Raw genomic sequence first — 57,128 nt, 5'->3', positions numbered from 1 at the left:
CCCGCAGGACTTCGCCATGCATGGCCGCATCGGCGTGTATTTCGAGGCCGCCGCGGTCATCATCTCGCTGACGCTGGTCGGCCAGCTGCTGGAGCTCAAGGCCCGCTCGCAGACTTCGGCGGCGATCCGCTCGCTGCTCGGCCTCGCGCCGAAGACGGCGCGCCGCCTCAACGCCGACGGCAGCGAGGAAGATGTGCCGCTGGCCCACGTGCACGTGGGCGACCGCCTGCGCGTGCGGCCGGGCGAGAAGGTGCCGGTCGACGGCGTGGTGGCCGAAGGCGGCAGCTCGGTCGACGAGTCGATGATTACCGGGGAGCCGATGCCCGTGACCAAGCGCGCCGGCGACCACGTCATCGGCGCGACCATGAACGCCACCGGCAGCCTGGTCATCGTGTCCGAGAAAATCGGCTCACAGACCGTGCTGTCGCAGATCGTGCAGATGGTGGCGCAGGCGCAGCGCTCGAAGGCGCCGATGCAGCGCATGGCGGACAAGGTGGCCGGCGTGTTCGTGGCCGTGGTCATCGCCGTCGCCGTGCTCACGTTCCTGGCGTGGGGATTGTGGGGCCCGCAGCCAGGCTGGGTGTACGGCCTCATCAACGCCGTCGCGGTGCTGATCATCGCCTGCCCGTGCGCGCTCGGGCTGGCGACCCCGATGTCCATCATGGTCGCCAGCGGCAAGGGCGCGTCGAACGGCGTGCTGTTCCGCGATGCATCGGCCATCGAGAACCTGCGCAAGGTCGACACGCTGATCGTCGACAAGACCGGGACGCTCACGGAAGGCCGCCCGGCCTTCGAGCGCGGCCTCGGCATCAACGGATTCTCCGACCAGGAAGTGCTGCGCCTGGCGGCCAGCCTCGACCAGGGCAGCGAACATCCGCTGGCGGCCGCGCTGGTCGAGGCGGCGCGCCGGCAGAACCTGCCGCTCGACACGGCCGCGGATTTCGAGTCGGGCACCGGCATCGGCGTGCGGGGCACCGTGGCGGGCCGCAAACTCGCGCTCGGCAATACCGTGCTGATGGCGGCCGCGGGCGTCTCCGCCGCCGCCCTCAGCGAGGCCAGCGACGGCCTGCGCGCGCAGGGCGCGAGCGTCATGTACCTGGCCGTCGACGGCACGCTGGCCGGCCTGCTGGCGGTGTCGGATCCGATCAAGGCGACCACGCCGGAAGCGCTGCGCAGCCTGCAGGCGCAGGGCATCCGCGTGGTGATGGCCACCGGCGACGGCGTGGCCACGGCCCGGGCCGTGGCCGGCAAGCTGGGGATCGGCGAATACCACGGCGAGGTCAGGCCGGCGGACAAGCTGGCGCTGGTCGCCCGGCTCCAGCAGGAAGGCCGCGTGGTGGCGATGGCCGGGGACGGCATCAACGATGCGCCGGCGCTGGCCAAGGCCGACGTCGGCATCGCGATGGGCACCGGCACGGACGTGGCCATGAACAGCGCCCAGGTCACGCTGGTGAAGGGCGATCTGCGCGGCATCGCCCGCGCCCGCAAGCTGTCCGAAGCGACCATCCGCAACATGAAGCAGAACCTCGGCTTTGCCTTCGTCTACAACGCGCTGGGCGTGCCGCTGGCGGCCGGCGTCCTGTATGGCGCGACCGGGATGCTGCTGTCGCCGATGTTCGCCGCGCTGGCCATGAGCCTGAGCTCGGTGTCGGTGGTCTCCAATGCGCTGCGCCTGCGGCGCGCGGCGGTGTAGGCCAGCGAGGGCGGACACCGCGCGCGGCGCGTCAGAACAGCGACTGCTGCGCGGACGGCGGCTCCGGCACGCGGAACAGGTCGGCCCGCAAGGGCGGGCGCTGCTGGTTGAGCCCGAAGCGGCGGCAGGCCTGCGCGAAGCGCTTGCCGACCAGCTCGGCGAAGATGCCGGTGCCGCGCATGCGCTGGCCGAACTCGGACTGGTTGTGCTTGCCGTCGCGGATCTGCTCGATCAGGCTCATGACGTGGCGGCGCCGCCCCGGGTAGTGCTGCTCCAGCCATTCGACGAAGAGGTCCCGCACCTCCAGCGGCAGGCGCAGCATGACGTAGCCGGCCGCCCCGGCGCCGGCCCCGGCGGCGGTCTCGAGCACGCGCTCGATGTCGAAGTCCGTCAGCGCCGGAATGATCGGCGCCACGATGACGCCGGTGGGAATGCCCTGCCCGGCCAGGCGCCGCACGCCCTCCATGCGCCTGGCCGGCGTATTGGCGCGCGGCTCGAGCCGCCGGGCGATGTCCGCGTCGAGCGTGCCGATCGAGACGTAGACCCGGGCCAGGCCCTTGGCCGCCATGCGGGCGAGGATGTCGGCGTCGCGCGTGACCAGCGACGATTTGGTCGTGATGGCCACCGGATGGTTGAATTCCTCCAGCACCTCCAGGATGGCGCGCGTCAGCCGGTGCTCCCGCTCGATCGGCTGATAAGGGTCGGTATTGGTGCCGAGCGCGATCACCGAGGGCACGTAGTGCTTCTTGCTCAGTTCCCGCCGCAGCAGCTCGGCCGCGTTCGGCTTGGCGAACAGTTGCGTCTCGAAGTCCAGCCCCGGCGACAGCCCGAGGTAGGCGTGGGTCGGGCGCGCGAAGCAGTACGAGCAGCCGTGCTCGCAGCCGCGGTAGACGTTGATCGACTGGTCGAACGGGATGTCGGGCGACTGGTTGCGCGTGATGATCGATTTCGCCGCTTCGAGGACCACGATGGTCTTGCGCGGGGGCAGTTCGCCGTGGGCTTCCAGGACCGCCGCGAGGCCGTCGTCGTCGGGCTCGCGCGACCAGCCGTCGAAGCGGGATTCGACGTTGGAAAGCGCCCCGCGGCCGCGCTGGAAACCGGTCTTGAGTGACGCCATGACAACTCCTGCTGCGCGTTACGATGTACTGTATAAATATACAGTATCGAGGCGCCGCATGCAGGTTTTCCGGGCGCGTGGCGGCGCGCGGGAAAGCGCCGCGGGCTGGCGGGCCGCCCTCAGGCGAGCGGCGCCTTTTCGTCGACGGCGATCGCCAGCGTCTCCTTGATTTCCTCCATCACCACGTAGCTCTTGGACTGCGCGGCGCCGGGCAGCTGCAGCAGGATGTCGCCGAGCAGGCGGCGGTACTCGCCGATCTCGCGGATGCGCGCCTTGATGAGGTAGTCGAAATCGCCGGACACCAGATGGCATTCGAGCACTTCCGGGATGCGCGAGACCTCGCGGCGGAACTGCTCGAACATGTTGCCGGACTTGTTGCCCAGCGAGATCTCCACGAACACCAGCAGGCCGCTGCCCAGCAGGGCCGGATTGAGCCGCGCGTAGTAGCCCATGATCACGCCGTCGCGCTCCATGCGCTTGACCCGCTCGATGCAGGGCGTGATGGTCAGCCCGACGGCCTCGGCCAGCTCTTTCATCGACATCCGCCCGTCGGCCTGGAGCAGCGCCAGGATCTTGCGGTCCAGCCGGTCGAGGCTGCGCACCGGTTGCCGGCTCGTTCTCATGAGTAGTTCCTGTTTCCTTGAAAATTACAATAACTATGACTGCATATATTTAAATAGTATAGAGAGAATTACTTTATCCACCCTCTTTTTTGGTTTCGAGCCCCCGACTATGCGAGTTCTCGTCCTTGGCAGCGGTGTAATCGGCGTGACAAGCGCCTGGTATCTGGCCCGCGCCGGCCACGAAGTCACCGTGATCGACCGCGAGGCCGCGCCCGCGCTCGGCACCAGTTTCGCCAACGCCGGGCAGATCTCGCCCGGCTACGCATCGCCGTGGGCCGCGCCCGGGGTGCCGCTCAAGGCCATCAAGTGGATGTTCCAGGAACACGCGCCGCTGTCGGTGCGCCCGGACGGCACGCTGTTCCAGCTGCAGTGGATGTGGCAGATGCTGATGAACTGCTCGGCCGAGCGCTACGCCACCAACAAGGAACGCATGGTGCGGCTGGCCGAGTACAGCCGCGACTGCATCCGCGCGCTGCGCGCCGATACCGGCATCGCCTACGAAGGCCGCCAGCAAGGCACGCTGCAGGTCTTCCGCACGCAGGAGCAGCTCGACGGCGCCGCCAAGGACATCGCCGTGCTCGAGCAGGCCGGCGTGCCCTACCAGTTGCTGTCGCGCGGGGATCTCGCCGCGAGCGAACCGGCGCTGGCCGCGGTCAGCCACAAGCTGAGCGGCGGCCTGCGGCTGCCTAACGACGAGACCGGCGACTGCCAGTTGTTCACCACCCAGCTCGCGGCGATGGCCGAGGGCCTCGGCGTGAAGTTCCACTACGACCGCACCATCGACGGGCTGCTGACCCGCGGCGACACCGTCACCGGCGCGATGATCGGCGGCCAGCCGGTGACGGCCGACCTCGTGGTGGTGGCGCTGGGAAGCTGGTCGACGCCGTTCCTGAAGAACATCCTGCCGGGCCTCTCGAACCTGCCGGTCTACCCGCTCAAGGGTTTCTCCATCACCGTGCCAATGGCCGACGCGGAGCGCAGCCCGGTGTCGACCGTGCTCGACGAGACCTACAAGGTCGCCATCACGCGCTTCGACGACCGCATCCGCGTGGGCGGCATGGCCCAGATCGTCGGCTACGACCGTTCGCTGGACCCGTCCAAGCGCCGCACGCTCGAGCACGTGGTGACCGACCTGTTCCCGGGCGCCGGCGACGTCAGCCGCGCCACCTTCTGGACCGGCCTGCGCCCGATGACGCCGGACGGCACGCCCATCGTCGGCCCCACGCCGCTCAAGGGCCTGTGGCTCAACACCGGCCACGGCACGCTGGGCTGGACCATGGCCTGCGGCTCGGGCAAGCTGCTGTCGGACCTGGTGTCCGGCACCTCGCCGGCCATCCGCGCCGACGACCTGTCGGTGACGCGCTACCTCAAGCAGCCGGGCGCGCGCGCCGCGCACCGCCCCGCGGTGGCCTGAGCGGCCGGCCAGGCCGGCTTGCGGTCTCCCTTCTCCGGTCTGCACGCCGCGTGCGGGAACGGGGAGAAAACCCTCGGCGCGCGGCGCGTTAAACGGCGCTTTATCAGCAAAAAGGGCGACCCTTTCGGGGCCGCCCTTCTTGTTTCTACCGCACCGCCACCGCCGTCAGAACTGCGCTTCGCTCAAGGCATTGACCGGCGCCGCGCCGGCCACGATGGCATCGCGCAAACCCGATGCCTGCGACAGGATGTGCTCGGCGAAGAAATGCGCCGTGGCGATCTTGGCGCCATGGAACGCCGCGTCCTCGCCGTGCTTCGCCTGCGCGGCCAGCATCGCGCGGGCGAGCTGCCAGCCCGAGAACACGATGCCGCACAGCTTCAGGTAAGGCACGCTGCCGGCGAACACCGCGTTGGGGTCCGTCTTGGCATGGCCGGCCACGAACGCCACCGCGGCTTCGAGCGCCGCGCGGCCCCGCGCCAGTTGCGCCTGCACCGCCACGAACGCCGCGCCGCCCTGCTTACCCAGCGCGGCCTCGGTCTCGGCGATCTGCGCGCAGATCGCGCGCGCGGTCGCGCCGCCGTCGCGCGCGGTCTTGCGCCCGACCAGGTCGTTGGCCTGGATGGCGGTGGTGCCTTCGTAGATCGGCAGGATGCGCGCGTCGCGGTAGTGCTGCGCGGCGCCGGTCTCCTCGATGAAGCCCATGCCGCCGTGCACCTGCACGCCGAGGCTGGTGACTTCGATCGACAGCTCGGTGCTCCAGCCCTTGACGACGGGCACCAGGAACTCGTAGAAGGCCTGGGACTGCCGGCGCACGGCCTCGTCCGGGTGCCGGTGCGCGGTGTCGCACGCGCCCGCGGCCACGTAGGCCACCGCGCGCGCGCCTTCGGTCAGCGCGCGCATGGTCATCAGCATGCGCTTGACGTCGGGATGGTGGATGATGGTGACCGCCTCGCGCGCGGAGCCGTCGACCGGGCGGCTCTGCACGCGCTCGCGGGCAAAGGCCACGGCCTGCTGGTAGGCGCGCTCGGACACCGCCACGCCCTGCATGCCGACCGAGAAGCGCGCCGAGTTCATCATGATGAACATGTACTCGAGGCCGCGGTTCTCCTCGCCCACCAGCGTGCCGATGGCGCCGCCGTGGTCGCCGAACTGCAGCACGGCGGTGGGGCTGGCCTTGATGCCGAGCTTGTGCTCGATCGACACGCAGTGCACGTCGTTGCGCGCGCCGGTGGAGCCGTCTTCGTTGACCAGGAACTTGGGCACGATGAACAGCGAGATGCCCTTCACGCCCTCGGGCGCATCGGGCGTGCGCGCCAGCACGAGATGGACGATGTTCTGTGCCATGTCGTGCTCGCCGTAGGTGATGAAGATCTTGGTGCCGAACACCTTGTAGGTGCCGTCGCCCTGCGGCTCGGCGCGCGTGCGCACCGCGGCCAGGTCCGAGCCGGCCTGCGGCTCGGTCAGGTTCATGGTGCCAGTCCACTCGCCCGAGATCAGCCTGGGCAGGAAGACGGCCTTCTGCGCGTCGCTGCCGGCGGTGAGCAGCGCCTCGATGGCGCCGTCGGTCAGCAGCGGGCACAGCGCGAACGACAGGTTGGCGCTGTTGAGCATCTCGTTGCAGGCGGTGGCGATCAGCTTGGGCAGGCCCTGGCCGCCGAAGTCCGGCGAATGCAGCACGCCCTGCCAGCCGCCTTCGGCGAACTGGCGGAAGGCTTCCTTGAAGCCGGCCGTGGTCGTCACCACGCCGTCCTTCCAGCTGCTGGGGGCGGTGTCGCCGATGCGGTTGAGCGGCGCCACCACCTGCTCGTTGAACTTGGCCGCCTCGTCGAGCACCGCCTGCGCCGTCTCCGGCGTGGCGTCCTCGAAACCGGGCAGCTTGCTGACTGCGTCGAGGCCAGCCAGTTCGTTCATCACGAACAGCATGTCCTTGAGCGGGGCACGATAGGTCATCGATGTCTCCGGGTATGTATGAAAAAGCCGTTCGCGGGCGGACCCGGAACGGCTTGCACTTTCTGGCCGGGCCCTGCGGGCCCGCGCGATCAGCCCAGCGCCGCCACCAGTTCCGGCACGACGGTGTTCAGGTCGCCGACCAGGCCGTAGTCGGCCACCGAGAAGATCGGCGCCTCGGCGTCCTTGTTGATCGCCACGATCACCTTGGAGTCCTTCATGCCGGCCAGATGCTGGATCGCGCCCGAGATGCCGACGGCGATGTACAGCTGCGGCGCGACGATCTTGCCGGTCTGCCCGACCTGGTAGTCGTTCGGCACGAAGCCGGCGTCCACCGCGGCGCGCGAGGCGCCCATCGCGGCGTTCAGCTTGTCGGCCAGCGGCGTCAGCACCTTGGTGTAGTTCTCGCCCGAGCCCACGCCGCGGCCGCCGGACACGATGATCTTGGCGGCGGTCAGTTCCGGGCGGTCGCTCTTGGTGACTTCGCGCGAGACGAATTGCGAGATGCCCGTGTCGGCCACGGCCGGCAGGTTCTCCACGGCGGCCGAGCCGCCTTCGGCGGCGGCGGCGTCGAAACCGGTGCCGCGCACGGTGATGACCTTGACCTTGTCCGACGACTGCACGATCGAGATCGCGTTGCCGGCGTAGATCGGGCGCTCGAAGGTGTCCGGGCTGTCGACCTTGGTGATGTCCGACAGTTGGGCCACGTCCAGCTTGGCGGCCACGCGCGGCAGGATGTTCTTGCCGTAGGCGGTGGCGGGCGCCAGGATGTGGCTGTAGTCGCTGGCGATGGCCAGCACCTGCTCGGCGATGTTCTCGGCCAGGCCGTCGCCGAAATACGGCGCGTCGGCCAGCAGCACCTTGGCCACGCCGGCGATCTTGGCGGCGGCCTCGGCGGCGGCCTTGGCATTGGCGCCGGCAACCAGCACGTGGACGTCGCCGCCGCACTGGACGGCCGCGGTCACGGTGTTCAGCGTGGCCGACTTGATGGATTGGTTGTCGTGTTCAGCAATGACGAGTGCAGTCATGTTTTATCTCCTGGCGCTCAGATGACCTTGGCTTCGTTCTTCAGCTTCTGCACCAGCGTCGCGACGTCCGGCACCATCACACCCGCGCTGCGCTTGGGCGGCTCGACGACCTTGACGGTCTTCAGGCGCGGCGCGACGTCGACGCCGAGGTCCTCGGGCTTGACGGTCTCGAGCGGCTTCTTCTTGGCCTTCATGATGTTGGGCAGCGTGACGTAGCGCGGTTCGTTCAGGCGCAGGTCGGTGGTGACCACCGCCGGCAGCTTGAGCGACAGCGTTTCCAGGCCGCCGTCCACTTCGCGCGTCACCGAGGCCCGGCCATCGGCGACCGTCACCTTGGAGGCGAAGGTGGCTTGCGGCAGGCCCGCCAGCGCGGCCAGCATCTGGCCGGTCTGGTTGGAGTCGTCGTCGATGGCCTGCTTGCCCAGGATCACCAGTTGCGGCTGTTCCTTCTCGACCAGTGCCTTGAGCAGCTTGGCCACGGCCAGCGGCTGCAGGTCTTCGTTCGACTCGACCAGGATGCCGCGGTCGGCGCCGATCGCCATCGCGGTGCGCAGGGTTTCCTGGCATTGCGCCACGCCGCACGACACGGCGATCACCTCGGTCGCCACGCCGGCTTCCCTCAGGCGCACCGCTTCTTCCACGGCGATTTCGTCAAACGGGTTCATGCTCATCTTGACGTTGGCCAGATCCACGCCCGTGCCGTCCGACTTGACCCGGACCTTGACGTTGTAATCCACCACGCGCTTGACTGCGACGAGTACTTTCATGCGCTCACTCCACTGATAGTCGATAGTCAGAAATTTGGTTCGCCCGCCATTATAACCACCGGGTCGGCGGCCTTCTTGTTTTTCGAACGGTCGTACTATTTTATCGGCAAAGAATTGCCGGGCATAGCCCGGCAGCGTGAAAACCTCGCGCCATTGTGCCGCGGACTGCCCAGCGGCACGCCGGTCTGCGGGTTTTTCTCCAACTTACCAGGCGGTAATCACCGAATCCTTGTACGTGCTCAGCACGTACTGCTTGACCTCGGGCGAGTGGTAGGCCTTCACCAGCTTGGCCACCCACGGCTTGTTCCGGTCGGCCTCGCGGATGGCGATCAGGTTGGCGTAGGGGCCCTTCGGGCCTTCCATCGCGATCGCGTCCTTGGTCGGCGACAGGCCGGCGGACTCGGCATAGTTGCCGTTGATGGCGGCGGCGTCGAGGTCGTCCAGCGAGCGCGGCAACTGGGCCGCGTCGAGTTCCACGATCCTGATCTTCTTCGGGTTGGACACGATGTCCAGCGGCGTGGCCTTCAGGCCGGCATCCGGGCGCAGCTTGATGATGCCCTTGCTCTGCAGCAGCAGCAGGCCGCGGCCACCGTTGGTGGGATCGTTGGGCACGCCCACGCGCGCGCCGTCCTTGAGCTGGTCGAGCGACTTGAGCTTCTTCGAGTACACGCCCATCGGGAAGGTCACGGTGAAGCCGACGTGGGTGAACTTGTAGCCGCGGTCCTTGATCTGCGCCTCCAGGTACGGCAGGTGCTGGTAGCTGTTGGCGTCGAGGTCGCCCGCGGCCAGCGCGGCGTTGGGCTGGATGTAGTCGCTGAATTCCACCAGCTGGATGTTGAGGCCGTCCCTGGCCGCGACCTTCTTCACCTGCTCCATGATCTGGGCGTGCGGGCCGCCCGTGACGCCGACCTTGATCGGCTTTTCCTGCGCGATGGCGCCGGTGGCGAAGGCGGCGCCGATGGCGGCGCCGGCGATCCATTGCAGCACGTTGCGACGTTGCATGACTGGCTTCCTTGTTTCCCGAATGCTCTGATTGCCGGTTTTCTTCCGCATGTCCCGGCGCTGACTTATTGCTTACTTATGGCTGATGCGCCGCACCAGCCAGTCGCCGAAGCTCTGCACCGCCTGCACGAAGACGATCAGGATCAGCACCACCGCCACCATCACCTCGGTGATGTAGCGCTGGTAGCCGTAGCGGATGCCGAGGTCGCCCAGCCCGCCGCCGCCGATGGCGCCGGCCATCGCCGAGTAGCCCACCAGGCTGACGAAGGTGATGGTCAGGCCCGCCACGATGCCGGGCATGGCCTCGGGCAGCAGCACCTTCATGACGATCTGGCCGGTGGTCGCGCCCATCGACTGGGCCGCTTCCACCAGACCCTTGTCGACCTCGCGCAGCGCGCTTTCCACCAGCCGCGCGATGAACGGGATCGCGGCGATGGTCAGCGGCACCACGGCCGCCGTGGTGCCGATCGACGAGCCGACGACGAAGCGCGTAAACGGGATCACCACCACCAGCAGGATGATGAACGGGATCGAGCGCACCGCGTTGACCACCACGCCGATGGTGCGGTTGAACAGCGGGTGCGACAGCACGCCGCCGCGGTTGGTCAGGTGCAGCAGCACGCCCAGCGGCACGCCGAACAGCGCCCCGACCACGCCCGAGATGCCCACCATCAGCAGGGTCTCGTTGAACGAGGTCAGGAACAGGTCAAACATTTCAGACCACATGCTCGATCTCCTCCACTACCACGCCTTGCTCCTGCAGGAAGGCCATCGCGGCCTTGACGTCGGCCGGCTCGCCGGTGGCCATGATGGCCAGCGAGCCGAAGGCCTGCCCCTGGATCTCGTCGATGTGCCCGTGCAGGATGTTGAAGTCCAGCCCGTGGCGGCGGATGGCCTGGGCCAGCACCGGCTGGTCCACGCCGGCGCCGGTGAAGGCGAGGCGGTAGACGTGGTCGCGGCCGTTGCCGAGCCGGCTTTCCACGCGCTTGAGCACGCTCGCTGGCAGCTCCTGCGCGATCACGTCGCCGATCATGGCGCGCGTGACCTCGTGCTGCGGGCGCAGGAAGACGTCGATCACGCGGCCGCTTTCCACCACCTGCCCGGCTTCGAGCACGGCCACGCGGTCGCACACCTGTTTGATCACTTCCATCTGGTGCGTGATCATGACGATGGTCAGGCCCAGGTCGCGGTTGATCTGGCGCAGCAGCTCCAGGATGGCGCGCGTGGTTTCCGGGTCGAGCGCCGAGGTGGCCTCGTCGGACAGCAGCACCTTGGGCTTGCTCGCCAGCGCGCGGGCGATGCCCACGCGCTGCTTCTGCCCGCCGCTGATCTGGGCGGGATAGCGGTCCTTCAGCGCCGACAAGCCGACCAGCTCCAGCAGCGGCAGCACCGTCGCGGAGATCTCGCTCCTGGACTTGCCGGCCAGCTCCAGCGGCAGCGCCACGTTGTCGTACACGGTGCGCGACGACAGCAGGTTGAAATGCTGGAAGATCATGCCGATGTCGCGGCGGGCCTGGCGCAGCGCGCCGCTGCCGAGCGCGGTCAGGTCCTGGCCGGCGACGATCACGCGGCCGGCGCTGGGCCGGTTGAGCAGGTTGATGGCGCGCACCAGCGTGCTCTTGCCGGCGCCGCTGCGGCCGATGATGCCGAAGACCTCGCCGGGGGCGATGGACAGGCTGACATCCCGCAATGCATGCACTTCGCCCGACCCGCCGGGAAAGCGCTGCGATAGACCTTGCAGTTCGATCATGTGAAATGAAAACGGCAACAGGCGAGAAATGTCTCAAGCGCTGTTGCCGCATCTTGTTTTTTTTGCGAAGCTCGCATTTTAAGCGATCCGCTTCATACCAGAAACGACTTTTTGCCGATGTCTTTATATGTTCATGGCATATGGAACGGCAAAAAGCTGCTTAGGCGCCCCGCCACGAAGGGGGCCGCTTGTCCAGGAAGGCCTGCACGCCTTCCAGTGCCGCGTCGTCCATCATGTTGCAGGCCATCGTCTGGCCGGCCAGCTGGTAGGCCGCCTCGATACCCATCTCCAGCTGGCGGTAGAACAGCCCCTTGCCGGCGGCCACCGCCGCGGCCGGCTTGGCGCAGATGCTGGCGGCCAGACGCGCGACCTCGGCGTCGAGCGCGTCGGCCGGCACCACGCGGTTGACCAGGCCGCGCTCGCGCGCCTGTGCCGCATCGATCATGTCGCCGGTCAGCAGCATCTCCAGCGCCTGCTTGCGCGAGACGTCGCGCGACAGCGCCACGCCCGGCGTCGAGCAGAACAGGCCGAGGTTGACGCCGGACACCGCGAAGCGGGCGTCGTCGGCCGCCACCGCCAGGTCGCACATCGCCACCAGTTGGCAGCCGGCGGCGGTGGCGATGCCCTGCACGCGCGCGATCACCGGCTGCGGCATCTTGTGGATCGCCATCATCATGCGCGTGCAGCGGTCGAACAGCGCGCGGTAGTAGGCATGCGACGGGCTGGCGCGCATCTCGCGCAGGTCGTGGCCGGCGCAGAAGGCGCGCCCGGCCCCGGCCAGCACCACCACGCGCACGGCGGGATCGGCGGCGATGCGGGAGAACGCGGCGGCGAGCGCGTCGAGCAGGCCCTCGGACAAGGCGTTGAAGGCCTCGGGGCGGTTCATGGTCAGCCGCAGCACGCCCGCGGCGTCCAGGCTCTCGGCCAGCAGCGGCGTGGCCGCGCGGTTGTCGGTTTCTGCCATGCCGGCGGTCTCCTGTATTTGCTGTTTCTTATTGTTCGAGCAGCACCTTGAGGTGCGCCAGCACGCTGCGCCCGAGCGCGCTGAGGTTGTAGCCGCCCTCCAGGCAACTGACGATGCGCCCGCTGGCGTGGGCGCGGGCCACTTCCATCAGTTGCGCGGTGATCCAGGCGTAGTCCTGCTCGACCAGGCCCATCTGCCCGAGGTCGTCCTCGCGGTGGGCATCGAAGCCCGCCGAGATGAACAGCATCTGCGGCTTGAAGTCGTGCAGGCGCGGCAGCCAGATCGTCTCCACCACCTCGCGCACCGCCAGCCCGTTGGTATAGGCCGGCAGCGGGATGTTCGACATGTTGGCGGCGATGTGCTCGGTGCCGCTGTAGGGATAGAACGGGTGCTGGAAGAAGCTGCACATCAGCACCCGCTGGTCGCAGCGGAACGCCGCCTCGGTGCCGTTGCCGTGGTGCACGTCGAAATCGACGATGGCCACCCGCTCCAGCCCGTGCGCGGCCAGCGCGTGGCGCGCCGCCACCGCCACGTTGTTGTAGAAGCAGAAGCCCATCGCGCGGTCCGGCTCGGCGTGGTGGCCGGGCGGGCGCACGCAGCAGAAGGCGTTCTCGATCTCGCCGGCGATCACCGCGTCGGTGGCGGCCACGGCGGCGCCGGCGGCCAGCCCGGCGGCGGCCAGCGTGTGGCTGTTCATCAGCGTGTCGGGGTCGATCGGGTGATAGCCGCTGGCGGGGCTGGCGGCGGCCAGGCTGGCGACGTATTCCGGCCGGTGCACGCGCCCGATCTGCTCGGCCGTGGCGGGCGGGGCTTCGCGCCGGTCCAGCAGGCCGTCCATGCCGTGCGAGATCAGCTGGTCCTCGATGGCCTGCAGGCGCTCCGGGCATTCCGGATGAAAATGCCCCATCTCATGCAGCAGGAATTCGGGATGCGTGTAGAAGCCTGTCGGCATGTCTTCTTGCTTTATGGTTGTCTCCAATCGCTACGTTAGCACATGCCGGCGCGGCCACCCAGCGGGGCGCCGCGCGCGCACCATCCGCTATACTCGCAGCGACTTGCAAAGGACACCATGACCGACATCCAGCGCTCCTTGCGCCGCCCCTTGCTGGGCGCCGCGCTTTCCGCTGCCGCATTGAGCTTGTGCGGCGTCTCCCCCGCCCTGCTTGCGGCCGGCAAGCGCCGCGTGAGCGTGCGCGAAGAAGAGATCGAGCCGGGCCGCTACCGCGACAACCCCAGGAGCCGCGCGTTCATCGACGACATGGTGGCGCGCCACGGCTTCCCGCGCGCCACGCTCGAAGACTGGTTCGGCCAGACCGTCTATTCGTCCACGGTGGCGCGCCTGATCATGCCGCCGGCCACGCCGGGGCGCAAAAGCTGGCGCGCCTACCGCTCGCGCTTCATCGAGCCGATCCGCATCAACGCCGGCGTGCGCTTCTGGCAGCAGAACCGCGACACGCTGCGCCGCGCCGAGGCCGAGTTCGGCGTGCCGGCCTCGGTGATCGTCGGCATCATCGGCGTGGAGACCATCTACGGGCGCGACATGGGCACGTTCCGCGTGATCGACTCGCTCTCCACGCTGGCCTTCGACTACCCCGACACGCCCAACCGCGAGGCCCGCACCACGCTGTTCCGCAACCAGCTCTCCGACTACCTGCTGTGGTGCCGCGACACCGGCACCGACGTGTTCTCGGTGCTGGGCTCCTACGCCGGCGCGATCGGCATCCCGCAGTTCATGCCCACCAGCCTGCGCGAATACGCCATCGACTACGACGGCGACGGCCACATCGACCTGCGCAACAGCCCCACCGACGCCATCGGCAGCGTGGGCCGCTTCCTGCAGCTGCACGGCTGGGAACAGGGCCGCCCGGTGGCGTGGCGCATCGCGCTCGACGAAGGCAGCCGCGGCATCGCCACGGCCGCGGCCGACGGCGAGCCCTGGCCGACCCGCACGCTGAGCCAGTTGCTCAAGGCCGGCCTGCGCGTGGACGAGCCGATCGACCTCGCGCGCGAAGGCGAGACCGGCGTGCTGGTGGTGGACCTGCCCACGCCGGGCGAGACCACCGACTACATGCTGGGCCTGCGCAATTTCTACGTGCTCACGCGCTACAACCGCAGCTTCTTCTACGCGCTGGCGGTGTACCAGCTCGGCGAAGCGGTCAAGGCGGCGATGGCCTGACGCCAGTCGCCGCCGCCGGCAAACAAAAAGCCCCGCTGCCATGAGCGGGGCTTTTTGCTGGCGCGCGCGATGTGTGCGATGCGCGCGATGCCTGTGGCGCGGGCCTCAGGCCGGGAACACCCCGGTGGACAGATAGCGGTCGCCGCGGTCGCACACCACGAAGACGATGGTGGCGTTCTCCACTTCCTCGGCGATGCGCAGCGCCACGCACAGCGCGCCGGCGGCGGAGATCCCGCAGAAGATGCCTTCCTCGCGCGCCATGCGGCGCGCCATGTGCTCGGCGTCGCCCTGGCTGACCAGTTCGGTGCGGTCGATGTACTTGGGATCGTAGATCTTCGGCATGTACGCCTCCGGCCACTTGCGGATGCCGGGAATGCGCGAGCCTTCGGCCGGCTGCGCGCCGACCACCTGCACCGCGGCACTCTGCTCCTTGAGGTAGCGCGACACGCCGGTGATGGTGCCGGTCGTGCCCATCGCCGAGACGAAGTGAGTGATGCGCCCTTCGGTCTCGCGCCAGATCTCGGGGCCGGTGGTCTCGTAGTGGGCCAGCGGGTTGTCCGGGTTGGCGAACTGGTCGAGGATCACGCCGCGGCCGTCGCGCTCCATCGAGTCGGCGAGGTCGCGCGCGTACTCCATGCCGCCCTTGACCGGCGTGAGGATGATCTCGGCGCCATACGCGGCCATGCTCTGGCGGCGCTCCATGCTCAGGTCCTCGGGCATGATCAGCACCATCTTGTAGCCGCGGATGGCGGCGGCCATCGCCAGCGCGATGCCGGTGTTGCCCGAGGTGGCCTCGATCAGCGTGTCGCCCGGCTTGATGCGGCCGCGCGCCTCGGCGCGGGCGATCATCGACACCGCCGGCCGGTCCTTGACCGAACCCGCCGGGTTGTTGCCCTCGAGCTTGCCGAGAATTACGTTGCCGCGCGGGGCGCCGGCGGCGCCGGGGATGCGCTGCAGTTGCACCAGCGGCGTATTGCCGATGGTGTCTTCGATCGTCTTGTAGGCCATGATGAGCGGGATTCCGAATGTCGGCGGACATTGTAATCCAGCCGTAATACTCGCGCCGGCAGGCGCGCCGGGCCGCCGCGGCTGCGACAGCCCGCCTCATGGCAACGCCGGCGGGACAGCAAGCGTCAGGCCTCGGCCTCGCCGCCCTTGCGCTCGCCCAGCAGGTGGTACAGCAGGATGGCACCGAAGGTGGCGGTGCCGATGCCGCCCAGCGTCATGCCGCCGAGCTTGAGGGTCAGGTCGCCGGCGGCCACGGTCAGCGTGGCGCCTACCGTGATGAGGTTGCGCGAGCTGGAGAAGTCCACCTTGTTCTCGACCCAGATGCGCCCCGCCGTGGCCGAGATCAGGCCGAACACGACGATGGTCAGGCCGCCGATCACCGGCCCCGGGATGGTCAGGATCAGCGCGCCGAACTTGGGCGAGAAGCCCAGGATGAGCGCCACCACCGCGGCCACCACGAAGATCAGCGTGGAGTAGATCCGCGTCACCGCCATCACGCCCATGTTCTCGGCGTAGGTGGTCACGCCGGTGCCGCCGCCGCCCGCCGAAATGATGGTGGCGATGCCGTCGCCGATGAACGCGCGGCCGATGTACGGGTCGAGATTGCGCCCGGTCATCACGCTGATGGCCTTGATGTGCCCGAGGTTCTCGGCCACCAGCACGATCGCCACCGGCGCGATCAGCAGCATGGCGCTGGCCTGGAACACCGGCGAAGTGAACACCGGCAGGCCGAACCAGCTCGCCGCGGCCACGCCGGAGAAGTCGATGGCCTTGCCCAGCCCCATGAGGTTGGTGCAGACGTAGTACAGCAGGTAGCCGAACAGCCCGCCGACCAGCACTGGCAGGCGGCGCAGCATGCCCGGCGCGTGCACCGCCACCAGGCCCACCGCCAGCACCGTGGCCAGGCCGACCCAGGTGTCGAGCGCCGCGCCGCTCACGGCCTTGACCGCCACCGGCGCGAGATTCAGGCCGATGGCCGCGACGATGGCGCCCGTGACCACCGGCGGCATCAGCCGCTCCACCCAGCGGTAGCCCACCGCCTGCACCACCAGCCCGATGACGAGGTAGAGCGCGCCCGCGGCGATGATGCCGCCGAGCGCGACCGGGATGTTCGGGTTCGGGCCGCTGCCGGCATAACCGGTGGCGGCGATCACCACCGCGATGAAGGCGAAGCTCGAGCCGAGGTAGCTCGGCACCCGGCCGCGCACGCACAGGAAGAAGATCAGCGTGCCGATGCCAGAGAACAGGATCGCGATATTGGGATTGAAGCCCATCAGGATCGGCGCGATGGCGGTCGAGCCGAACATCGCCACCACGTGCTGGATGCCCGCCAGCACGGTCTGGCCGGCAGGCAGCCGCTCGTCGGGCGCGATCACGCCATGTGTCTTCAGCCGCCACCTGGGCAGGAATCCCGCGTCCTCACCATTTGCCATCGTCGAGCTCCCTTTCTTGTCCTTGGCCTGGAGATCCGGCCTGGGTTGGTTTGTCGTGGCCGCGCGGCCGGCTCGGTCCGCGCGGGCGTGCGCATGATACCGCGCGGCCGCATTCATGCGAAGCCACCGGGACTAGCACAAGCCGTACCAGCGCATGCCGGCGCGGGCATGCGGCCTTGCCACGATCGTGGTGCATGACGGCGGGAAGCCCCGGACGCGGCCGGGGCTTCGACGGTGCGCCGCGCGCCGCGCGCGATGGCATGCGCGACGGCTTGCGCGATGGCACGCGGCGCGGCGCTCCGGGGAGCGCGGGTTACTTGAGGGCCTTGGCCGGCGCCTTCTCCGCGGGCCTGGCCTCCTTCTTCGCCACGGCCGCGGCAGCGGGCTTCGGCGCGGCGCCCGCGCCGATGGTCATGCCGGCTTCCCGCAGCCGCGCCACCGACTTTTGGCCCAGGCCCTTGACGCGGTCGGCGAGATCGGCCGCATCCCTGAAGGGCCCGCCCTTGGCGCGCTCGGCCACGATGGTGCTGGCCGTGGCCGGGCCGATGCCCTTGAGCGTCACCAGCGTGGCCTCGTCGGCGGTGTTCACGTCGACGGCGGCATGGGCCGCGCCCGCCAGCGAAAAGCAGAGCGCAAGCGCCAGCACCGCATGCCTGGACACCAGCCTGACCGACTGCGCGAGCGAGTGCCTGATCGAGTGCGGAATCGACTGCTTGAGCGATTGCATGAGCGACCGCGTGCGTGACTGCACGAGCGGTTGCATGAGCGACTGCCTGATTGCCTGATTGCGCATTGGAGATTCTCCTGTCCGTTGTGAAGGTTGCCGCGTCCTGGCCGGACGCCGCAAGACCGAGGATAGAAGCGCGCGGCGCGCCTGGCGCATCCTGCAACCAAAGTTCACGTCGGCTACCAGGATGTGTCCGCGCGCGGCTCCAAAAGAAAAACGCGCGCCGAAGCGCGCGTCCAGGCTGTCAGGAAGATCAGCTTGCCGCTTGCGTTTTCCCCGCTCCCGCGTGCGGGAGAGGAGAGCAGACCGGCGGCAATCGAAGGTTCCGCGTCGATCCGGCCACGGGCCGCGGTGCGCGGCCTCAGCCCCGGCGCTGCAGCAGCCAGCGGCAGTAGCGCGACACGCCTTCCTCGACCGTGTAGAACGCATCCTTGTAGCCGGCCGCGCGCAGGCGCGACATGTCGGACTGCGTGTAGCACTGGTACTTGCCGCGCAGCGCGTCGGGGAACTTGATGTATTCCACCAGTCCTTCCTGCACCAGCTCTTCCAGGCTCAGGCGCGGCTTGTCCTCGGCTTCGCGCAGCGTGTTGACCACGGCGCTGGCGATGTCGTTGAACGGCTGCGCGTGGCCGGTGCCGAGGTTGAAGATGCCCGACTTGTCCGGATGCTCGAGGAAGAACAGGTTGACCTTCACCACGTCCTCGACCGAGACGAAATCGCGCGTGTGGCCGCCGGGGCCGTAGCCGCCGTATTCGCCGAACAGCTTGACCGTGCCGTCGGCGCGGAACTGGTTGAAGTTGTGGAACGCCACCGAGGCCATGCGCCCCTTGTGCGCCTCGCGCGGGCCATAGACGTTGAAGTAGCGGAAGCCCACGATCTGCGACAGCGCCGACGGCAGCGTGCGCCGCACCACCTGGTCGAACAGGAACTTGGAGTAGCCGTAGACGTTGAGCGGCTGCTCGTGCTCGCGGTCTTCCCGGAACACCTGCGAGGCGCCGTAGGTGGCCGCCGACGAGGCGTAGAGGAACTGCGCGCCCTGCTCCAGGCAGGCTTCCATCAGCGCGCGCGTGTAGCGGTAGTTGTTCTCCATCATGTAGCGGCCGTCGTGCTCCATCGTGTCGGAGCAGGCGCCCTCGTGGAACACCGCGCGCACCTTGCCGAAGTCGCCGCGCGCGAAGCGGGCCAGGAATTCGGTCTTGTCGACGTAGTCGCGGATGTCGCAGTCGACCAGGTTGTGGAATTTCTCCGCGCGCGTCAGGTTGTCGACGGCGACGACATTGTCCTCGCCGCGGTCGTTCAGGCCCTTGACGAGGTTGCTGCCGATGAAGCCGGCCGCGCCGGTAACGATGATGGTCATGTGCGTGAGGACTCGTGCGAGCCGGAAGACGGTGCCGCGCCCTGCGCCGGCGTACCGAACAGTTCAGGATAGGTGACCACGGCGGTGCCGAGCTTGCCCACCACGATGCCGCCGGCGCGGTTGGCGTGCTGCACGGCCTCCTTGAGCGGCACGCCCGCGCCGAGCATGGTGGCGAGCGTGGCGATCACGGTGTCGCCGGCGCCCGAGACGTCGTAGACCTCGCGCGCCTGCGCCGACACGTGCAGCACTTCGGCCTCGGTGTAGAGCGTCATGCCCTCTTCCGAGCGCGTCAGCAGCAGCGCTTCCAGGTGCAGCTCGCGGCGCAGGTTCTGGGCGCGGATGGTGAGGTCGGACTCGGTCTTCCAGGCCCCCACCACATGGCGCATCTCGGCGCGGTTGGGCGTGATCAGCGTGGCGCCGCGATAGCGCGAGTAGTCGTCGCCCTTGGGATCGACCAGCACCAGGCAGCCGGCCGCGCGGCCCGCTTCCACCATGCGGCCCACGTGCGCCAGCCCGCCCTTGCCGTAGTCGGACAGCACCAGCACCTTGTATTCCTTGACCAGGGTCTGGAAGCGCTCCTGCACGGAAAGCAGCACCTCGTGCGCGGGCGGGTTCTCGAAGTCCACGCGCAGCAGTTGCTGCTGGTGCGCCACCACGCGCAGCTTGATGGTGGTGTTGACGCTCGCGTCGCGGTGCAGGTAAGGCTGCACGTGGCTGGCCGCCAGCAGGGTCTCGAGCGTGCGGCCGGGCTCGTCGTCGCCGACCACGCCGAGCATGCCGACGCTGGCGCCGAGCGCGGCCGCGTTGCGCGCCACGTTGGCCGCGCCGCCGAGGCGCTCGTCGCTGCGCTTGATCTGCACGACCGGCACCGGCGCTTCCGGCGAGATGCGCTCCACGTCGCCGAACCAGTAGCGGTCCAGCATCATGTCGCCCGTCACCAGGATGCGGGCTTGATTGATCTGTTGCAGCGGAATGTGGTTCTTGCTCATGGAATCCTTGGCAACGCGGCCCGGTCCGTCAGCCAGCGCGTCGGCTTGTTCTTCCCGTTGGTTTCTCGGTTAGCGCGTCGTGGTCGGCCGCCCGATCGCATGATATTCGATGCCTGCTTCCTGCATGGCCTCGGGCTCGTACAGATTGCGTCCGTCGAAGATGACGGGCGCCGTCAGGCGGCGCTTGATCTGGTTGAAGTCGGGGCTGCGGAAGACCTTCCATTCCGTGACGATGACCAGCGCGTCGGCGCCGTCCAGCGTGTCCATCTGCGCGTCGCTGAAATGCACGCGCGCGAAGCCGCCCTCGATGTCGGCGAGGTCCTCCTCCAGCACGCGGCGCGCCTCGGCCATCGAGATCGGGTCGTGCACGCGCAGCGCGGCGCCGCGCGACACCAGCGCGCGCGCCAGCACCCGCGACGGCGCCTCGCGCATGTCGTCGGTGTTGGGCTTGAACGCCAGGCCCCACACCGCGAAGGTGCGCCCCGCGAGATCCTCGCCGAAGCGGCGCACGATCTTGTCGGCCAGCACCTGCTTCTGCGCGTCGTTGACGGCCTCGACCGCCTCCAGCACGCGCATGGGCTTGCCGTGCGCGCTCGCGGTGCGCATCAGCGCCTGCACGTCCTTGGGGAAGCACGAGCCGCCGTAGCCGGCGCCGGCATAGAGGAAACTATAGCCGATGCGCGGATCGGAGCCGATGCCCATGCGCACCAGCTCGATGTCGGCGCCGACCTCGTCGGCCAGGTTGGCCAGCTCGTTCATGAACGAGATGCGCGTGGCCAGCATCGAGTTGGCGGCGTACTTGGTGAACTCGGCCGAACGCACGTCCATGTAGAAGGTGCGCTCGTGGTTGCGGTTGAACGGCGCGTAGAGCTGGCGCATGATGGCCTTGGCGTGGCGGCCCGCGACGTCGGCGTCGCAGCCCAGCACGATGCGGTCGGGGCGCATGAAGTCCTCCACCGCGGCGCCTTCCTTGAGGAACTCGGGGTTGGACACCACCGAGAACTGCAGGTCTTCCAGGCTGCGCGCGGCCAGCTCGGCGCGGATCGCCTGGGCGACGCGGTCGCCGGTGCCGACCGGCACGGTCGACTTGTCCACCACCACCTTGAAGCCGGTCATGTGGCGGCCGATGTTGCGCGCCGCCGCCAGCACATACTGCAGGTCGGCCGAGCCGTCCTCGTCGGGCGGCGTGCCGACCGCGATGAACTGCACGTCGGCGTGCTCGACGCTCGCCGCCACGTCGGTGGAAAAGGTCAGCCGGCCGGCCTCGCGATTGCGCAGGATCAGTTCCTTGAGGCCCGGCTCGTAGATCGGCACGCCGCCGGCGTTGAGCAGCGCGATCTTGCGCTCGTCCACATCCAGGCAGAACACGTCGTTGCCCAGTTCGGCCAGGCAGGCCCCGGTCACTAGACCGACGTAGCCGCTGCCGATAACGGTGACTTTCATAGCTTGTACTCCAGATAGGGATTGGCGTGCGACGCCGGGGCGTCAGCCGAGTGCCTCCGAACGGCGCGGCGCGTAGGTTTCCCAACGGTTGCAGCCGGGGCACTGCCAATAGAACAACCGCGCGCGGAAACCGCATTCACGGCAGGTATAGCGGGCCAGGTTGCGCGTGCGATGCTGCAGCAGGTCGCGGATCGCCGCGACTTCCTGCGCCTGCGCGATGTCCTGGCCGGCGGCCGGCGACGCCACCGCCGCAACACCGGCGGGCACGTCGGCGGGCATATTGGCGGGCGCTTCCTGCGCCTGCGCCGCTTCGGCGGCCTGGGCCTCGAAATACTTGGTCAGCGCCAGCAGCGAAGGCTGGCGGCGCAACTGCTCGCGCATCAGCGTGGCGGCGGCCGGCGCGCCGTGCAGCTCGAGCTCGGCGCGGTAGGCGCTGTCGAGCAGCTCGGGCGCCAGGCTGGTCTTGAGCAGGCCGCGCAGCCATGCCAGGGCCTTGCCCTCGTCGCCGAGCTGGCGGTAGGCCTTGACCACGCGGTCGGCCACCAGCGGCAGGTAGGACGCATCCTGCTGCTCGATGCCGAACCAGTGGCCGAGCGCCCCGGCCACGTCGCCGGCGGCCATCGCCACGTCGCCGAGCAGCATCGGCGCGCGCACGTTGGCGGGATTTTCCTCGATGGCCTGGCGCAGCCAGCCGGTCGCCTCGTCGGGCTGCTTGCGCTGCAGCGCGTCCTGCGCCAGCTCGCAGCAGAACTGGGCGATCTGCACCTTGTAGTCCTTCTGCTCGAGCGGCTGCAGCTCGCGCGCGGCGTCGATGGCCTTCTTCCATTCCTTCTCGACTTCGTAGAGCTCGAGCAGCACGTGCTTGGCCGGCGCCGCGTAGGGGCCGGACATCAGCCGCCGCAGCGATTCCTCGGCGCGGTCCAGCAGGCCGGCGCGCAGGTAATCCTGGCCGAGCTCGTAGAGCGCGTGCTCGCGCTCGGCGTCGGGCAGGTCCTGGCGGCTGGCCAGGTTCTGATGCACGCGGATGGCGCGCTCGGTCTCGCCGCGGCGGCGGAACAGCGCGCCGAGCGCGAAGTGGAGCTCGGTGGTCTCGGGGTCCAGGCGCACCACTTCGATGAAGGCATCGATGGCCTGGTCGGGCTGCTCGTTGAGCAGGAAGTTCAGCCCCTTGAAATAGGAGCGGGGCAAGGCGCCCTGCTCGCTCAGGAGCTGGCGCGCGTCGAAGCGCGCGGCCATCCAGCCGAGGCCGAAGATGAGCGGCAGCGCAAGCAGCCACCAGGTTTCAAAAATCATGGCTCAGACTTTCGGGCCGACTACGTTGTAGGGAACGCCGGACGCGGCGGCCTGCGGATCGCGCGGGGCTTCCGGCGGCTGGCTGCGCGCCTCGCCGAGCGCGCGCCGCAGCCGGCCCATCTCGATGCGCTGGCGCATCAGCGCCGGCGCCACCGCGGCCAGCGCGGCGACGATGCCGAGCCCGAAGGCGGCCAGCAGGATCAGGATCAGCGGCGCGCGCCAGACGGCGTCGAAGAACAGCCGCAGCGAGGCGTCGGCGGTATTGCGCAACGCCAGCACGAACAGCAGCGCGAACAGGACAATGCGGATGATCCAGGCGACAAGTTTCATGCGGACGTCAGGAGGATTTCATGCGGACTTCAGGCGGCAGGTAAGGCATCGGGCTCCGGCAATGCAGGCCGATGCGGACATCGGGCCAGCGGGCGGCGACGCCCCTCTGTGGATTTCCGGCATTGTAGCGGAATCGTCTCGCGCCAACGGTAACCTCTTGTACGTCCGCATAATGAAAAAGCGCCCCGATGCGGGGCGCTTTTTCGACTATCCAGGCATATTGCGAGCGAATCGCAGCAACTCAGGAACGGGCCAGCTTCAGCCCGGCATCGTCGTGCAGCACGCCGCCGGCGACTGCCGGCTTGGGCTGTCCGTGCGCCGTTGCCGCATGGACCGCGCCGTGGCCGTTGCCATTGGCACTGGCATTGCTGCCATTGCCATTGCCAACGTGGTTGCCGCCGGCGATGGCACCAGCGCCACCGCCGCCGTTACCGGCGGCCTGTGTCACCAGGCTGCGGTCGACCCGCTCGCGCAACTCCTTGCCCGCCTTGAAGTGCGGCACCCGTTTCTCGGGCACCAGCACCCTCTCGCCGGACTTGGGGTTGCGCCCCACGCGCGGCGGACGCCGGTTCAGACCAAAACTGCCGAATCCGCGAATCTCGATGCGGTGGCCATCGGCCAATGCTTCGGACATGGCATCGAGGATCGTCTTGACCGAGATGTCCGCATCCCGCAGCAACAACTGCGGGAACCGGGCAGCCAGTTTTTCGACAAGCTCGGACTTGGTCATGGGCATCCGCTGGCAGGAGTGAACCGATGCTTACTGGTTGTCCTGGCCGAGCTTGGCCTTCAGCAGCGCGCCCAGGTTGGTCGTGCCGGCGGTGCCGGTATCGGCCTGGAACTTCTGCATCGCTTCCTGCTGCTCTGCGCTGTCCTTGGCCTTGATCGACAGGTTGATGTTGCGCGACTTGCGGTCGACGTTCACCACCAGGGCGGTGATCTGCTCGCCTTCCTTCAGCACGTTGCGGGCATCTTCCACGCGGTCGGCCGAGATTTCGGACGCGCGCAGGTAGCCTTCCACGTCGTCAGCCAGCTGCACCACGGCGCCCTTGGCATCCACCGTCTTGATGGTGCCGTTGACCAGGGAACCCTTGTCGTTGGCCGAGATGAAGTTGTTGAACGGATCGCCCGACAGCTGCTTGATGCCCAGCGAGATGCGTTCCTTGTCGACGTCGATGCCCAGGACCACGGCTTCCACGTCGTCGCCCTTCTTGTACTTGCGCACGGCTTCTTCGCCGGTTTCCTGCCAGGACAGGTCCGACAGGTGCACCAGGCCGTCGATGCCGCCGGGCAGGCCGATGAACACGCCGAAGTCGGTGATCGACTTGATCTGGCCGGCCAGCTTGTCGCCCTTCTTGTGGTTGCGGCTGAAGTCGTCCCACGGATTGGCCTTGCACTGCTTCATGCCCAGGCTGATACGACGCTTGTCTTCGTCGATGTCGAGCACCATGACTTCGACTTCGTCGCCGAGCTGGACAACCTTGGACGGGGCCACGTTCTTGTTGGTCCAGTCCATTTCCGACACGTGCACCAGGCCTTCGATGCCGGCTTCGATCTCGACGAACGCGCCGTAGTCGGTCAGGTTGGTCACCTTGCCGAACAGGCGGGTGCTTTGCGGGTAGCGGCGCGAGATGCCGACCCACGGATCTTCGCCCAGCTGCTTCACGCCCAGCGAGACGCGATTCTTTTCCTGGTCGAACTTGAGGATCTTGGCGGTGATTTCCTGGCCGACCGACAGCACTTCGCTGGGGTGGCGGACACGGCGCCATGCCAGATCGGTGATGTGCAGCAGGCCGTCGATGCCGCCGAGGTCCACGAACGCGCCGTAGTCGGTGATGTTCTTGACGATACCGTTGACGATGGCGCCTTCCTTCAGGGTTTCCATCAGCTTCTGGCGCTCTTCGCCCAGGGTCGCTTCGACCACGGCGCGGCGCGACAGCACCACGTTGTTGCGCTTGCGATCCAGCTTGATGACCTTGAATTCCAGGGTCTTGCCTTCGTACGGCGTGGTGTCCTTGATCGGACGCACGTCGACCAGCGAGCCCGGCAGGAACGCGCGGATGCCGTTGACCATGACGGTCAGGCCGCCCTTGACCTTGCCCGTGACCGTGCCCGAGATGATCTCGCCGTCTTCCAGCGCCTTCTCGAGGTTCAGCCACGATGCCAGGCGCTTGGCCTTGTCGCGGGACAGGATGGTGTCGCCATAGCCGTTCTCGAGCGCGTCGATGGCCACGGAGACGTAGTCGCCGGCCTGCACTTCGAGTTCGCCCTGGTCGTTCAGGAACTCCTCCACCGGCACAAAGGCTTCGGACTTGAGGCCGGCGTTGACGACCACGAAGTTGTGGTCGATGCGCACGACTTCAGCGGAAATCACTTCGCCAGCCTTCATATTGGAGCGGGCGATCGATTCCTCGAACAGTGCGGCAAAGGATTCGTTAGTTTGCAGGTCGGACATAAACTTGTTTAGCAATCCGCAGTACTCGGGCCGGCGCGAGGATCGCGCTCAGTCTGCCTGGGCAGCGGGGTCAGGTTGAACAACACCGGCGGTTCCGCGCATGCGGGCGCCACCGGCACTTCGGCGCGCAGCGGTCCGGGCGCGGGTCAGCAACCCTGCGCGGCGTACCACTCCAGCACCTGCGCCACTGCCTGATCCACCGTCATCTCGGAGGTGTCGAGCAGCCGCGCATCCGTTGCGGGACGCAGCGGCGCGGCCGTGCGGGTGCGATCCCGCAGGTCGCGCGACTCGAGGTCACGCAAAAGGTCTTCGATATTAGCAGAAATTCCCTTATCAATCAATTGTTTATAGCGCCTGCGAGCGCGCGCCTCGACACTTGCGGTCAGGAACACCTTCAGGCGGGCGCCCGGGAAAATCACGGTGCCCATGTCGCGCCCGTCGGCAACCAGCCCGGGCAGCTTGCGGAAACCGCGCTGCAGCGCCGTCAGCGCGTCGCGCACCGGCTGGTGCACGGCGATGGCGGAGGCGCGGTTGCCGGTGGCCTCGGCGCGGATGGCCAGGCTGACCTCCTCGCCGCCGAGCCAGACCCGGTCCGGGCCGAACTTGACATCGAGGCGGGTGGCCAGTTTTGCAAGCCCCTCGACATCCTGCGCGTCGATGCCCGCCCGCTCGCTGGCGAGCGCCACCAGGCGGTACAGGGCCCCGCTGTCCAGCAAGTGGAAGCTGAGCGCATCGGCCACCTTGTGCGCTACGGTGCCCTTGCCGGAGGCGGTGGGCCCGTCGATTGTGATGACGTCGACGATAGTCATTGCTTATTGAAACAGGACAAAAATCAATCTTCCTAACAAGAGTGCCAAGAGTGCCGGCCGGCGCCGCGCGGCGCATCCTCTTACTGTGGCGCATTACGCCGCCGGCCGCTACTGGGGCAGGCGCGCACGGGCGCGCGCGGTGATCAGCGCGTCACAGAGGCGAATACCTCGAAATAATCTGGGAAGGTCTTGGCCACGCAACCCGGCTCGTTGATGCGCACCGGCAGCGGGCCGAACGCGGCCAGCGAGAAGCACATCGCCATGCGGTGGTCGTCGTAGGTGTCGATGCCGGCGGCCGGCGTCTGCCATTGCGACGGTGGCGTCACCTTCAGGTAGTCCGCGCCCTCCTCCACTTCCACGCCGAGCTTGCGCAGCTCGGTGGCCATCGCGGCGATGCGGTCGGTTTCCTTGACCCGCCAGCTCGCGATGTTGGTCAGCGTGGTCGGGCCGTCGGCGAACAGCGCCGCCACCGCCAGCGTCATGGCGGCGTCCGGGATGTGGTTGCAGTCGAGCTCGATGCCGCGCAGGCGGCCGTCGTCGCGCTCGGTGCCGCGCACCTCGATCCAGTTGGCGCCGGCCATGACGTTGACGCCCATGCGGTTGAGCGCCTCGGCGAACTTCACGTCGCCCTGGATGCTCGACATGCCCACGCCTTCCACGCGCAGCGGGCCGCCGCCGATGGCGCCGGCCGCCAGGAAATACGAGGCCGACGAGGCATCGCCCTCGACGAAGATCTCGCCGGGCGAGCGGTAGGCCGCGCGCGCCGGCACGATGAAGCGCGACCAGCCTTCGCGCCGGACCTCGATGCCGAAGCGCGCCAGCAGGTTGAGCGTGATCTCGATGTAGGGCTTGGAAATCAGCTCGCCGATCACCTCGATCTCGATGGTGCCGGCGGCGGCGTCGGCCAGCGGCAGCGTCATCAGCAGCGCCGTCAGGAACTGGCTGGAGACGTCGCCGCGCACGCGGATCGGCGCGTCGATGCGGATCGGCGCCGGCGAGATCTGCAGCGGCGGATAGCCCTCGGTGCCGAGGTAGTCGATCTTCGCGCCGATCTGGCGCAGGCCGTCGACGAGGTCGCCGATCGGCCGCTCGTGCATGCGCGGCACGCCGGACAGCTTGTAGCTGCCGCCCTGCAGCGCCAGCGCCGCGGTGAGCGGGCGGATCGCGGTGCCGGCGTTGCCCATGAACAGGTCGGCCGACTTGTTGGGGAAGTTGCCGCCGGCGCCGCGCACCACGCACGCGCCGTCTTCCTGCCGCCACTCCACGCCGAGCGTGCGCAGCGCCTGCAGCATCACCCGGGTGTCGTCGGAATCGAGCAGGTCGCGTACGCGCGTTTCGCCTTCGGCGAGCGCCGCCAGCAGCAGCACGCGGTTGGAGATGCTCTTGGAGCCGGGCAGGCGGACCGTGCCGGAGGCGCGGGTGAGGGGACCGAGCGTGAGGTGTTCCATGATCTGCGAGCGGGTTGTGCGGCGCCCCGCCGGTGGCGGGCCGCCGCGGTGTGGGTGGCGGTCAGGGTTCGGCGTTGACGGCGGGCGCGCGCTGCGCGCCCCATTGCAGGCGCGCCCGGCTGGCGCGCTGGAAGATGCGCTCCAGGCCCGCGCCGTCGCTTTTCTCGATCAGGGTCTTCAGGTGGGCGAGCATGGCCTGGTAGGTCGACAGCTCGCTCAGCATGGCCTCGCGGTTGCCGATGCAGATGTCGCGCCACATTTCGGGCGAGGACGCGGCGATGCGCGTGAAATCGCGGAAGCCGCCGCCGGCGAAATCGAGCTTGAGCGCGGCATCCTCGGCATTGGCCACCTGCGCCACCAGCGCGTAGGACAGCAGGTGCGGCAGGTGGCTGACCGCGGCGAACACGGCATCGTGCTGCACGGCCGACATCACGTCGCAGTGCGCGCCCGCGGTTTCCCACATGGCGCGCACGGCGGCCACGTCGAGGCGGCTGTTTTCCTGCAGCGGGCACAGCACGGCGCGCTTGCCGTCGTAGAGATCGGCCAGCGCGGCCTCGACGCCGTTCAGCTCGCGTCCCGCGATGGGATGCGCCGGCACGAACTGCGCGGCCTTGTCGCCCAGCGCCGTCTTGGCGGCCACGATCACGTCGGACTTGGTGCTGCCCGCGTCGGTGACGATGGTGGCGGGCTCGAGATGCGGCTCGAGTGCATGGAGCAACGCAAAGGTCTGCGCCACCGGCGCGCACAGCACGATCACGCTGGCGCCCCTGGCGGCCTCTTCCAGCGTGGCGGCCTCGTCGATCACGCCGAGCTTGAGCGCGCGCTCGAGCGAAGCCTGCGAGCGGCCCACGCCGACCACGGTGCCGACCACGCCGGCACGCTTGAGCGCCAGCGCCAGCGAGCCGCCGATCAGGCCGACGCCGACGATGACGACACGGGAAAAATAGGGAGCGGACGCAGGATCGGTCACGGGAATACGCTGCCAGGCACGAAAGTTCGGGAATCCGGCATTGTATCCGCTCCGCCCGGCCGCGGCGGCGCCGATCGGGCGGGCACCGGCCGCGAAGCGGAGAAAAACGAGGGCGGGACCGGCTATCCGAGCGCTTTCTCGAGCGCCGCGATGAAGGCCGCGTTCTCTTCCGGCAGGCCGATGGTCACGCGCAGCCATTGCGGCAGGTTGTAGTTGCCGACCGGCCGCACGATCACGCCCTGCCGGAGCAGCGCCAGGTTGACGCGCGCGCCGGCGCCGTCGTCGCGGCCCACGCGCACCAGCACGAAATTGCCCGAGGACGGCACGTATTGCAGGCCGAGCCGGTCGAACGCGGCCACCAGCTGCGCCTTGCCGGCGCGGTTCAGCTCGGCGCTGCGCTTGAGGAAGGCGGTGTCGCCGAGCGCCGCGATGGCCGCCGCCTGGGCCAGGCTGTTGACGTTGAACGGCTGGCGGATGCGGTTGAGCAGGTCGGTCAGCGCCGGCTGCGCCACCGCGTAGCCGACGCGCAGCCCGGCCAGCCCGTAGGCCTTGGAGAAGGTGCGCGAGACCAGCAGGTTCGGGTATCGGCGCACCCACGCCACCGAGTCGTACTGCTGGGCGTCGTCGAGGTATTCGTTGTAGGCCTCGTCCAGCACCACCACCACATTGGCCGGCACCCTGGCCAGGAAGGCCTCGATGGCGGCCGCCGGCAGGAAGGTGCCGGTCGGGTTGTTGGGATTGGCGATGAAGACCAGGCGCGTGTCCGGCGCGATCGCGGCGGCCATCGCGTCCAGGTCGTGGCCGTAGTCGCGCGCCTTGACCTCGATCGCGCGCGCGCCGACTTCCTGCGTGGCGAGCGCGTACACCGCGAACGAGTGCTCGGCATAGACGATCGACTCGCCCGGCCTGACCAGCGCGTGCGCCGCGATCTCGAGGATGTCGTTGCTGCCGTTGCCCAGCGTGAGCCAGTCGGCCGGCACGCCGAAGCGGGCCGACAGCGCGGCCTTCAGCCCGAAGCCGTTGGCGTCGGGGTAGCGGCCCAGCTCGGCCACCGCGGCGGCGATGGCGGTGCGGGCGGACTCGGGCATGCCGAGCGGGTTCTCGTTCGAGGCCAGCTTGACGATGGCGGCTTCGTCGAGGCCGAACTCGCGCGCCACCTCGGAAATCGGCTTGCCCGCCACGTAGGGTGAAATCGCCCGCACGTACTCGGGACCGAACTGCCTGCCCTGCTCTGCCATGTCGACTCCTTGCCGGTCGCTGCCCGGCCGCTATGCTGCCATCTGCCTGCCGCCTGTCTGCCTGCCGTCCCGGCCTTACTTGCTGGACGGGTACGAGCCCAGCACCTTGAAATAGGCCGCGTTGCGGCGCAGTTCCTCCAGCGCGCGCGCCACCGCGGCATCGTTCTGGTGGCCTTCCACGTCGACGTAGAAGTAGTACTCCCACGCGCCGCTGCGCGCCGGGCGCGACTCGAAGCGGCACATCGACACGCCGTTGTCGGCCAGCGGCGCGAGCAGCTGGTAGACCGCGCCGGCCTTGTTCGGCACCGACAGGATCATCGAGGTCTGGTCGCAACCCGAGGGCTCGGTCTCGTAGCGCCCGATCACCGCGAAGCGGGTGCGGTTGTGCGGGTCGTCCTGGATATGCGTGCGCACCATGTGCAGGTGATAGCGGTTGGCCGCCGACTCGCCGGCGATGGCCGCGGAGGTCGGGTCCTCGCTGGCCATGCGCGCGGCCTCCGCGTTGCTCGACACCGCCTGGCGCTCGAGGTGCGGATAGTTGGCCGTGAGCCAGTGCTGGCACTGCGCCAGCGCCTGCGCGTGGGCGCGCACCACGGTCACGCCCTGCATGTCGGGCGACGACGCCATCAGGTTGTGGTGCACCTTGAGCGCGATCTCGCCGCTGATCTTGAGCGAGGTCTGCAGGAACAGGTCGAGCGTGCGCGACACCGCGCCCTCGGTGGAGTTTTCTACCGGCACCACGCCGTACTCGACGGTGCCGGCTTCCACCGCGCGGAACACCTCGTCGATGCTCGGGCACGGCACGCCGCTCACCTCATGGCCGAAATGCGCATACAGCGCCTGCTCGGAGAAGGTGCCGGCCGGCCCCAGGAAGGCCACTTCGAGCGGCTTCTCCAGCCCGCGGCAGGCCGACATCACCTCGCGCCAGATCGAGGCCACGCTGTCGTCGAGCAGCGGGCCCGGATTGGCGCCCTGCACCTTGCGGATCACCTGCAGCTCGCGCTCCGGGCGGAACACCGGCGCGCCGTACTTCTTCTTGACCTCGCCCACGTCGAGGGCGAGCTGCGCGCGGCGGTTGAGCATCGAGAGCAGTTCGCGGTCGAGCGCGTCGATCTGCTCGCGCAGCGGCGTCAGCTCGACGCCGAGCGCCTTCTCGGCCGCGGCGTTGTCCTGCGGCGCCGCCGCCCGCGCACTGTGCTTGTCTTGGTTTGTCATCGTATGGATCCGCTGCGCCGCCTCCTTGCAAGGCGGCTCTGAAAAAGACCGGTTTGCGCCCGTTCGGCACCCTCCCGGCTCACGCCTGGGCGCGGACGCGCGGCAAGGCGCGGGCTGCGCCGCGCCGGGCCGGGGACAACGTTCAGGCCGCGCTGCGCTCGAACTCGCGCATGTACTCGATCAGCGCCAGCACGCCGTCGAGCGGCATGGCGTTGTAGAGGCTGGCGCGCATGCCGCCGACCGACTTGTGGCCCTTGAGCTGCACCAGGCCGTTGGCGCGCGCGCCCGCCAGGAAGGCGTCGTTGCGCGACTCGTCGGCGAGGAAGAACGGCACGTTCATGCGCGAGCGGCAGGCCGGGTCGATCTCGTTGCGGTAGAACGCGCTCTGGTCGAGGAAGCGGTACAGCGCGTCCGCCTTGGCGATGTTGCGCTGCTCGATCGCGTCCACGCCGCCCTGGGCCTTGAGCCACTTGAAGACCAGGCCGGCGATGTAGATGGCGTAGGTCGGCGGCGTGTTGTACATCGAATTGTGCTCGGCCACCAGGCGCCAGTCGAACGCGGACGGGCACAGCGGATGCGCGTGGCCGAGCAGGTCCTCGCGCACGATCACGATGGTCACGCCGGCCGGGCCGATGTTCTTCTGCGCGCCGCCGTAGGCCACCTGGATGCGCGACCAGTCCACCGCGCGCGACAGGATGTGGCTGGAGACGTCGGCCACCACCACCGGGCCGCCGTCGCGGCTCTGGCCGACGTCGGGCACGGTGTGGAACTCGACGCCGCCGATGGTCTCGTTGGTGCACAGGTGCACGTAGGCCGCGTCGTCGGACAGCTTCCACTCGGACACGTCGGGGATGCGCGTGAACTTCTGCGCGGCGCTGGTGGCGGCGATGTTGACCTCGCCATAGCGGCGCGCTTCCTGCTCGGACTTCACCGACCAGCTGCCGGTGACGACGAAATCGGCCTTGGGGCGCTCGGCATGCACGCGGCGCATCAGGTTCAGCGGCACGATCGCGTTCTCGCCGATGGCGCCGCCCTGCAGGAACAGGATGCGGAAGTTCTTCGGCACGCGCAGCAGCTCGCGCAGGCCGGCCAGCGCCTCGGCGTGGATGCTCTCGAACTCGCGGCTGCGGTGGCTCATCTCCATGACCGACACCCCCGTGCCGTGCCACGACAGCATCTCCTCGGCCGCCTGCAGCAGCACCTCGGTCGGCAGCGCCGCCGGACCGGGCGAGAAATTATAGACACGCTCGGCCACGGCGCGCTGCATCATGGCGGCAAGTGCTGGATTCTGGGGTTCGTTCATGGAAGTAGAAATGAAAAATGGCTGCCGGTGTAAACCAAGCAGCCATTATCCCTCAAACCCGCACCGCGATGGGGAGACCGGGGCGGCGCCCCGCTCCCCGCGGCGCGGCTTGCCGGCTTACTTCGAAGCGGCGGCGATTTCCTTCTCGGCGGCGTCGCGCATCGACTTGCCGACCTGCGGGCCGTACTTCTGCATCATCGAGCCCCAGATCTCCTGGGTCGCCTTGCCCTGGTTGGCCATGAACTTCTGGCCGGTGGGCGACTTCAGGAAGGTGGTCAGGTCGCGGATTTCCTGCGCGCTGTAGTACTTGGCGAAGGCGTCGTAGTGCGCCTTGATGGCGTCGCTCTTGAAGCCGTCGGTGGTGAAGGCCTGGCCCGCGCCGTCCACCATGCGCTGCACCGCGCCGTTCTTCTTGAGCTTGTCGACGGCGGCCTGCTTCTGCTTGTCGTTGAGCGTCTTGTTCTCGACGAGCACCTGTTCCAGGACCATCGGCGCTTCCTGCTTGGCGCCCTGCTGCCAGTTGTCGGCCTGGCCCTTCACGGCCTGGTCGGCCTGCATCACCGTCAGCAGTTCCTTGATGGCAGCGGTCTTGTCCGCGTCCTGAGCCTGGGCATGCGCCGCGCCAGCCAGCATCATGGCCGGCACGAAGGCAGCCAGAACAGCGATACGTCGATAGGTCTTGAGCATTGTGACTCCCTTGAATATGTCCGTTTTAGTCCCGCGGCCGGCAATCGAGTTCCGGCGCCGCGGTCCAATGTTGCAACAATTTACGAATCCGATCCCGTGTCCGGCGTGCCCGCTTCGGTGCCGCCCGGCGCACCGGCCTGCTCGCCCTGCGCGGCACCTTCGGCGCCATCCGTCCCGGCCGCGTCGGATTCGTCACCCGCGACGCCATTGTCGGCATCGCTCTCGACGATCCGCTGCAGCCCCGACAGCTTGGTGCCTTCATCCACGTTGATCAGCGTCACACCCTGCGTGGCGCGGCCCATTTCGCGAATCTCCGCCACGCGAGTACGGATCAGCACGCCACCGGTCGTGATCAGCATGATCTCGTCGTCCGGCGATACCAGCGCCGCGGCCACCACGCGGCCGTTGCGCTCGCTCGTCTGGATCGCAATCATGCCCTTGGTGCCACGGCCGTGTCGAGTGTATTCGGAGATCGGCGTGCGTTTGCCGTAGCCGTTCTCGGTGGCGGTCAGCACGCTGCCGACCGAGCCGGCCTGCTCGCTGGTCTCGGCCGGCGCCACCAGCATGGCGATCACGCTCTGGCTGTCTTCCAGGTTCATGCCGCGCACGCCACGCGCCTGGCGGCCCATCGGGCGCACGTCGTTCTCGTCGAAGCGCACGGCCTTGCCGGCGTCCGAGAACAGCATCACGTCGTGCTGGCCGTCGGTGACGGCGGCGCCCACGAGGTAGTCGCCCTCGTCGAGGTCCACCGCGATGATGCCGGCCTTGCGCGGGTTGGAGAACTCGGTCAGCGCGGTCTTCTTCACGGTGCCGCGCGCGGTGCTCATGAAGATGAAATGCTCTGCGTCAAACTGGCGCACCGGCAGGATGACGTTGATCTTCTCGCCGTCGGACAGCGGGAACATGTTGACGATCGGCCGGCCGCGCGAGTTGCGCGAGCCCTGCGGCACCTCATACACCTTGAGCCAGTACAGGCGGCCGCGGTTCGAGAAGCACAGGATGTAGTCGTGGGTGTTGGCCACGAACAGCGTGTCGATCCAGTCGTCTTCCTTGGTGGCGGTGGCCTGCTTGCCGCGCCCGCCGCGCTTCTGCGCGCGGTACTCGGAGATCGGCTGGCTCTTCATGTAGCCGCTGTGCGACAGCGTCACCACCATGTCCTGCGGCGTGATCAGGTCCTCGGTGTCGAGCTCGGTCGCGTTGAGCTCGATGTGCGAGCGGCGCGCGTCGCCGAATTCGGCGCGGATCGCGGTCAGTTCGTCGACGATGATGGTGCTGATGCGCTCGGGCCGCGACAGGATGTCGAGCAGGTCGGCGATTTCCGCCATGATGTCGCGGTATTCCTGGACGATCTTGTCCTGTTCCAGGCCGGTCAGGCGCTGCAGGCGCATCTGCAGGATTTCCTGCGCCTGCGAGTCGGACAGGCGGTACAGGCCGTCGCCCTGCATGCCGAAGATGGCCGGCAGGCCGTCCGGGCGGTAGGACGCGCGGCCGCCCGGGGTCTCGCCCTCGGCGCGCGACAGCATCTCGCGCACCAGGCTCGAATCCCAGGCCTTGGCCATCAGGCCCTGCTTGGCGATCGGCGGAGTCGGTGCGGCCTTGATGATGGCGATGAACTCGTCGATGTTCGCCAGCGCCACCGCCAGGCCTTCGAGCACGTGGCCGCGCTCGCGCGCCTTGCGCAGCTCGAACACGGTGCGGCGGGTGACCACCTCGCGCCGGTGCGACAGGAAGCAGTCCAGCATCTGGCGCAGGTTCAGCAGGCGCGGCTGGCCGTCGACCAGCGCCACCATGTTCATGCCGAAGGTGTCCTGCAGCTGGGTGTGCTTGTAGAGGTTGTTGAGCACCACCTCCGGCACTTCGTTGCGCTTGAGTTCGACCACCACGCGCATGCCGGACTTGTCGGACTCGTCGCGGATATCCGAGATGCCCTCGACCTTCTTGTCGGTGACGAGTTCGGCGATGCGCTCGAGCAGCGTGCGCTTGTTGACCTGGTACGGCAGCTCGTCGACGATGATCGCCTGGCGCTGGCCGCGGTCGATGTCCTCGAAGTGCGTCTTGGCGCGCATCACCACGCGGCCGCGGCCGGTGCGGTAGCCCTCGCGCACGCCCTGGATGCCGTAGATGATGCCGGCGGTCGGGAAGTCCGGCGCCGGGATCAGCTCGATCAGCTCGTCCACCGTGGCCTGCGGATTGCGCAGCAGGTGCAGGCAGCCGTCGACCACTTCGTTGAGGTTGTGCGGCGGGATATTGGTGGCCATGCCGACCGCGATACCCGACGAACCATTAATCAGCAGATTGGGGATGCGGGCCGGCAGAATCAGCGGCTCATTTTCGGAACCGTCATAATTCGGCCCGAAATCGACAGTTTCCTTGTCGATGTCCAGCAGCATCTCGTGGGCGATCTTGGACTGGCGGATTTCGGTATAACGCATGGCGGCCGCGTTATCACCGTCCACCGAGCCGAAATTCCCCTGGCCATCGACGAGCATGTAGCGCAGCGAAAAATTCTGCGCCATGCGGACGATCGTATCGTATACAGCAGTGTCGCCGTGGGGGTGGTACTTACCGATCACATCCCCCACGATACGCGCCGATTTCTTGTACGGCCGGTTCCAGTCGTTGTTCAGCTCATGCATCGCATAGAGCACACGCCGGTGCACCGGCTTCAGGCCATCCCGGACGTCGGGAAGCGCGCGCCCGACAATCACGCTCATCGCGTAATCGAGATAGGAGCGGCGCATTTCCTCTTCGAGGGAGACCGGAAGGGTTTCTTTGGCGAATTGATCCATTGCGGCGTGGGTTATGCGGCGAATTTAAACAGAAGGCGCCCCGGTGAATCGCCATTCGCCGCGAGAGCGTCTGACAGCAGGGCAACGTGGCATTCTAACATGCCCGGCACCCCGCCCCCGCGGCCGTGGGGGCCCCGCGCGGCAGCCCTCGCGCGAGGCCCGGAACGGCCGCGCGGAGCCCGCGCCGAAAACCTGCAAGCCCGGCCAGGCAAGGGTTTGCGGGCATCGCAAGGGTCATGTTGCACAAACACCACAGGCCCAAAACCCATTGATTGAATCGAATATATTTACTTCTTAGGAAACGAGGCTTGTGGCACAATTCCCCAGCGAAGAGCCAGACATTGTTCGAAGTGGAGCATACACCGCATCGAGAATGTTATACTCCGAAGAATGTATGACTTGTTTCCGTCCATTTGCTCGCAGTAACCCTGCGGTGATCTCATCCTGAGAGGAGAAATATGAAAAAATTTGCCAAGCTCGCGCTCGTTGCAGCTACCGCAGTAATGGCTGCATCCGCTCAAGCCCAGTCCGTCCCCTACGAAAAGAAGGCTGTGAACGATAACTGGGGCAACGGTACGAGCGAGTACGTGTGGAAGAACGGCACGAACGAGCTCTGCTGGCGCGATAGCTCGTGGACCCCGGCCACCGCCAACGCCCTGTGCGACGGCGCCCTGGCTCCGGCGTCCGCTCCGGTTGCTCAACCGCAAGCTCCGGTTGCTCCGCCGGTCGTCTCCAGCGAAAAGGTCACTTTCGCTGCCGACACCCTGTTCGATTTCGACAAGGCCGTGCTGAAGCCCGAAGGCAAGGCCAAGCTGGACGACCTGTCCTCCAAGCTGTCCGGCATCACCCTGGAAGTCATCATCGCCGTTGGCCACACCGACTCGTTCGGTTCGGACAAGTACAACGATCGCCTGTCGATCCGTCGTGCCGAAGCCGTCAAGGCCTATCTGGTGAGCAAGGGCGTGGAAGCCAACCGTGTCTACACGGAAGGCAAGGGCAAGCGCCAACTGAAGGTCGATCCGAAGTCGTGCAAGGGTACCCGCAAGGCCCAGATCGCCTGCCAGCAGCCGAACCGCCGCGTGGAAGTCGAAGTGGTCGGCACCCGCAGCGCACGTTAATCGGATTCTTTCCGATGAAGAAAAGCCCAGCGCAAGCTGGGCTTTTTTTTTGATACAGTGCCGCAATACCCTCCGCTTTCACGCCGCCGCACCGGCCGCGCGCCAAACTCCATGACGCAGATCTCCACGCCGCACCACCCCACCCTGGAAACCACCCTGCTCGGCAAGAACGCCGACGCCCGCGAAATCGACAAGTTCAGCGAACTGGCCCACCGCTGGTGGGACCCGGAAAGCGAGTTCAAGCCGCTGCACGAGCTCAACCCGCTGCGCCTGGGCTGGATCGACGGCATTGCCGGCCTGAGCGGCAAGCAGGTGGTCGACGTCGGCTGCGGCGGCGGCATCCTGGCCGAGAGCATGGCGCGCAGCGGCGCCACCGTGCGTGGCATCGACCTGTCCGCCAAGGCGCTGCGCGTGGCCGACCTGCACAGCCTGGAGTCCGGCGTAGCCGTGACTTACGAGGAGATCGCCGCCGAAGCGCTGGCCGCGCGCATGCCCGCCGGCTTCGACGTAGTGACCTGCATGGAAATGCTCGAGCACGTGCCCGATCCGCAATCGGTCGTGCGCGCCTGCGCCACGCTGGTGCGGCCCGGCGGCACCGTGTTCTTCTCCACCATCAACCGCAACCTCAAGGCCTACCTGCTGGCCGTGGTCGGCGCCGAGTACGTGCTCAAGATGCTGCCGCGCGGCACGCACGACTACGACAAGTTCATCACGCCGTCGGAACTGGCCCGCTACGCCCGCAACGCCGGGCTCGAACTGATCGAGATGCGCGGCATGACCTACAACCCGCTGACCCGCGTCTACGCGCTGGGCTCCGACACCGACGTGAACTACCTGATGGCATTGCGCCGGCCCGCCTGACCATGCAGACCTTCGACGCAGTCTTCTTCGATCTCGACGGCACCCTGGCCGACACCGCCCCGGATCTCGCCGCGGCCGCCAACCGCCTCGTCGTCGAGCACGGCCACCCGCCGGTGGCCTATGAAAAGCTCCGCCCGGTGGCCTCGCACGGCGCGCGCGGCCTGATCGGCGCGGCCTTCGGCAAGAGCCCGGCCGACCCCGAGTTCCCCGCCCTGCGCGACACCTTCCTCGACTACTACGAGGCCGACATCGCCGTGCACACGCACCTGTTCGACGGCATGGGCGAAGTGCTGGACGCGCTCGAGGCCGCCGGCATCCGCTGGGGCATCGTCACCAACAAAGTCACCCGCTTCACCGCGCCGCTGGTGGCCGCCATCGGCCTGGCGCCGCGCGCCTCGGCGGTGGTCAGCGGCGACACCACGGCGCACGCCAAGCCCCACCCCGCCCCGCTGCTGCACGCCGCCGAAGTCAGCGGCGTGGCCCCCGCGCGCTGCGTGTACGTGGGCGACGACCTGCGCGACATCCAGGCCGGCAAGGCGGCCGGCATGGCCACCATCACCGCCGCCTACGGCTACTGCGGCGACGGCGAGCCGCCCGAGGAATGGGGCGCCGACTACCTCGTGCGCCATCCGAGCGAGCTGATCGCCCTACTGACGCCGGCCGCGCGGCGCTAGCCTGCGGGCGGCGCCGGGACGCGGCCTACCCTTCGGGACGCCAACGGAGTACAATTCCATCTCTTGACACTGTTCAAGCAGTTCACACGGGGCCGACCTGGTTTCGACGTGGGTTACAAAGCAGTGGAGGGCATACCGAGGACCCGTCACCTCGTTAATCAATGGGAATGCAATAACTGCTAACGACGAACGTTACGCACTGGCCGCTTAATTGCGGCCGTCCTCGCACTGGCTCGCTGACGGGCTAGAGTCGCAAGACTACGCGAGGTCATTTACGTCAGATAAGCCCCGGGTGAGTCACGAACCAGGGGACGAAAACCTAGTGACTCGCCGTTGTAGAGCGTGTTCGTCCGCGATGCACCGGTTAAATCAAATGACAGAACTAAGTATGTAGAACTCTCTGTGGAGGGCTTGCGGACGCGGGTTCGATTCCCGCCGGCTCCACCAATTACTCGTTCCAGGTTAATCCTGGGCGTTCCAGAAGCCCGGTATATCCGGGCTTTTTCTTTGGTTTCACGGGATTTGGCGTTCCACGTGGTGCCGGGGCGTTTCTTTACAGCCCGCGCATATGGGATGGTTTCCGGGGCAACCGATTGCCACAAAATGGTTCCGCCCCGGATACGCCCAGCCGCGGCGGCAAATGGTGGCGACCCGGGTGCCGGTTCGAAGACAAGGAAATCGCGTCCCTCGACACTGCCCCCCCCCGGTGCCCGCGCCGCCCGGCCAGGATGAATCTGCCCGCACAACCGGGCAGGCTCGCACGGCGCCTTGCCGGAGCCCGATGCCGGGAACCCGCGGCATCAGGCCATGAGGATCATGAAACCGGAATGTGCTGCTCTTCGATCAGCTTCTTCCACATCTTCGTCTGGCCATCGATGTACCTGCCGAACTCGTCTGGGGTCGAAAGCTTGATGTCGAGGCCCTGCTCCAGCATCTGCTTCTTGACCTTGGGGTCCTGGATGACCTTCGTCAACTGTTCATTCCAGAACTTGATCACCTCGGGCGGCGTCCCGGCCGGTGCGAGCAACCCGGACCAGCCGATGGCCTCGAAATCCGGCATGCCCTGTTCCGCGGTCGTCGGCAGGTCGGGGAAGACAGCGCTGCGGGTCTTGCTGGCCTGCGCGATCGCCTTCGTCTTGCCGGCACGGACGACACTCAGCGCATAGGGCGTCGACCCCCACATAATGTCGACTTCGCCGGACATGAGGGCCGTCTGTGCCGGTGCACCACCCTTGTACGGGACGTGCGTCATCTTGACGCCCTGCCTGGCGTCGAACATCTCGGCGGTCAGGTGGCTCGCGCTTCCCGGGCCGACCGAGGCGAAGTTGAGCGTGCCCGGCTTGGCCTTGGCCAGTCTGGTGAGATCGCCGACGGACTTGGCGGGGAGATTCTGGTTGGCGAGCAGGACCATCGGCGACTGCGTGATCATCGAGATCGGCGCGAAATCCTTGTTGGCATAATTCGCGTCTTCGTAGATCAAGGGGTTGATCGCGAAAGTATCCAGCACCATCAGCAAGGTGTACCCATCCGGTTTCGAGTGCGCGACCACCGAGGTGCCGATGGAGCCGCTGGCTCCCCCGCGGTTGTCGATGACGATGCTCTGGCGGATATTCTGGGAAATACCGGTCATGAGCAGCCGGGCAATCATGTCGGCGACGCCACCAGGCGGAAACGGCACCACGACGCGAACCGGCTGCTGCGGATAATTCGCGGGCTGCGCCTGTGCCATCGTCGTGGTGGCAGCCACGGCGATGCAAGCGAGCGCCTTCGCAACGAGCCGGGCGCGGTTTGCTGATCTGGATCTTGCGGGTTTCATGTTTTTCCCTTGATGTGTGTGAAAGGCTATCGATAGCCCTGCCGGGCGTCCGCTGCTCTGGCGGCTTCGGTCCGCTCCGACGGGGGGCCATAGCCACCTCCACCGGGTGTCCTCAGGACGATTTCGTCTCCTCGCTTGACTATGTGCGGACGGCGGGAATCGACATCCTCGCCGTTGATCTGGACGGCACCGCACGCGCCGGGCTCCCCGCCTGCGATCCCCTGGGCCGGGTGCCGGATCCGCTCGGTCAGGAACACGACGTTCAGCGGACCTTCGTGCAGGCTCTGAAAGCAAATTTCCTGCCCTAGGCCGCCGCGGTGCCTGCCGGCACCGCCCGATGCCGGTATCAGGCGCTTGTACTTGAAGAAGAACGGGCTTTCGCGCTCGGCGACCTCCACCGGGGTGGACGAGATGTTGCTCGGCCAGGACGTGGCGCTCACGCCATCTTTTTCCGCCGTTGCCCCCATGCCCCCGTTGAAGAACAACACGGAAGTAAACGGCCGGCCGTTCTTGCGCACGCCGCTCATGTTGACAATCCACAGGGGCGAGCCCACGCCGGCCATCACGCGCTCCGGCAGCACGCCCTGCAATGCGCCGAACACCAGGCTGGGAACGTAGTGCCCGGTGCAGGCCCGGCCGCCCACCGCGGCGGGAAACACGGGGTTGAGCAGCGAGCCCGCCGGCGCCCGGACCGTGATCCCGCGGAACAGGCCGTCATTGTTGGGCAGGTCGGGAATCAGGAGGCTCTTGATCGCATACACGGACATGGCATAGGTGTAGGCGAGAACGCAATTGATGCCCTTGGCCTGCTGCGGGCTCGTGCCGTCGAAATCGATGTCGATGGTCTCGCCGGCGATCGTCACGCGCACCTTGTAGGTGAACGGCGACTCGAATCCGTCCGTCTGCATTTCGTAGACGTATTCACCGTCGGGTAACGCCGCCAGGGCGTCGCGCATGGCCCGGTCGCTGCGCGCGAACAAGGCTTCGGCGATGTCCTCCGTGGTCGACAGGCCGTATTCGGACATGACTTCGTTGACGCGGCGGTCGACCAGCTCGGTAGCGCCCACCTGCGACCAGAGGTCGCCCACGGTCTGGTCGGGCGTCCGCACGTTGGCGCGAAGCAGGCTGATCAGGGAAGCATCCGCCCGTCCCTCGCGCAGCAGGTACATCAGCGGGATCTGGAAACCTTCCTCGAAGATTTCCCTGGCATCCACCGAACGGATGCGCCCGCCGATGTCGGGCATGTGGGCGGCCGTGGCCGCGAATGCGACGAGCGCCCCGCGGTGGAAGACCGGCCTGACGAAACAGAAATCGTTCAGGTGGCCCGTTCCGTGCCAGGGATTGTTGGTGATGTAGACATCCCCTTCGCGCATCGCGTCGATACCGATGACCTCGATCGCGTGCCGCACCGTTGCCGGGAGCGTGCCGATGAACGATGGGATGCTGCCGCTGTTCTCGATCAGCGAGCGTCCCCGCGCATCGGTCAGGACCACCGCGAAGTCGTTGGCTTCCGAAGACAGCGTGGAGAACGAGGTCCTCACGATGAGCTTGGCGGCTTCATCGACGATGGAACGGACGCGGGTCCAGAAGACTTCGAGAAAGATGGGCGTGAGTTCACGTCCCGGGGAGGTTTGGCCGTGCATGATGGATAGATGCTCCGCAGTTCAGTGAATGTTCACGATCAGGTTGCCGGTCTCGGACTGGACCAGCGTTCCTCCCGGCCCCACGACCAGCGTCGAGTCAGCATCGACAACCAGCAGTGGCCCCTGCAGAACCGCATTCACGGCGAGCTCGCCGCGGGCATAGATTGCCGTGTCGATGAAGCCGCCGGCCTCCTCGAAGAAAACCCGCCGGAAACCCTGCGCCGTCGACTGGCTGCGCTGCGCCAGCGCGGCCGGGGCAAAGGTCTCGTTCGGGTAGGCAAGTGCGGAAACGCGCAGGCTGACCAGCTCGACCGGCACGTTGGGCGGCGTGCGCCCGAATTTCTCGCTGTACGCGCTGTTGAAGGCCGCGAGCAGCGCCGCCCGCACCGGCTGCGCGTCGACGCCTGGGCCGGCGTATGGCCCATCGGGAAGCTGCAACGTGAGCGTGAAGCCCTGGCCGATGAAACGGCCGTCGGCGTAGCGCTTCACCGCGATCGCGCCGAAGCCGTCCTTCAGTTCTTCGAGACAGCCGCGCGCCTCGCCGGCGAGTTTGCCGAAGCTCGCTTCCAGATCGGCCAGGTCGCCGTCAGTGGGCTGGAAAATCGCGGTCCGGGAGCGGTCGGCGCGTGCCGGGGCAACCAGCAGGCCGATCGCGGAAGCCACGCCGGCGGCCGGCGGAACGATCAGCGTGCCGATGCCTACCTTGCGCGCCACGGCATACCCGTGCAGCGGACCGCCGCCGCCGGTGCACACCATGTCGAACCGGCGCGGGTCATGGCCCCGTTCGGCAATGTGCACGCGCGCCGCGCCCGCCATGTTCTCGGCAACGATGTCGTGGATGCCCTGCGCGATGACCGCCCCGTCCATGCCGATCGTCCTGCCCAGCGCCTGCAGGGCCGCATCGGCCCTGGCGACGTCGATCGGGATGGCGCCGCCGGCGAACGATTTCGGGTCGAGATAACCGAGGACGACATTGGCGTCGGTCACCGTCGGCTGCGTTCCGCCGCGGCCGAAGCACGCGGGGCCGGGCTCGGATGCGGCGCTCTCCGGTCCGACCTTCAGCAACTTCATGCTGTCGGAACGCGCGATGCTGCCGCCGCCCGCGCCGATCTCGATCAGGTCCACCGTGGTGATCTTGATCGGAATGCCGCTGCCCTCGGAAAAGCGCTTGCGCCGCGCCGCCTCGAAGCCGTATGCCACCGCCGGCCTGGCGTCCTGGACCAGGCAGAGCTTGGCGGTGGTGCCGCCCATGTCGAACGCGAGCAGGCTCGTGCGGTCGTTGCGGCTTCCGGACCATGCCGCCGAGATCGCACCGGCCGCCGGCCCGGACTCAAGCAGGTCGATGGGCTTTCGCCTGGCCTCGGCCACGGCGGAGAGCCCGCCGTTGGAAAGCATCATCAGGACGCCGCAATCGATGCCGATCGCCTTCACCCTGTGCTCCAGCCGGTCGAGATAGCTGCGCGCGATGGGTTGAACGCAGGCGTTGGCGACGGTGGTGCAGACCCGGTCGTATTCGCGGATCTCGGGGGCGATCGCGCTGGAGATGCAGACGCTGATCTCCCCGAATGCCTCGGCAATCCACGCCGCGACCTGCGCCTCGTGCCGCGGGTTCACGTAGGCGTGCAGCAGGCAGATGGCCAGCGAATCGACTCCCTGCGCAACCAGCTTGCCGACCGCCGCCAGCGTCTCGCCGCGGTCGGGCGGCGTGACTTCGATGCCCGCCGCATCGATGCGCGCGGCGATCTCCGCGCGCAGATGGCGAGGCACCAGGCTCTGCGGCCCGTCGATGTGCACATCGTAGAGATCGTAGCGGCGCTCGCGCCCGATCTCTATGGCATCGCCGAAGCCGGCGGTGGTAAGAAGCCCCGTCCTGGCGCCCTTCCCTTCGATCAGCGCATTCGTAAACAGCGTGGTCGCGTGCACGAAGCGGCCGACCTGCGCGGCGCGAAAGCCGTTCTCCCGCAGCAGGGCCTCGATGCCGTCCATGACGGGCTGTGTCGGATCGGCGTAGGCGGTAAGGACCTTCTTGGCGTGGATCCTGCCGCTCTGATAGTCGAGCGCGACGATGTCGGTGAAGGTGCCGCCGATATCTACGCCGATCGATATGTGTTTCATGTCTTGGTGTTTCCTTGCGGGGTGAGGCGGTCGTCAACGAGGACGGTTCAGGCCGAGAACAGGGTCGTCATCAGGATGCGGGAGTGCGGCGGGAAGCCCGGCGAACGGGGGGCGCATGGCGTCCTGGCCGGGACCGGTGCGCTCAGGTCGGCGCGCCCCCCGCACGCGCGGCGGCATCGGCGCGTTGCGCATCGTCGTCGAACCCGGGGAGCCGGCGATGGCGCTTCAGGTAGGGGATCAGGCCGCCCTCGCGCCGCAGCAGATGGACGATTTCGGGAACGGCTTCGCATTCGATACGCCGCTGGCCGTCTCCAACTTCCAGCCATGCCCTGTCGCGGGTCATGCGGATCCGCAGGGACTCGCTCTCCCGCAGGTCCCGCGCGTCGCCCGTGACCAGCAGCAGCCCGTTGTTGATTGCATTGCGCCAGTACGTCCTGGCGAAACTCCTGGCGACCACCGCCTTGATGCCGGCGCCGAGAACGGTCGTGACAGCGACCTCCATCGCGGAGCCGCACCCGAAGTTCTGTCCCGCGACGAGAATGTCGCCGTCCCGCACGCTCGCCGCGAACGACGGATCGAGATCCTCGAACAGGTAATGGCGCAGGACGTCGGGATCGACGCTGTTCTTCTTGCGGCTCGACGAGATGATGTAGTCGGTGTTGACGTCGTCCCCGAGCACGCGGGCACGTCCCTGCAGCGTCTCGCCGGCGGATTCCCCGAGCGCCATCATTGCGTGCGCTCCATGTCTTCCAGCCTGCCGGTCAGCGCGGCCTGGGCGCAGATGCGCGGCGACGCCAGGAAGATTTCCGCCTCGCGGTTGCCCATGCGGCCCTTGAAATTGCGGTTCGCGGTCGAGAGCACCTTCTGCCCGTCGCCGGGAATCGCGCCGCAGGTCCCGCAGCACGAGCCGCAGCCCGGTTCCTGAAATTCGGCGCCGAGGCGGCGGAACGACTCCGCCATGCCGCTGCGTTCGAGTTCCCGCTGTATCTCTCTGGAGGCCGGCGTCACGATGAGGCGAACGCCGTCGGCGATGCCGCGCCCCGCGCAAAGCACGTCAAGGGCTTCCCGATAGTCCTTGAGACGCCCCCCGGTGCATGTCCCCAGATAGACGATGTCTATCCGCGTGCCGGCGCTGTCCGCCACGTCGGTCACGTTGTCCACGCGATGTGGCAGGGCGACCTGGGGCACGATGTCGTCCAGGTTCACCTCGATGATCTGCTCGTACTCGGCATCCGCGTCCGCGGCGGCGGGAACATAGGCGGTGCTCGTGCGCGAAGCCAGCCAGGCATCCGTCGCCTGGTCGTGCGGAAAGATGCCCGCCTTCGCGCCCATTTCCACGGACATGTTCGCCAGCACGATCCTGTCGTCGATGTCGAGCGTGGCGACGCCCGGGCCGGCGAACTCCAGCGCGCAATAGTTCGCGCCTCCCGCGCCCAGCCGCCGGGCCAGCGTCAGCGCGACATCCTTGGCGCTTGCGTAGTGCGGAAGCCGCCCATGCAGGACGATCCGGATCGACGCCGGCACCTTGAGCCAGATCTGGCCGCACTGGAAAATCCCGGCGAGGTCGGACGAGCCGATCCCGCTGCCGAATGCGTTGAGCGCGCCGTAGGAGACGGCATGTGAATCGGCCCCGACCACCAGCTGGCCCGGCAGCACCCGGCCGCGCTCCAGCATCAGCTGATGCCCGATCCCCTCGCCGGTCTCGAAGACGCAGATGCCGGCCTTGCGCGCGAAGTCGCGCGCCGTCTCCTGCAGCACAAGCGCCCGCTCGCCGGAGGACGCGCCATAGTGGTCCAGCGCAAAAACCAACCGCTCGGGAAACGCCGGCGGGGGCAGGCCGCCGTCGTCCTGCATGGTCCGGAAATATTGCAGCGCCATGGGAATGGAGCCGTCGGTCCCCATCGCGGCATCGGGCTGGCAGATCACGAGGTCGCCGGCATGGACGGCGTGATTCGCCGCGCGCGACAGCAGCTTCTCGGCAATCGTCTGCCCGCGTGCGTGCTGGACCGAATTCGATGACTTCGTTGGCATAAGACTGCCTGGATGCGGCGAGTAGTTCGTAGCTCCGCAGTCTATGAATGCCCATAATTATTGACAAACGAATTTTTTATAATCATTATAAAAATAAATCGAATAATCATATGCGGCGACCCACGGGCCGGCGCGGGCCGGATTCGGGATGGGAGCGGGCCTTGGCGCATAACGTCAACATCAAACAGCTTCGCGCGCTGCTGACCGTGGCGCAGACCGGCTCGTTCGTGGCCGCGGCGCATCGTCTCTGCGTCACCCCTTCGGCGCTGACCGCGACGATCCAGCAACTGGAAGCGGGCCTGCGCGTGCGCTTGTTCGACCGGACGACCCGCCGCGTCACGCTCACCGCGCACGCCACGGGGTTCCTGGCGGAGGCCGAACGGCTGGTCAATGGACTGGACAGCGCCGTCTCGGACATGCTGGCCCTGGCCCAGGGCGAACGCGGCCATATACGGATCGGCGCGGCGGCCTCGGTCATTAGCCAGTTCCTGGTGCCGGTGCTGCAGCAGTTCCGCCGCCAGTACCCTCACATCACCATTTCGCTGCGGAATCCCGCGGCGCAGGAGACCGAGCGCCTGGTGGCGGAAGGCGAGGTCGACTTCGCCATCGACAGCCGTTACCAGGACAACGACGAGCTGACGTACACGCCGCTGATGACGGATACCTACGGCGTCGTCTGCCATTGCGACACGCCGATCGCCGCGCTCAAGCGGCCGGTCAGGTGGTCCGACCTCACCTGGGGACGTTATGTCGGCTTCAACGCGGACACGGCGATCGGCCATTTCCTGCGCCTGCACATGCCTTCGTTCGCGCCCTTCAACGAGGATCACGACGAAGTCGAGAGCACCAGTTACCTGTTCGATGTCCTGGCCAGCGGCGACTATTACGCGGTACTGCCGGCGCTCTCGTTCCAGCGCAACAGCAACAAGGCACTGCGTTGGAAGGAATTGCAGGAACCGACCCTCACGCGCGAGATCTGCGTGATGTCGCGCCCGCTGCGCGCGCTCGCGCCGAGCGCCCAGTTGCTGCTGGACCTGCTGCAGGACACGCTGCAGTCGCAGCCGATGCCGCCGGGCGTGAAACGCGCGCCGCCCGCCTCCGCGGAGCCGGGCAAGCCGGGCAGGCGGGCGGCCCGGGCCTGAAGCGCCACCCGCTTCCGCGCGAGGCCGCCGCGAAATTGTAATCGTCTGTTACAGTCGATATTTTTTTTCGACGACCGGACGGCGTACGCTTCGTCCGGGCAAAAAACGGAACCGGCAAGAGGCAACATGAAGAGAATCATCGGCGCGGCGGCCATCTCGCTCGTCCTCGCGGGATGCGGCGGCTCGGGCGACAACGACAGCGGGCTGGCGCTCGTGCGCACGCCGCCAGCGGCCGGCAGCACGCCGACCGACCCCACCACGCCCGTCACCCCCGTCACCCCGGTGGTGCCGCCGGCGCCCGACACCAATGCCATCGGCACGGGCATCTTCAACGGCAGCACGCCGGACGGGCAGCGCGTCAACGTGCTGGTGCTCGACGAGAACGCCTTCTACATCTTCTATTCGGCGCCGGGCGTGCCCGATGTGCCGATGGGCGTGATCACCGGCAACTACAGCAGCAACAACGACACGCTCACCACCAACAACAACGGGCTCGACTTCAACCTGGAAGCGGCCGGCTACAACCTCACGGCCGCGAACTTCAACGGCAGCTTCGTGCCCAGCACGCTGATGCAGACGCAACTGACCTACCGCAACGCGCGCAATACGGCGTTCACCGCGAACTACAGCACGGACTACAACTACATCGCCACGGTGGACGGGCTGCGGGGGGATTACTCGGGCAGCGCGGTGGCGCTGGACACCAGCGGCATGCGCTCGGACGGCATCACCATGCACGTCGACGCCACCGGCAACATCACCGTGGACGCCGGCGCGGGATGCGCGTTCACGGGCACCGCGACGCCGCGGCGCCAGGGCAAGGTCTACAACGTCAGCCTGCAGTTCGGCGCGGCGCCGTGCCGCTACCCGAACACGACGATGACGGGCATTGCCTACTACGACCCCACCACCACGCACAGCCTGCCCACGCTCGGCCAGCTCTACCTGTTCGTGATGCGCGCCGACCGCCAGGCCGGCATGATCTTCACCGGCAAGCACTGACGGCCCGAGGCGGCCGCCCGGGCCGCGCGCTTACAGGAAACGGTCGAGCAGCTTGCGGCTGGCCTTGTCCAGTCCGGCCAGGTTGCGCAGCAGGTAGTGGATGCCGTGGCTGTCGGAGATCAGCAGCGTGGCGCCGGCCAGGCGGCGGATGTCTTCCTCGCCGCGCAGCACCAGCGAGGTGACGCCGCGGTCGGTTTCCACTTCCCAGGTGCTGGGCGTGGCGAAGGTCGACACCGAGCGGATGCGGCGGATCTCCGGCATGAACTCGCGGCTGGCCAGCTCGGCCTCGATCATCTCGCGCAGCGGCGCGGGCAGGGTATCCAGGCGCGGCAGCCAGGCCAGCTCGCGGCCGTCGGCGCTGATGATGCCGACGCCGTCGTCGGGCGCGGCGATCGGAAACGCGCGCACCGGCACCACGCCTTCGTGCACGGTGCCGTCCGCCGTGGTCATCACCAGGCGGCCCAGCGCGTTGCGCGCAAGCTTGAAGTCGGCTTGCTGCTGTTGTTGCTCGTGTCGTTGCATGGAGGCTGCCTGCTTACACGTTGGCCGCTGCGGCGGTATCGAGGCTCGGGTCCGCGTCGGTGTCGACGTTGCGGGCCTGCGCCTGGTAGAGCTTGTAGTAGGCGCCTTCGCGAGCCAGCAGCTCCTCGTGCCCGCCCACTTCCACGATCTGGCCGCGGTCCATCACCACCAGCCGGTCGGCCTTGCGCAGCGTCGACAGGCGGTGCGCGATGGCGATCGTGGTGCGGCCCTGCACCAGGTTGTCGAGCGCCTTCTGGATTTCCTTCTCGGTGGCGGTGTCCACCGACGAGGTGGCCTCGTCCATGATGAGGATGCGCGGGTTGATCAGCAGCGCGCGCGCGATCGAGATGCGCTGGCGCTCGCCGCCGGACAGCGCCTGGCCGCGCTCGCCGACCAGCGAGTCGTAGCCGTGCGGCAGGCGCAGGATGAACTCGTGCGCGTGGGCCGCGCGCGCGGCCGCGACGATCTCCTCGCGGGTCGCGCCGGGCTTGCCGTAGGCGATGTTCTCGGCGATGGTGCCGAAGAACAGGAACGGCTCCTGCAGCACCAGCCCGATGTGACGGCGGAACTCCGACACCGGCAGCGAGCGGATGTCCACCCCGTCGACGCGGATCGCGCCTTCCGAGACGTCGTAGAAGCGGCAGATCAGGTTGACCAGCGTGCTCTTGCCCGAGCCGCTGTGCCCCACCAGGCCGATCATCTCGCCCGGCGCGATCGACAGGTTGAGCCCGCGGATCACCGCGCGGTTGCCATAGCGGAAGCCCAGGTCGCGCAGCTCGATGGCGCCTTCCACGCGCTCCAGGTGCACGGGCCGGGTCGGCTCCGGCACGCTCGAGACGTGATCGAGGATGTCGAAGATGCGCTTGGCGCCGGCGGCCGCCTTCTGCGTGACCGAGACGATGCGGCTCATCGAGTCCAGGCGCGTATAGAAGCGGCTGATGTAGGTCAGGAAGGCCACCAGCACGCCCACCGTGATGGCGTTGTGCGAGACCTGCCAGATGCCGAAGATCCACACCACCAGCAGGCCGATCTCGGTCAGCAGCGTGACGGTCGGCGTGAACAGCGACCACACCGCGTTGACGCGGTCGTTGATGGCCAGGTTGTGGCGGTTGGCCTCGCGGAAGCGCTCGACCTCGCGCTTTTCCTGGGCGAAGGCCTTGACCACGCGGATGCCCGGGATGGTGTCGGCCAGCACGTTGGTGATCTCGGACCAGATCCGGTCGATCTTCTCGAAGCCGTGGCGCAGGCGGTCGCGCACCAGGTGGATCATCCACGCGATGAACGGCAGCGGCACCAGCGTCACCAGCGCCAGCCACGGGTTGATGGAGATCAGGATGGCCGCCGTCATGACGATCATCAGCACGTCGGTGGCGAAATCCAGCAGATGCAGCGACAGGAACACGCAGATGCGGTCGCTTTCCGAGCCGATGCGCGCCATCAGGTCGCCGGTGCGCTTGCCGCCGAAATACTCCAGCGACAGGCGCAGCAGGTGTTCGTAGGTGGTGGTGCGCAGGTCGGCGCCGATGCGCTCCGACACCCGCGCCAGCAGGTAGGTGCGCGCCCAGCCCAGACTCCACGCCACCAGCGCCGCGCCCAGCAGGCCGGCGAGGTAGAGCTTGACCCGGCCGTAGTCGATGGGCACGCCGTTCTGGAACGGAATCAGCACGTTGTCCATCAGCGGCATGGTCAGGTACGGCGGCACCAGCGTGGCGGCCGTCGACAGCAGCGTCAGCAGGAAACCGGCCAGCAGCTCGAAGCGGTACGGCCGGGCAAAGCGCCACAGGCGCAGCAGCGCCCAGGTCGAGGGCGGCGTCTCCAGGTCGCGGCTGCACTGCGGGCACTGCTCGTCGTCGGGCGACAGCGGCGCCTTGCAGGTCGGGCACACCGCCTCGGCGCCGGGCAGCCCCTGGGCGCCCGCCTGCGGCAGGTCGCGCCGGGCATGGAACTGGTCGATCAGGCGCAGCGCGGCCGGGTTGTGGCCCAGCGTGTAGCGCCAGCTCGCCAGCAGGCGGCCGGCCTGCTGCAGCTCGAGCGTGCCGACGCCGGCATGATCGGCGTGATGCAGCGATAATCCGGGCTGGACCGCCCATTCCTGCCAGTCGCCCTGGCCCGACGTGCGGGCCAGCAGTCGACGATCCGTCACAAGCACCCAGCCTTGGGTAAAATGCAGCCTCGCGTCGAGATCCACCGCCAGCCAGGCCAGGACGGCCTCGCCGGGCACCAGACGGGTGCCGAGTTCGTTACGCCACGGTTCGTTCGGGGCGTCGGTATCAATCGCGGGCAAGGAAGGTTGGGTCATCGTTGGCACAGCATGCTGCGTCCCCTGGACATGGACATAACTTGAAACAATTTAGCGCGGGCGCGCCCTGGCGGCCCGCCAATTTGCCCGCAGTATACATAAGGCCAAACGCACGGGCGCTCCTGATGCACTGCACAATCGCTTTTTAATCAAGAAAGTCAACCGGCTGACCGTTGTAACGTTACTGAAAGGTTAGGCTTCTATTTCTCGGGCACTCGCCCACTGCCTCAAGCTAAATCAATGAAAAAGAAGGACATTGAGATTTTCGATGTCATGTCGCTGCGCGGCCCGAATATGTGGACATATCGGCCTGTGCTGGAGGCGTGGGTCGACATCGGGGAACTGGAGGACTTTCCCTCCAACACCATCCCGGGATTCTACGAGCGCCTGTCGGCCTGGCTGCCCTCGCTGATCGAGCACCGCTGCAGCATCGGCGAGCGCGGCGGCTTCCTGCAGCGCCTCAAGGAAGGCACCTGGCCCGGCCACATCCTCGAACACGTCACGCTCGAGCTGCAGAACCTGGCCGGCATGCCCGGCGGCTTCGGCAAGGCGCGCGAGACCCCGATCCGCGGCGTCTACAAGGTGGTGGTGCGCGCCTGGCACGAGGAAGTCACCCGCGCCGCCCTGTTCTCCGCGCGCGACCTGGTGATGGCCGCCATCGAGGACCGCCCCTACGACGTGCAGGCGGCCGTGGACCACCTGCGCCGCCTGGTCGACAAGCATTGCCTGGGGCCCAGCACCGCGTGCATCGTCGACGCCGCCGACGACCGCGACATCCCCGCCATCCGCCTGTCCGAGGGCAACCTCGTGCAGCTCGGCTACGGCAGCCGCCAGCGCCGCATCTGGACCGCCGAGACCGACCGCACCAGCGCCATCGCCGAGAGCATCTCGCGCGACAAGGACCTGACCAAGAGCCTGCTCGAATCGTGCGGCGTGCCCGTGCCCGAAGGCCGCCTGGTGGACAACGCCGCCGACGCCTGGGACGCCGCCGAGGACATCGGCGTGCCGGTGGTGGTCAAGCCCTACGACGGCAACCACGGCCGCGGCGTGTTCACCAACCTGACCACGCGCGAGGAAGTCGAGACCGCCTACGCGGTGGCCATCGACGAAGGCAGCGGCGTCATCGTCGAGCGCTTCGTGCCCGGCAACGAACACCGCCTGCTGGTGGTGGGCGGCCGCCTGGTGGCCGCCGCGATGGGCGAGACCGCCAGCGTGACCGGCGACGGCCGCTCGACCATCGACGAGCTGATCGAGCTGCAGATCAATTCCGACCCGCGCCGCGGCAGCACCGAGGACCACCCGCTCAACAAGGTGCGCCTCGATTCCGCCGCTCGCCTCGAGCTCAGGCGCCAGGGCTATGACGCCAGCTCGGTGCCGCCCGAAGGCAAGCACGTGCTGATCCAGCGCAACGGCAACGTCGCCTTCGACGTGACCGACCGCGTGCACCCGAGCGTGGCCGCGCATGCCTCGCTGGCCGCCCGCGTGGTGGGCCTGGACATCGCCGGCGTGGACCTGGTGGCGCAGGACATCTCGCGCCCGCTCGCCGAGCAGCGCGGCGCCATCGTCGAGGTCAACGCCGGCCCCGGCCTGCTGATGCACCTCAAGCCCTCCAACGGCGAGGCGCGCCCGGTCGGACGCGCCGTGGTGGACCACCTGTTCCCCGCCGGCGAAGGCGACGACAACGGCCGCATCCCGGTGGTCGGCATCACCGGCACCAACGGCAAGACCGTGGTGGCCAAGCTGGTGGCGCGCCTGCTGCAACTGTCCGGCAAGCACACCGGCCTGGCCTGCAGCGACGGCCTCTACCTGGACCGCCGCCAGGTAGAAGCCGGCGACCGCGCCAACTGGGACGCCGCGCACCGCATCCTGATGAACCGCGCGGTCGATGCCGCCGTGCTCGAGAACGACAGCGGCGCCATCCTCTCCCAGGGCCTCGCCTATGACCGCTGCCAGGTCGGCGTGGTCACGAACATCGACGTGCCCGACCACCTCGGCCAGTACTACGTCGAGGAAATCGGCAAGATGTACAACGTGCTGCGCACCCAGGTCGACGTGGTGCTCGACGGCGGCGTGGCCGTGCTCAACGCGCGCGACCCGCTGGTGGTCGAGATGGCCGAGCTGTGCGACGGCGACGTGATCTTCTTCGGCCTGTCGGCCGACCTGCCCGCCATCGCCGCGCACCGCGCGGCCGGCAAGCGCGCGGTCTTCGTGCGCGACGGCAAGGTGGTACTGGCCACCGGCAGCCGCGAGACGCCGCTGGCCGACGTCGCCGCGATTCCCCTCACCTACGCCGGCCGCGTGGCCTTCCAGGTCGAGAACGTGCTGGCGGCCGTGGCCACCGGCTGGGCGCTGGGCATCTCGCACGACCTGATCCGCGCCGGCGTGGTGACGTTCGACGTGGGCCAGGTGGACGTGCCGGGCCGCTTCACGCTGTTCGAGCGCAACGGCGCCATCGTGGTGATCGACGACGCCCACAACGCCCCCGCGCTGGAAGCGCTGGTGGCGGCGCTGGAGCGCTTCCCGACCGAGCGCCGCGTGGTGGTGTACGGCGCCGGCCTGCCGCGCCGCGACGAGGACATGGTCCGGCAGGGCAAGATCCTGGGCGCCGCCTTCGACCGCGTGTTCCTGTGCGAGGACCGCTCCGTGGAGAGCGCGCTGCCCGACGCCGAAGCCCGCGCGCTGCTCAAGCAGGGCCTGTACGAAGGCCGCCGCGTGACCAAGATCATCGACGAAGGCTCGCGCCGCCAGGCGGTCGAGGCAGCGCTCGCGCAAGTGGTGGCCGGCGACCTGCTGGTGCTGCAATGCGACGAGGGCTCGACCCTGCCCACCATCGACCAGGTCCACCAGTGGATGGGCCAGCCGGGCCGCCGCGCCTGATCCGGAACGCAGAAGAACGGATCCCAGAGGAAACTGATTTCATGGAAGTCTCACGTATCCGGGCCCTGCGCGGCCCCAACCTGTGGTGCCGCCACACCGCCATCGAGGCCATCGTCTCGTGCTCCGACGAGGCCCACACGCTGGCCCAGTTGCCCGGCTTCGAAGAGCGCCTGCGCGCGCGCTTCCCCGAAGTCGGCCCGCTGCGGCCCGACGACAACGAAGGCGTGGTCTCGCTCGCGCACGCGCTCGAATGCGCCGCGCTGCGCCTGCAGGCCGAGGCCGGCTGCCCGGTCAGCTTCAGCCGCACCGCGCCCACGGTCGAGCCCGGCACCTACCAGGTGGTGGTGCAGTACAGCGAGGAGGAAGTCGGCCGGCTCGCGCTGGAACTGGCCGCCACGCTGTGCCGCGCCGCGCGCGACGACATGCCGTTCGACCTCGCCGACGCGCTGCACCGCCTGCGCGAACTCGACGAGGACGTGCGCCTGGGGCCGAGCACCGGCTCCATCGTCTACGCCGCCGTGGCGCGCGGCATTCCCTACCGCCGCCTGACCCAGGGCAGCATGGTGCAGTTCGGCTGGGGCAGCAAGCAGCGCCGCATCCAGGCCGCCGAGACCGACATGACCAGCGCGGTCTCGGAATCGATCGCGCAGGACAAGGACCTCACCAAGACCCTGCTGCACGCCGCCGGCGTGCCGGTGCCGCTGGGCCGCACCGTGACCGACGCCGACCAGGCCTGGGCCGCCGCCCAGGAGATCAACGCGCCGGTGGTGGTCAAGCCGCGCGACGGCAACCAGGGCAAGGGCGTGGCCGTGCGCATCCGCACCCGCGAGGAAATCAACGCCGCCTTCGAGGTCGCCTCCGACATCAGCTCGGACGTGATCGTCGAGCGCTACATCCCGGGGCACGATTTCCGCCTGCTGGTGGTGGGCAAGCACCTGGTGGCCGCGGCGCGCCGCGACCCGCCCCAGGTCACCGGCGACGGCAGGCACACCGTGCGCGAGCTGGTCGACGAGGTCAACCGCGACCCGCGCCGCGGCGAAGGCCACGCCACCTCGCTGACCAAGATCCGCTTCGACGACATCGCGCTGGCCGTGCTGGCCAAGCAGAACCTGACCGCCGACACGGTGCCGCCCAAGGGCACGCGCGTGGTCCTGCGCAACAACGCCAACCTCTCCACCGGCGGCAGCGCCACCGACGTCACCGACGACGTGCACCCCGACATGGCCGCGCGCGCCGTGGCCGCGGCGCAGATGGTCGGGCTCGACATCTGCGGCGTGGACGCGGTCTGCGAGACCGTGCTCAAGCCGTTCGAGGAACAGGCCGGCGGCATCGTCGAGGTCAACGCCGCGCCGGGCCTGCGCATGCACCTGCAGCCGTCCTACGGCAAGGGCCGCGCGGTCGGCGAGGCCATCGTCTCCACCATGTTCGCCGACGGCGACGACGGCCGCATCCCGGTGGTGGCGGTGTCCGGCACCAACGGCAAGACCACCACGGTGCGCCTGATCGCCCATCTGCTCGCCGGCAGCGGCCTGCGCATGGGCATGACCGGCACCGACGGCGTCTACATCCAGGGCGAGCGCATCGACACCGGCGACTGCAGCGGCCCGCGCAGCGCGCGCAACGTGCTGATGCACCCCGACGTCGACGCCGCGGTGTTCGAGACCGCGCGCGGCGGCCTGCTGCGCGAAGGCCTGGCCTTCGACCGCTGCGACGTGGCCGTCGTCACCAACGTGGGCGAAGGCGACCACCTCGGCCTGTCCTACATCAGCACGGTGGAAGACCTGGCCGTGCTCAAGAGCGTGATCGTGCAGAACGTGGCGCCGCACGGCATGGCCGTGCTCAACGCCGCCGACCCGATGGTGGTGCGCATGGCCGACGCCTGCCCCGGCGCCGTGACCTTCTTCGCCGCCGACACCAACAACCCGGTGATGGCCACGCACCGCGCGCAGGGCAAGCGCGTGGTGTTCGTCGAGGATGGCCACATCGTGGCCACCGAAGGCGACAGCCAGGTGCGCATCGCGCTGACGGACATCCCGCTCACGCGCGGCGGCACCATCGGCTTCCAGGTCGAGAACGCGATGTCCTCCGTCGCCGCGGCGTGGGCGCTCGGCATCGACTGGGACGCGATCCGCCGCGGCCTGGCCACCTTCGTCAACGACGCCGCCACCGCCCCGGGCCGCTTCAACGTGTTCGACTACAAGGGCGCCACGCTGATCGCCGACTACGGCCACAACCCGGACGCGATCCAGGCGCTGTGCGACGCCATCGAAAGCATGCCGGCCAAGCGCCGCTCGGTGGTGATCAGCGGCGCCGGCGACCGCCGCGACGTCGACATCCGCCGCCAGACCGAGATCCTCGGCGGCGTGTTCGACGAAGTGGTGCTGTACCAGGACCAGTGCCAGCGCGGCCGCGAGGACGGCGAGGTGCTGGCGCTGCTGCGCGAAGGCCTGCAAGGCGCGCAGCGCGCCAGCACGGTGGAGGAGATCCGCGGCGAGTTCCTCGCCATCGATACCGCGCTGGCGCACCTGCAGGCCGGCGACCTGTGCCTGATCCTGGTGGACCAGGTGGAAGAAGCGCTCGCGCACATCGCGCAGCGGATCAGGGAAGCGGCGTAAGCGCGCAAGGCACCGCCACAACGCGGTGGCTTGCTCCGCGCTCCCATGCGATGGGCGAGCGGAGCAAACCCCGGGGTCGAGCGAAGCCTCATCGAAAAAACAAAAGCCAGCCTTTCAGGCTGGCTTTTGTTTTTACCGCGGCGCGTCCCGCGCCTAATGCCTGCCCGGCAGCGACAGCCGCCGCTCCAGCAGCCGCTGCGCCTGCGACAGGACCGTGCTCAGCACCCAGTAGATCGCCGCCACCGCCAGGTAGAGCGGCAGCGGCTGGTAGGTGGCGGCGATCACCTCCTGCGCCGTGCGCAGCAGCTCGGTCACGGTGATCACCGACACCAGCGAGGTGTCCTTGATCAGGCTGATGAGGCTATTGGACAGGCTCGGCACCGCCAGGCGCAGCGCCTGCGGCCCGACCACGTAGCGCAGCGTCTGGCCCGGCGTCAG

At 68.0% G+C, this 57,128-nt stretch carries 46 protein-coding genes and 1 other RNA gene (2 of these 47 only partly in view); 11 read left to right on the top strand and 36 right to left on the bottom strand.

All coding sequences use genetic code 11. The features are described from left to right. On the top strand, positions 1 to 1,693 hold the 3' portion of the coding sequence (locus tag KF708C_RS03855; protein ID WP_231586376.1) for a copper-transporting P-type ATPase. Its footprint begins 386 nt before the window's first position; the window shows 1,693 of its 2,079 coding nt (coding positions 387-2,079); its start codon lies beyond the left edge, outside the window; it ends in the stop codon at positions 1,691 to 1,693. A 31-nt stretch (positions 1,694 to 1,724) separates the two neighbouring features. Here KF708C_RS03855 and KF708C_RS03850 read toward each other — a convergent pair whose 3' ends face one another. Both KF708C_RS03850 and KF708C_RS03845 read right to left on the bottom strand, forming a co-directional pair. Then, positions 1,725 to 2,810, bottom strand: a complete 1,086-nt coding sequence (locus KF708C_RS03850; RefSeq protein WP_059410803.1) for a PA0069 family radical SAM protein — start codon at positions 2,808 to 2,810, stop codon at positions 1,725 to 1,727. A gap of 119 nt (positions 2,811 to 2,929) precedes the next feature. Continuing rightward, entirely contained in the window at positions 2,930 to 3,433 is a 504-nt protein-coding gene (locus KF708C_RS03845; RefSeq protein WP_029043186.1) for an Lrp/AsnC ligand binding domain-containing protein, read from the bottom strand. 109 nt (positions 3,434 to 3,542) lie between these two features. Between KF708C_RS03845 and KF708C_RS03840 the strand changes: the two genes are divergently transcribed. Continuing rightward, positions 3,543 to 4,847, top strand: coding sequence for a D-amino acid dehydrogenase (locus tag KF708C_RS03840; RefSeq protein WP_059410802.1), 1,305 nt, complete (start codon positions 3,543 to 3,545; stop codon positions 4,845 to 4,847). 165 nt (positions 4,848 to 5,012) lie between these two features. Here KF708C_RS03840 and KF708C_RS03835 read toward each other — a convergent pair whose 3' ends face one another. From KF708C_RS03835 to KF708C_RS03800, 8 genes are all read right to left on the bottom strand, one after another. Next, a complete protein-coding gene (locus KF708C_RS03835; protein ID WP_020201002.1) occupies positions 5,013 to 6,797 on the bottom strand; it encodes an acyl-CoA dehydrogenase in 1,785 nt (594 codons plus the stop codon). A gap of 89 nt (positions 6,798 to 6,886) precedes the next feature. Next, positions 6,887 to 7,822 carry an electron transfer flavoprotein subunit alpha/FixB family protein gene (locus KF708C_RS03830; protein ID WP_059410801.1) on the bottom strand — a complete coding sequence of 312 codons (936 nt, stop codon included), beginning with the start codon at positions 7,820 to 7,822 and terminating at the stop codon, positions 6,887 to 6,889. A gap of 17 nt (positions 7,823 to 7,839) precedes the next feature. Next, positions 7,840 to 8,589, bottom strand: coding sequence for an electron transfer flavoprotein subunit beta/FixA family protein (locus KF708C_RS03825; RefSeq protein WP_059410800.1), 750 nt, complete (start codon positions 8,587 to 8,589; stop codon positions 7,840 to 7,842). A gap of 204 nt (positions 8,590 to 8,793) precedes the next feature. Continuing rightward, positions 8,794 to 9,591: a MetQ/NlpA family ABC transporter substrate-binding protein gene (locus tag KF708C_RS03820; protein WP_020200999.1), complete on the bottom strand. Its 798-nt coding sequence runs from the start codon at positions 9,589 to 9,591 to the stop codon at positions 8,794 to 8,796. A gap of 72 nt (positions 9,592 to 9,663) precedes the next feature. Beyond that, positions 9,664 to 10,317: a methionine ABC transporter permease gene (locus KF708C_RS03815; RefSeq protein ID WP_059410799.1), complete on the bottom strand. Its 654-nt coding sequence runs from the start codon at positions 10,315 to 10,317 to the stop codon at positions 9,664 to 9,666. After that, positions 10,307 to 11,341 (bottom strand): methionine ABC transporter ATP-binding protein, encoded by a 1,035-nt coding sequence (locus KF708C_RS03810; protein ID WP_059410798.1) that lies wholly within the window; start codon positions 11,339 to 11,341, stop codon positions 10,307 to 10,309. The genes KF708C_RS03815 and KF708C_RS03810 overlap by 11 nt, the downstream gene beginning before the upstream one ends. Positions 11,342 to 11,501: 160 nt before the next feature. Further along, a complete protein-coding gene (locus KF708C_RS03805; RefSeq protein ID WP_020200996.1) occupies positions 11,502 to 12,305 on the bottom strand; it encodes an enoyl-CoA hydratase in 804 nt (267 codons plus the stop codon). Between the two features lie 28 nt (positions 12,306 to 12,333). Next, complete coding sequence (locus KF708C_RS03800; protein ID WP_020200995.1) at positions 12,334 to 13,257, bottom strand: histone deacetylase family protein; 924 nt, start codon at positions 13,255 to 13,257, stop codon at positions 12,334 to 12,336. 117 nt (positions 13,258 to 13,374) lie between these two features. Between KF708C_RS03800 and mltB the strand changes: the two genes are divergently transcribed. Continuing rightward, positions 13,375 to 14,481, top strand: coding sequence for a lytic murein transglycosylase B (mltB, locus tag KF708C_RS03795; protein ID WP_059410797.1), 1,107 nt, complete (start codon positions 13,375 to 13,377; stop codon positions 14,479 to 14,481). 105 nt (positions 14,482 to 14,586) lie between these two features. On the opposite strand, the gene cysM is transcribed toward mltB, so the two are convergent. The 18 genes from cysM to gyrA all read right to left on the bottom strand — a co-directional run bounded on the left by cysM (position 14,587) and on the right by gyrA (position 35,975). Beyond that, positions 14,587 to 15,489, bottom strand: a complete 903-nt coding sequence (gene cysM, locus KF708C_RS03790) for a cysteine synthase CysM (protein WP_020200993.1) — start codon at positions 15,487 to 15,489, stop codon at positions 14,587 to 14,589. A 125-nt stretch (positions 15,490 to 15,614) separates the two neighbouring features. Next, positions 15,615 to 16,922: a solute carrier family 23 protein gene (locus tag KF708C_RS03785; RefSeq protein ID WP_059410796.1), complete on the bottom strand. Its 1,308-nt coding sequence runs from the start codon at positions 16,920 to 16,922 to the stop codon at positions 15,615 to 15,617. A 313-nt stretch (positions 16,923 to 17,235) separates the two neighbouring features. Further along, a complete protein-coding gene (locus KF708C_RS03780; RefSeq protein WP_231586373.1) occupies positions 17,236 to 17,649 on the bottom strand; it encodes a ComEA family DNA-binding protein in 414 nt (137 codons plus the stop codon). A 361-nt stretch (positions 17,650 to 18,010) separates the two neighbouring features. After that, on the bottom strand, positions 18,011 to 19,006 hold the full coding sequence (rfaD, locus tag KF708C_RS03775) for an ADP-glyceromanno-heptose 6-epimerase (RefSeq protein ID WP_059410794.1): 996 nt from the start codon (positions 19,004 to 19,006) through the stop codon (positions 18,011 to 18,013). After that, positions 19,003 to 19,995 (bottom strand): D-glycero-beta-D-manno-heptose-7-phosphate kinase, encoded by a 993-nt coding sequence (gene rfaE1, locus KF708C_RS03770; RefSeq protein WP_020200989.1) that lies wholly within the window; start codon positions 19,993 to 19,995, stop codon positions 19,003 to 19,005. The genes rfaD and rfaE1 overlap by 4 nt, the downstream gene beginning before the upstream one ends. 69 nt (positions 19,996 to 20,064) lie before the next feature. Next, entirely contained in the window at positions 20,065 to 21,438 is a 1,374-nt protein-coding gene (locus tag KF708C_RS03765) for a UDP-glucose dehydrogenase family protein (RefSeq protein WP_020200988.1), read from the bottom strand. Between the two features lie 42 nt (positions 21,439 to 21,480). Further along, on the bottom strand, positions 21,481 to 22,731 hold the full coding sequence (gene lapB / locus KF708C_RS03760) for a lipopolysaccharide assembly protein LapB (protein ID WP_059410793.1): 1,251 nt from the start codon (positions 22,729 to 22,731) through the stop codon (positions 21,481 to 21,483). Between the two features lie 3 nt (positions 22,732 to 22,734). Continuing rightward, the gene (locus tag KF708C_RS03755) at positions 22,735 to 23,061 is read right to left on the bottom strand and encodes a lipopolysaccharide assembly protein LapA domain-containing protein (RefSeq protein ID WP_059410792.1); all 327 of its coding nucleotides are present in this window, start codon (positions 23,059 to 23,061) and stop codon (positions 22,735 to 22,737) included. Positions 23,062 to 23,302: 241 nt separating this feature from the next. After that, positions 23,303 to 23,791, bottom strand: a complete 489-nt coding sequence (locus tag KF708C_RS03750; protein ID WP_043365284.1) for an integration host factor subunit beta — start codon at positions 23,789 to 23,791, stop codon at positions 23,303 to 23,305. Positions 23,792 to 23,821: 30 nt separating this feature from the next. Next, positions 23,822 to 25,516, bottom strand: coding sequence for a 30S ribosomal protein S1 (gene rpsA, locus KF708C_RS03745; RefSeq protein WP_020200984.1), 1,695 nt, complete (start codon positions 25,514 to 25,516; stop codon positions 23,822 to 23,824). Between the two features lie 146 nt (positions 25,517 to 25,662). Next, positions 25,663 to 26,325: a (d)CMP kinase gene (gene cmk, locus KF708C_RS03740; protein ID WP_059410791.1), complete on the bottom strand. Its 663-nt coding sequence runs from the start codon at positions 26,323 to 26,325 to the stop codon at positions 25,663 to 25,665. Between the two features lie 143 nt (positions 26,326 to 26,468). Beyond that, positions 26,469 to 27,773 (bottom strand): 3-phosphoshikimate 1-carboxyvinyltransferase, encoded by a 1,305-nt coding sequence (gene aroA / locus KF708C_RS03735; protein WP_059410790.1) that lies wholly within the window; start codon positions 27,771 to 27,773, stop codon positions 26,469 to 26,471. 61 nt (positions 27,774 to 27,834) lie between these two features. After that, positions 27,835 to 28,743 (bottom strand): prephenate dehydrogenase, encoded by a 909-nt coding sequence (locus KF708C_RS03730; RefSeq protein WP_020200980.1) that lies wholly within the window; start codon positions 28,741 to 28,743, stop codon positions 27,835 to 27,837. A gap of 122 nt (positions 28,744 to 28,865) precedes the next feature. Beyond that, positions 28,866 to 29,981 (bottom strand): histidinol-phosphate transaminase, encoded by a 1,116-nt coding sequence (gene hisC, locus KF708C_RS03725; protein WP_059410789.1) that lies wholly within the window; start codon positions 29,979 to 29,981, stop codon positions 28,866 to 28,868. A gap of 75 nt (positions 29,982 to 30,056) precedes the next feature. After that, positions 30,057 to 31,196, bottom strand: coding sequence for a prephenate dehydratase (gene pheA, locus KF708C_RS03720; RefSeq protein ID WP_059410788.1), 1,140 nt, complete (start codon positions 31,194 to 31,196; stop codon positions 30,057 to 30,059). A 142-nt stretch (positions 31,197 to 31,338) separates the two neighbouring features. Further along, positions 31,339 to 32,499, bottom strand: coding sequence for a 3-phosphoserine/phosphohydroxythreonine transaminase (serC, locus tag KF708C_RS03715; RefSeq protein WP_029043182.1), 1,161 nt, complete (start codon positions 32,497 to 32,499; stop codon positions 31,339 to 31,341). Between the two features lie 117 nt (positions 32,500 to 32,616). Further along, positions 32,617 to 33,186, bottom strand: coding sequence for a DUF2059 domain-containing protein (locus KF708C_RS03710; RefSeq protein ID WP_029043181.1), 570 nt, complete (start codon positions 33,184 to 33,186; stop codon positions 32,617 to 32,619). 80 nt (positions 33,187 to 33,266) lie between these two features. After that, positions 33,267 to 35,975 carry a DNA gyrase subunit A gene (gene gyrA / locus KF708C_RS03705; protein ID WP_029043180.1) on the bottom strand — a complete coding sequence of 903 codons (2,709 nt, stop codon included), beginning with the start codon at positions 35,973 to 35,975 and terminating at the stop codon, positions 33,267 to 33,269. A gap of 458 nt (positions 35,976 to 36,433) precedes the next feature. On the opposite strand from gyrA, the gene ompA reads away from it, so the two are divergent. The 4 genes from ompA to ssrA all read left to right on the top strand — a co-directional run bounded on the left by ompA (position 36,434) and on the right by ssrA (position 39,075). Further along, the gene (gene ompA / locus KF708C_RS03700; protein ID WP_029043179.1) at positions 36,434 to 37,093 is read left to right on the top strand and encodes an outer membrane protein OmpA; all 660 of its coding nucleotides are present in this window, start codon (positions 36,434 to 36,436) and stop codon (positions 37,091 to 37,093) included. Positions 37,094 to 37,204: 111 nt separating this feature from the next. Continuing rightward, on the top strand, positions 37,205 to 37,954 hold the full coding sequence (gene ubiG, locus KF708C_RS03695) for a bifunctional 2-polyprenyl-6-hydroxyphenol methylase/3-demethylubiquinol 3-O-methyltransferase UbiG (RefSeq protein ID WP_059410787.1): 750 nt from the start codon (positions 37,205 to 37,207) through the stop codon (positions 37,952 to 37,954). Positions 37,955 to 37,956: 2 nt separating this feature from the next. Next, positions 37,957 to 38,628, top strand: coding sequence for a phosphoglycolate phosphatase (gene gph, locus KF708C_RS03690; RefSeq protein ID WP_020200972.1), 672 nt, complete (start codon positions 37,957 to 37,959; stop codon positions 38,626 to 38,628). 88 nt (positions 38,629 to 38,716) lie between these two features. Further along, positions 38,717 to 39,075: a transfer-messenger RNA gene (gene ssrA, locus KF708C_RS03685) on the top strand. A 367-nt stretch (positions 39,076 to 39,442) separates the two neighbouring features. Here the strand turns inward: ssrA and KF708C_RS03680 are convergent. The 5 genes from KF708C_RS03680 to KF708C_RS03660 form a co-directional block, all read right to left on the bottom strand. Then, the gene (locus KF708C_RS03680) at positions 39,443 to 40,444 is read right to left on the bottom strand and encodes a tripartite tricarboxylate transporter substrate binding protein (RefSeq protein WP_029043178.1); all 1,002 of its coding nucleotides are present in this window, start codon (positions 40,442 to 40,444) and stop codon (positions 39,443 to 39,445) included. A gap of 26 nt (positions 40,445 to 40,470) precedes the next feature. Continuing rightward, entirely contained in the window at positions 40,471 to 42,087 is a 1,617-nt protein-coding gene (locus KF708C_RS03675) for a hydantoinase B/oxoprolinase family protein (RefSeq protein WP_059410785.1), read from the bottom strand. 21 nt (positions 42,088 to 42,108) lie between these two features. Beyond that, positions 42,109 to 44,202 (bottom strand): hydantoinase/oxoprolinase family protein, encoded by a 2,094-nt coding sequence (locus tag KF708C_RS03670; protein ID WP_059410784.1) that lies wholly within the window; start codon positions 44,200 to 44,202, stop codon positions 42,109 to 42,111. Positions 44,203 to 44,344: 142 nt separating this feature from the next. After that, a complete protein-coding gene (locus tag KF708C_RS03665) occupies positions 44,345 to 44,932 on the bottom strand; it encodes a LeuD/DmdB family oxidoreductase small subunit (RefSeq protein ID WP_059410783.1) in 588 nt (195 codons plus the stop codon). Next, complete coding sequence (locus KF708C_RS03660; RefSeq protein WP_059410782.1) at positions 44,929 to 46,233, bottom strand: 3-isopropylmalate dehydratase large subunit; 1,305 nt, start codon at positions 46,231 to 46,233, stop codon at positions 44,929 to 44,931. Before KF708C_RS03660 ends, KF708C_RS03665 begins: the two co-directional genes overlap by 4 nt. Before the next feature lie 161 nt (positions 46,234 to 46,394). Between KF708C_RS03660 and KF708C_RS03655 the strand changes: the two genes are divergently transcribed. Next, on the top strand, positions 46,395 to 47,375 hold the full coding sequence (locus tag KF708C_RS03655) for a LysR family transcriptional regulator (RefSeq protein WP_059410781.1): 981 nt from the start codon (positions 46,395 to 46,397) through the stop codon (positions 47,373 to 47,375). Positions 47,376 to 47,501: 126 nt separating this feature from the next. Continuing rightward, positions 47,502 to 48,377, top strand: a complete 876-nt coding sequence (locus tag KF708C_RS03650) for a hypothetical protein (protein WP_059410780.1) — start codon at positions 47,502 to 47,504, stop codon at positions 48,375 to 48,377. A 30-nt stretch (positions 48,378 to 48,407) separates the two neighbouring features. On the opposite strand, the gene KF708C_RS03645 is transcribed toward KF708C_RS03650, so the two are convergent. Further along, positions 48,408 to 48,899: a cyanophycin metabolism-associated DUF1854 family protein gene (locus KF708C_RS03645; protein ID WP_020200964.1), complete on the bottom strand. Its 492-nt coding sequence runs from the start codon at positions 48,897 to 48,899 to the stop codon at positions 48,408 to 48,410. 13 nt (positions 48,900 to 48,912) lie between these two features. Further along, positions 48,913 to 51,198 (bottom strand): cyanophycin metabolism-associated ABC transporter, encoded by a 2,286-nt coding sequence (locus KF708C_RS03640; RefSeq protein ID WP_029043177.1) that lies wholly within the window; start codon positions 51,196 to 51,198, stop codon positions 48,913 to 48,915. 240 nt (positions 51,199 to 51,438) lie between these two features. Between KF708C_RS03640 and cphA (KF708C_RS03635) the strand changes: the two genes are divergently transcribed. Further along, positions 51,439 to 54,075, top strand: coding sequence for a cyanophycin synthetase (gene cphA / locus KF708C_RS03635; protein ID WP_059410779.1), 2,637 nt, complete (start codon positions 51,439 to 51,441; stop codon positions 54,073 to 54,075). A 41-nt stretch (positions 54,076 to 54,116) separates the two neighbouring features. Continuing rightward, a complete protein-coding gene (gene cphA, locus KF708C_RS03630) occupies positions 54,117 to 56,690 on the top strand; it encodes a cyanophycin synthetase (protein ID WP_059410778.1) in 2,574 nt (857 codons plus the stop codon). 153 nt (positions 56,691 to 56,843) lie between these two features. On the opposite strand, the gene KF708C_RS03625 is transcribed toward cphA (KF708C_RS03630), so the two are convergent. Continuing rightward, positions 56,844 to 57,128: the final stretch of an amino acid ABC transporter permease gene (locus KF708C_RS03625; RefSeq protein WP_059410777.1), read on the bottom strand. 375 nt of this gene lie beyond the right edge of the window; only the last 285 of its 660 coding nucleotides appear in the window; its start codon lies off the right edge, out of view — the gene reads right to left on this strand; it ends in the stop codon at positions 56,844 to 56,846.

This window comes from Cupriavidus basilensis, assembly GCF_000876015.1.
Classification (GTDB): domain Bacteria; phylum Pseudomonadota; class Gammaproteobacteria; order Burkholderiales; family Burkholderiaceae; genus Cupriavidus; species Cupriavidus basilensis_B.
Note: the sequence above shows the minus strand (reverse complement) of the source record. Positions and strands in the feature narration are given on the sequence as shown.

What these genes read in the sequence shown, in the direction of transcription:
- KF708C_RS03850 (WP_059410803.1), bottom strand. Translation starts at nt 2,810, where the DNA reads ATGGCGTCACTCAAGACCGGTTTCCAGCGCGGCCGCGGGGCGCTTTCC.
- KF708C_RS03845 (WP_029043186.1), bottom strand. Translation starts at nt 3,433, where the DNA reads ATGAGAACGAGCCGGCAACCGGTGCGCAGCCTCGACCGGCTGGACCGC.
- KF708C_RS03840 (WP_059410802.1), top strand. Translation starts at nt 3,543, where the DNA reads ATGCGAGTTCTCGTCCTTGGCAGCGGTGTAATCGGCGTGACAAGCGCC.
- KF708C_RS03835 (WP_020201002.1), bottom strand. Translation starts at nt 6,797, where the DNA reads ATGACCTATCGTGCCCCGCTCAAGGACATGCTGTTCGTGATGAACGAA.
- KF708C_RS03830 (WP_059410801.1), bottom strand. Translation starts at nt 7,822, where the DNA reads ATGACTGCACTCGTCATTGCTGAACACGACAACCAATCCATCAAGTCG.
- KF708C_RS03825 (WP_059410800.1), bottom strand. Translation starts at nt 8,589, where the DNA reads ATGAAAGTACTCGTCGCAGTCAAGCGCGTGGTGGATTACAACGTCAAG.
- KF708C_RS03820 (WP_020200999.1), bottom strand. Translation starts at nt 9,591, where the DNA reads ATGCAACGTCGCAACGTGCTGCAATGGATCGCCGGCGCCGCCATCGGC.
- KF708C_RS03815 (WP_059410799.1), bottom strand. Translation starts at nt 10,317, where the DNA reads ATGTGGTCTGAAATGTTTGACCTGTTCCTGACCTCGTTCAACGAGACC.
- KF708C_RS03810 (WP_059410798.1), bottom strand. Translation starts at nt 11,341, where the DNA reads ATGATCGAACTGCAAGGTCTATCGCAGCGCTTTCCCGGCGGGTCGGGC.
- KF708C_RS03805 (WP_020200996.1), bottom strand. Translation starts at nt 12,305, where the DNA reads ATGGCAGAAACCGACAACCGCGCGGCCACGCCGCTGCTGGCCGAGAGC.
- KF708C_RS03800 (WP_020200995.1), bottom strand. Translation starts at nt 13,257, where the DNA reads ATGCCGACAGGCTTCTACACGCATCCCGAATTCCTGCTGCATGAGATG.
- mltB (WP_059410797.1), top strand. Translation starts at nt 13,375, where the DNA reads ATGACCGACATCCAGCGCTCCTTGCGCCGCCCCTTGCTGGGCGCCGCG.
- cysM (WP_020200993.1), bottom strand. Translation starts at nt 15,489, where the DNA reads ATGGCCTACAAGACGATCGAAGACACCATCGGCAATACGCCGCTGGTG.
- KF708C_RS03785 (WP_059410796.1), bottom strand. Translation starts at nt 16,922, where the DNA reads ATGGCAAATGGTGAGGACGCGGGATTCCTGCCCAGGTGGCGGCTGAAG.
- KF708C_RS03780 (WP_231586373.1), bottom strand. Translation starts at nt 17,649, where the DNA reads ATGCAATCGCTCAAGCAGTCGATTCCGCACTCGATCAGGCACTCGCTC.
- rfaD (WP_059410794.1), bottom strand. Translation starts at nt 19,006, where the DNA reads ATGACCATCATCGTTACCGGCGCGGCCGGCTTCATCGGCAGCAACCTC.
- rfaE1 (WP_020200989.1), bottom strand. Translation starts at nt 19,995, where the DNA reads ATGAGCAAGAACCACATTCCGCTGCAACAGATCAATCAAGCCCGCATC.
- KF708C_RS03765 (WP_020200988.1), bottom strand. Translation starts at nt 21,438, where the DNA reads ATGAAAGTCACCGTTATCGGCAGCGGCTACGTCGGTCTAGTGACCGGG.
- lapB (WP_059410793.1), bottom strand. Translation starts at nt 22,731, where the DNA reads ATGATTTTTGAAACCTGGTGGCTGCTTGCGCTGCCGCTCATCTTCGGC.
- KF708C_RS03755 (WP_059410792.1), bottom strand. Translation starts at nt 23,061, where the DNA reads ATGAAACTTGTCGCCTGGATCATCCGCATTGTCCTGTTCGCGCTGCTG.
- KF708C_RS03750 (WP_043365284.1), bottom strand. Translation starts at nt 23,791, where the DNA reads ATGACCAAGTCCGAGCTTGTCGAAAAACTGGCTGCCCGGTTCCCGCAG.
- rpsA (WP_020200984.1), bottom strand. Translation starts at nt 25,516, where the DNA reads ATGTCCGACCTGCAAACTAACGAATCCTTTGCCGCACTGTTCGAGGAA.
- cmk (WP_059410791.1), bottom strand. Translation starts at nt 26,325, where the DNA reads ATGACTATCGTCGACGTCATCACAATCGACGGGCCCACCGCCTCCGGC.
- aroA (WP_059410790.1), bottom strand. Translation starts at nt 27,773, where the DNA reads ATGGAACACCTCACGCTCGGTCCCCTCACCCGCGCCTCCGGCACGGTC.
- hisC (WP_059410789.1), bottom strand. Translation starts at nt 29,981, where the DNA reads ATGGCAGAGCAGGGCAGGCAGTTCGGTCCCGAGTACGTGCGGGCGATT.
- pheA (WP_059410788.1), bottom strand. Translation starts at nt 31,196, where the DNA reads ATGACAAACCAAGACAAGCACAGTGCGCGGGCGGCGGCGCCGCAGGAC.
- serC (WP_029043182.1), bottom strand. Translation starts at nt 32,499, where the DNA reads ATGAACGAACCCCAGAATCCAGCACTTGCCGCCATGATGCAGCGCGCC.
- KF708C_RS03710 (WP_029043181.1), bottom strand. Translation starts at nt 33,186, where the DNA reads ATGCTCAAGACCTATCGACGTATCGCTGTTCTGGCTGCCTTCGTGCCG.
- gyrA (WP_029043180.1), bottom strand. Translation starts at nt 35,975, where the DNA reads ATGGATCAATTCGCCAAAGAAACCCTTCCGGTCTCCCTCGAAGAGGAA.
- ompA (WP_029043179.1), top strand. Translation starts at nt 36,434, where the DNA reads ATGAAAAAATTTGCCAAGCTCGCGCTCGTTGCAGCTACCGCAGTAATG.
- ubiG (WP_059410787.1), top strand. Translation starts at nt 37,205, where the DNA reads ATGACGCAGATCTCCACGCCGCACCACCCCACCCTGGAAACCACCCTG.
- gph (WP_020200972.1), top strand. Translation starts at nt 37,957, where the DNA reads ATGCAGACCTTCGACGCAGTCTTCTTCGATCTCGACGGCACCCTGGCC.
- KF708C_RS03680 (WP_029043178.1), bottom strand. Translation starts at nt 40,444, where the DNA reads ATGAAACCCGCAAGATCCAGATCAGCAAACCGCGCCCGGCTCGTTGCG.
- KF708C_RS03675 (WP_059410785.1), bottom strand. Translation starts at nt 42,087, where the DNA reads ATGCACGGCCAAACCTCCCCGGGACGTGAACTCACGCCCATCTTTCTC.
- KF708C_RS03670 (WP_059410784.1), bottom strand. Translation starts at nt 44,202, where the DNA reads ATGAAACACATATCGATCGGCGTAGATATCGGCGGCACCTTCACCGAC.
- KF708C_RS03665 (WP_059410783.1), bottom strand. Translation starts at nt 44,932, where the DNA reads ATGATGGCGCTCGGGGAATCCGCCGGCGAGACGCTGCAGGGACGTGCC.
- KF708C_RS03660 (WP_059410782.1), bottom strand. Translation starts at nt 46,233, where the DNA reads ATGCCAACGAAGTCATCGAATTCGGTCCAGCACGCACGCGGGCAGACG.
- KF708C_RS03650 (WP_059410780.1), top strand. Translation starts at nt 47,502, where the DNA reads ATGAAGAGAATCATCGGCGCGGCGGCCATCTCGCTCGTCCTCGCGGGA.
- KF708C_RS03645 (WP_020200964.1), bottom strand. Translation starts at nt 48,899, where the DNA reads ATGCAACGACACGAGCAACAACAGCAGCAAGCCGACTTCAAGCTTGCG.
- KF708C_RS03640 (WP_029043177.1), bottom strand. Translation starts at nt 51,198, where the DNA reads ATGACCCAACCTTCCTTGCCCGCGATTGATACCGACGCCCCGAACGAA.
- cphA (WP_059410779.1), top strand. Translation starts at nt 51,439, where the DNA reads ATGAAAAAGAAGGACATTGAGATTTTCGATGTCATGTCGCTGCGCGGC.
- cphA (WP_059410778.1), top strand. Translation starts at nt 54,117, where the DNA reads ATGGAAGTCTCACGTATCCGGGCCCTGCGCGGCCCCAACCTGTGGTGC.